This is a genomic window from Pseudomonas neustonica (assembly GCF_003797945.1).
Taxonomy (GTDB): Bacteria; Pseudomonadota; Gammaproteobacteria; order Pseudomonadales; family Pseudomonadaceae; genus Halopseudomonas; species Halopseudomonas neustonica.
This window is the reverse complement of record NZ_RKKU01000021.1, coordinates 1-56,668: the sequence shown is the minus strand read 5'-3', so window position 1 is coordinate 56,668 and position 56,668 is coordinate 1. Positions and strand designations below refer to the sequence as shown.

Here is a 56,668-nt window from a genome sequence, read left to right as displayed (position 1 = left end):
AAAGAGGATAAAAATAATGGACGCATCCTTCTGGGACGATAAACGGCCTAACGGTGTCCCAACCACGATTGATACCGCCCAGTACTCATCAATCATTGATGTCTTCCAGCAAGCCTGTGCCAAGCACGGTGACCGCCCGGCGTTCAGCAATATGGGCGTCACGCTCAGTTATGCTGACCTCGACCGCTATTCCGCTGCGTTTGCCGCCTATCTGCAGCAACATACCAACCTGCAGCCTGGCGACCGTATCGCAGTCCAGATGCCTAATGTGCTGCAGTTTCCTATCGCCGTTTATGGTGCGATGCGCGCGGGGTTGGTCGTGGTTAACACTAACCCTCTATACACAGCCCGCGAAATGCGCCACCAGTTCAAGGATTCGGGCGCGCGCGCGTTGATCTTCATGAATGTGTTTGGACACCTGGTGCAGGAAGTACTGCCCGACACCGAGATCGAATTTCTTTTTGAAGCACGTATTGGTGACATGCTGCCTGGTCTCAAGGGCATCATCACTAATGCGGCAGTTAAATACGTCAAAAAGATGGTGCCTGACTATCAACTACCCCAGGCAGTGTCCTTCAAGAAAGCGTTGAAACAGTGCCAGGGCCAGAGCCCCTCTGCAGTGACCAAAACGCTCGATGACGTTGCCGTGCTGCAATATACCGGCGGTACTACGGGTGTGGCCAAGGGCGCCATGCTGACGCACGGTAATCTGGTCGCGAATATGCAGCAGGTGTATGCCAACATGCAGCAAATTGGCAGCGACGGCAAAAAGATCAGCAACGACGCAGGTGAAGTTGTTATTGCTCCGTTGCCGCTTTACCACATCTTTGCCTTTACCGTTAATTGCATGTGCATGATGATCGCCGGGCACCACAACGTATTGATTACCAATCCGCGGGACATTCCCGGCTTTGTTGCTGAACTGAAAAAGTGGCCGTTCTCCTCAGTTGTTGGCTTGAATACGCTCTTTGTTGCCTTGATGGATCATCCGGAATTTGACCAGATCGACTTCTCGCACCTTAAAACCACAGGCTCCGGTGGCACGGCGCTGGTGAAGGCGACAGCGGAGCGCTGGGAGAAGAAAACCGGCTGCAAGATTGGTGAGGGTTATGGCTTGACCGAGTGTTCGCCCGTGGTGACCTCAAGCCCGGGTGATGGCCTGGCACGTATTGGCAGTGTAGGTCTTGCCGCCGTAGGTACAGCGCTCAAGGTAGTAGATGAGGAAGGTCGTGAGCTGGACATCGGCGAACGTGGTGAGCTTTGCGTGAAGGGGCCGCAGGTGATGAAAGGCTACTGGAACCGTCCTGAGGCAACCGAGGAAGTGCTGGATGCCGACGGCTGGTTCCATACGGGCGACGTGGCAATCATTGATGCTGACGGCTTTGTATCCATTGTTGACCGCATCAAGGATTTGATCATTGTATCGGGGTTCAACGTTTATCCGAATGAAATTGAAGACGTCGTAGCCGCCCATCCCAAAGTAGCCAATGCTGCAGCTGTGGGTGTGCCGGATGAAAAATCCGGTGAAGCCGTTAAGCTGTTTGTTGTCGCAAACTCAAAAGACCTGACCGTTGACGAGTTGAAGGACTACTGTCGGGCTAACTTTACAGGCTACAAGGTACCCAAGTACTTCGAGATCAGAGAGTCTCTGCCTATGTCCGCAGTGGGCAAAATTTTGCGCCGGGAGCTGCGCGACGAGAAGTAGAATTTCCCAGGCGTGTGACTGCTCAGTCAATCACACGAATCGCGCAACAGCGCGTAGTCCGCGTGTTAGAGCCGTTTTCGGGGGTGCTGGTCTGCCCCCGGAAAAGCTGATAGTCTTCGGAACGCCTCGATTGCAGATATAAGGATATTTTATAAATCTGCAGCGAAATGTGCTTATAAGCACCTTAAAACCATAAGACATCAGCGGCAAATTCATGCCGATTGCGTTCAGGAGCGGGCTTTTATGCTTGAGAATTTCTGGAAAGATAAATATCCAGCGGGCGTTTCCTCAGAAATCAATCCCGATCAGTACCCTAATATTCTGGCTGTTCTCAAAGAGTCCTGCGAACGCTTCGCCAATAAGCCTGCTTTTACCAATCTTGGCAAAACGCTCACCTACGGTGAGATTTACACCCTTTCTGGTCATTTCGCAGCCTATCTGCAGAAGCACAGCGGCCTGCAGCCTGGTGATCGTATTGCGGTACAGATGCCAAACGTACTGCAATATCCTGTCGTAGTCTTTGGTGCTATGCGCGCTGGCTATGTCGTGGTGAACACTAACCCGCTTTACACACCGCGGGAAATGGAGCATCAGTTTAACGACTCGGGTGCCAAAGCCTTGGTTTGCCTGGCCAATATGGCTCATTTGGCGGAAGAGGTAGTGCCTAAAACGGGCGTAAAGAAGGTCATCGTTACCGAAGTGGGCGATATGCTGCCGCCTTTGAAACGGTTCCTGGTAAACACCGTCGTCAAGCACGTCAAGAAGATGGTGCCTGCATACTCAATTCCCGGCATGGTCAAATTCAACGATGCCATGGCGAAAGGCCGCAGCCTCACGTTCACTGAGGCTACGCCTGCCGCCGAGGATCTGGCGGTGCTGCAATACACTGGCGGCACAACCGGCGTTGCCAAGGGTGCCATGCTGACCCACCGCAATCTGGTTGCCAACATGTTGCAGGCCAAGGCGCTGATGGGCGCCAACATGATTGATGGCGAAGAGGTGATTATTTGCCCCTTGCCGCTATATCACATCTACGCCTTTACCTTTCACTGCATGGCGATGATGCTCAGCGGTAACCACAATATTCTGATTACCAATCCCCGCGATATGGATGCCTTCGTCAAAGAGCTGGCGCAGCATCGCTTTACTGGTTTTGTGGGTCTCAATACCTTGTTTGCTGGCCTGTGTAATAACGCAGCGTTTCGGGCGCTGGATTTTACCGGCTTCAAAATCACACTTTCTGGCGGCATGGCGCTGCAGTTGGCTACCGCTGAGCGCTGGAAGGAAGTGACTGGCAGCCCGGTGTGCGAAGGTTTTGGCATGACGGAAACCAGCCCGGTTGCGACGGTCAATCCCATCAGCGACATCCGTTTGGGCACTATTGGTATCCCGGTCCCGTCTACGCTGTGCAAAGTGATTGATGATGACAACAACGAGCTGCCGCTTGGTGAGCGCGGTGAGTTGTGCGTGAAGGGGCCGCAGGTGATGAAGGGCTACTGGCAGCGTAAGGAAGCGACCGAAGAAATCCTCGATGCGGACGGCTGGCTCAAGACGGGCGATATTGCGATCATTCAGGAAGATGGTTACCTGCGCATTGTTGACCGCAAGAAAGACATGATTCTGGTCTCGGGTTTCAATGTGTATCCGAATGAGCTGGAAGACGTTATGGCAGCCATTCCAGGTGTTGCTCAGTGTGCCGCTATTGGCGTGCCGGATGAGAAGTCTGGCGAGGCCATCAAGGTGTTCCTGGTCAAGAGTGCGGGCACCAACCTGAGCGAAGCAGAGGTCAAGGAGCACATGCGCAGTAACCTGACCGCCTACAAAGTACCCAAGTTTGTCGAGTTTCGCGACAGCTTGCCGACCACCAACGTCGGCAAGATTCTACGCCGCGAACTACGCGACGAAGAGTTGAAGAAACTGGCAGGCTAAACGCCTGCAATAGTGGTCGTATTTTTGCGACAATGAAGCCCCGCCTGGCTAAGCCAAGCGGGGCTTTTTCATGCTACAGGATGCTCCATGCCAGCCTTAGATACTCGTACTCCCGACTTTTCCCGTGTTATGGTGGCTGACCGCAACCGCTTGCAGCAGCAGTATCGCAAGCTGGGTGAGGGCGCGGACGCCAAAGCCAGCAGCGACTGGGTCAAACGGTTTGAGGCCTCCGCTGCCAAGGTGGAGGCGCGTCAGGCGAGTATCCCGAACATTCGCTTTGTCGATAGTTTGCCGATCGCCGAGAAGCGTGAGCAGATCAAAGCGGCCATTGCTGCGCACCAGGTGGTCGTCATCGCGGGTGAAACCGGTTCGGGTAAAACTACTCAGTTACCCAAGATCTGTCTGGAGCTGGGCCGTGGCACGCGCGGGCTGATTGGTCACACACAACCGCGTCGTCTGGCGGCACGGAGTGTGGCTAGCCGAATTGCTGATGAGCTGGCGACGCCACTGGGTGAACTGGTGGGCTTTCAGGTGCGCTTTACCGATCAAAGCTCTGAAAAGTCGCTGATCAAACTGATGACCGACGGTATCCTGCTCGCCGAGACCCAGAATGATCGATTTCTTAATCGTTACGACACCATCATCATCGATGAAGCCCATGAACGCAGCCTGAATATCGACTTTCTGCTCGGGTATCTGAAAACTATTCTGTCCAAGCGGCCTGATCTAAAAGTGATCATTACGTCCGCAACCATTGACCTTGAACGCTTCTCTCAGCATTTTGATAACGCGCCAGTGATTGAAGTTTCGGGTCGAACCTTTCCAGTGGACGTCTGGTATCGGCCGCTAAGTGCGGAACAGGACGAAGAAGGTAATGTTGTAGAAGAAGACCTGAGTATTGATCAGGGCATCGTCTCCGCGCTACGCGAAATTGATGAGCATGAACGTACGCAGCGGCAGCCGCCCGGCGATGTACTGATCTTCCTGCCGGGCGAACGCGAAATTCGCGATACGGCTGACTATCTGCGCAAGGCAAACCTCAAACACACGGAAATTTTGCCACTCTACGCGCGGTTGTCAGCAGCCGAGCAACAGAAGATCTTTGCCTCCCACGCTGGCCGCCGTGTCGTGCTGGCCACCAACGTCGCAGAAACCTCCCTGACGGTGCCGGGCATCGTCTACGTGATAGATCCGGGTGAGGCGCGTATCAGCCGTTATAGCCCGCGCTCGAAAGTACAGCGGTTGCCGATTGAAGCGGTGTCGCAAGCCAGCGCTAATCAGCGCAAGGGCCGCTGCGGCCGGGTTGCTCCGGGGATTTGTGTGCGCTTGTATGCCGAGGATGACTTTAACGGCCGTCCAGCCTTCACCGATCCGGAGATTCGTCGTACCAATTTGGCGTCGGTGATACTGCAGATGCTGCATCTGCGCCTAGGCCGTATCGAAGATTTCCCCTTTATTGAACCGCCGGATAGCCGCGCCATCAGCGATGGTTTTACCTTGCTGCAGGAGTTGGGCGCGGTTGATCGCGCTGGTGCGATGAGTCATCTGGGTCGGCAATTGGCCCGACTGCCGGTGGACCCGCGAATCGGGCGCATGTTGCTCGAAGGCGCACAGCAGGACTGTCTGCATGAAGTTGCCGTTATTGCCAGTGCATTGTCGGTTCAGGATCCGCGTGAAAGGCCTATGGAGAAGCAGCAGGCCGCAGACCAGGCGCATACGCAGTGGGCCGATGAGGTGTCGGACTTTGCCGCTTTTCTTAACTTGTGGGCAGGGCACGAACAGCAACGTCAGGCGCTGACACAGGGGCAATTGCGTAGTTGGTGTCGGCGCAACTTTCTGAACTTTTTGCGGCTGCGCGAGTGGCGCGAAACCCATCGGCAGATCCGTCTGACGTGCCGTGACCTGGGGCTCAAGGAGAACACCCAGGCCGCAGGCCATGAGTCGATTCACAAGGCCCTGTTGTCCGGCCTGCTTAGTCATCTCGGTAACAAGACCGAAGAAGGGGACTACCTCGGGGCACGGCAACGGCGGTTTCTGCTGCATCCGTCATCTGCGCTGGCAAAGAAGAAACCGGCGTGGGTCATGGTGGCGGAATTGACCGAGACACGACGGTTGTACGGTCGCCTGGCAGCCAAGGTTGATCCGGCCTGGATTGAGCCATTGGCAGCCCACCTGACGAAAACCAGCTACAGCGAACCACACTGGGAGAAAAAACGCGGTCAGGTAGTCGCCTTTGAGCAAGTGACGCTTTATGGGCTAATTATTGTCCCGCGGCGCAAAGTTCACTACGGCCCGATCGATCCCGTGGTGTCGCGCGAGCTCTTTATTCGCCATGCGCTGGTGGGTGGTGAATGGCATGGTCGGGCGGCATTCAACAAGGCCAATCAGCAGCTCATCAGTGAGCTGGATGCGCTTGAGGCCAAGTCGCGTAAACGCGACATCGTAGTGGATGACGAGACGCTGTACCGCTTTTTTGATCAGCATATACCAGCCGATACCGTCCAACTGGCGAGCTTCGAGCGTTGGCTGAAACGCAATGCAGAACAGCAGCCCACGTTATTGCACATGACCCGTGAGGACCTGCTACAACGGGAGGCCGATGAGGTCAGTGCCGATCTCTATCCCGATGTGTTGCGTTGGGAATCGGTTGCGCTACCACTTAGTTATCACTTTGAGCCAGGCCATCGCGAAGACGGTGTCACGGTCAAAATACCGGCTTCGTTGTTACGCCGTATTCCGCAGAGCCGGCTGGAGTGGCTGGTGCCCGGCTTGATCTTTGATAAGTGCGTGGCGCTGGTGCGCGGCTTGCCCAAGGCATTGCGCAAAAACTTTGTGCCGGTGCCCGATTTTGTGCGCGCAGCGCTTGAGCGCATGCCGTTTGCTGAAGGCAGTCTGACCCAGGCACTGGGCCGCGAGCTGACCCGCATGACCGGGGTTCGATTGGATGAGCAGAGCTGGGATAACATTGAGCTGGAAGACCACCTCAACATGCGTATTGAGGTGGTCGACGCCAGCGGTAGCGTGATCTGCAGCGGCCGAGATTACAGTGCGCTTTGCGGTGAGCTGGAAGGGCGACCGATGGAGCCCGAGTCCAGCAGCGATCAAGACGCCTCGCCGCGCGACGAAAATACTCAGCCGCCCGGTTCCTACGCTTTACCCGGTAGTTTGATCCGTAAGCAGGCAGGTATCGCAGTCAATGTTTATCCGGCCTGGGTAGAGCAGGGCGACGAGGTGATTGAAAAGCTATTCGATGTGCCTCAGATAGCCGCTCAGCAGCATCGCCTGGGTATACAGCGCCTGTTATTGCAGGCACTACCGGAACAGGCCCGGCTGCTAAGGCAGAAGACCCAGGCGCTCAAGGATGCGGCTATCTACTATCGCGAGTTGGGCACCCAGAAACAGCTCACCGATGACGTGTTGCTCGGCGCGATTGACCGGGTCTTCCTCGCGGACGCTGAAGAGCTGCCTCGTGACCCCGCGGGGCTCAAGGAACTGCTTGAGCAAAAACGGGCAGATTGGGTCCCCAGTGCTGAACAACTGGCGCAGCAAGTGTTGGGGATACTCAAGCAGTGGCACGGCCTGCGTAAGCGCTTCAAGGGCAAGGTGGAACTGGCTCATGCGCTGGCGATGAATGATGTGCGTGATCAGCTGGCGAACCTGGTCTACCCCGGTTTTGCCCGTACCGTACCCACCGAGTGGCTAGGGCAGTACCCACGCTATTTGAGTGCTATCGAGCAGCGCCTCGACAAGCTGCCAGGCCAGGTGCCGCGTGATCGCGCCTGGACCGACGAACTGCAGGGGTTTTGGCAACAGTATCAGGCGCTAGCCGAGAAAATGCGCCGCGAAGGCCGCTGGGATGCGCGATTGGATGAGTGGCGCTGGATGCTCGAAGAATACCGGGTGTCGCTGTTTGCCCAGCAGCTAGGTACGCGCATGCCGGTTTCGGCAAAGCGCCTGGCGAAACTTTGGCGCGAAATCACAGCCTGAGAAGCAGGCGGCCGTTACACTGGCCGGCAACAACAAAACGCTACAAGGATTTCAGGTGGAGCAGAGTGTGATTGAGACGCACGCGTTAACGGTCAACTCCGTAGAGCTACAACTGCGTTGCTTTGGCAGCGACAACACCGGCGCTGTGCTGTTACTGGTGCACGGTGCCCTGGAAGACGGTCGTGTTTTTCATCCGCGCACTGATCAAGGGCTGGCGGGTACCTTGGTCGCGGCTGGTCACACTGTCTATGTGGTTGATCTGCGCGGCCATGGGGCCAGTCAGCCAGCGCTGGCCGATGCTACCGAAGGGATGACGCAGTCAGCGCTAATCAGCCAGGATCTGCCCGCTGTGCTGGCGTTTATCAGAGCACGCCATGCCGAGCGTCCGCTGTTTTGCGTCGGTCATGGTTGGGGCGGAGTGTGGATGGTGAGTGCCTTGATACGCCATCCTGAGCTCCTTCCCGCTATCAGCGGCTTATTACACTTTGGCGTAAGACGCAGGCAGCAGCATGGCTCCGGACTGACCCGATTAGCGAGCCGATGGGTTTGGCAGCGTCTGTTGCCATTGCTAGGTAAAATCAACGGGGTCATACCGGGTCGCGCCTTGGCGATTGGCACGGCCGATGAATCAACCGCGATCTACGCCGCCAATCTGGCCTGGATGCGCGGCGAATGGCGTGATCTTGAGGATGGTTTCGACTATGCTAGCGCCATAGATAAGCTGGATTGGCCGCCTGCATTGTATCTCGCAGGCGAGTCGGATCGTCAGCAGGGACATATTGGTGATGTGCGTGATTTTGCCCGAGAGATGGGGCCACATGACGCGCAGATCGTGTTGCTGGAGAAAGGGCAGGGCTGTTCCAGGCGTTACAGCCATAACGACCTGCTGACTCACCCGCAGGCGGAAGTCGATCATTTTCCGTTGGTACTCGGCTGGCTTGAACAGCACTTGCCCCGGTAGGTCTGCTGCCTGCAAAAGGTAAATCTACGGCAACAGCTGTCGAATCATATGATTTTACTGTTTGTGAAATAGCATTTCAGGTTGAATTTACGCAGCATTGGTAAACCATGCAGCGTTGTGAAGGCCTGTTGGAAATAGAGAGTGGTTTACCGATCTTGGCGCACTGGCGCTGGGTAAACCGCGTTCATAACACGAAAAGAGGGCCGACCGTGCACAAAGTAGTGATCAGCGGAACAGGTTTGTACACCCCTACAGAAAGCATCAGCAACGAAGAGCTGGTGGAAAGTTTTAATGCGTATGTCGAGCAGTTTAATGCAGACAACGCCGCAGCCATTGAGGCCGGTACGGTAGAAGCGCTGGCCTGTTCCAGCACCGAGTTTATCGAAAAGGCCTCTGGCATCAAGAGCCGCTATGTGATGAACAAAAGCGGTATTCTGGACATCAATCGCATGGTGCCGGATATCCCTGAGCGCGCTAACGAAGAGCAGTCACTGCTTTGCGAGATGGCCGTCAAGGCTGCACACCAGGCGCTTGAGGCCGCAGGTCGCACACCTGCTGATATCGATGCGGTTATTGTGGCTTGCTCCAATTTGCCGCGAGGCTATCCGGCACTGGCGGTAGAGGTGCAGGAAGCACTGGGTATCGATGGTTTTGGTTTTGATATGAACGTTGCCTGTTCTTCTGCCACCTTTGGTATTCAGAATGCAGCCAGTGCCGTGCAATTGGGTCAGGCGCGTGCGGTACTGATGGTGAACCCTGAAGTCTGTACCGGTCATATGAGCTTCCGTGATCGTGACAGCCACTTTATCTTTGGCGACGCCTGTACTGCAGTTGTCATCGAGCGTGCCGATCAGGCCGTGTGCGAGCATCCCTATGAGATCCTGGGTACCAAGCTGCTAACCAAGTTCTCTAATAACATCCGCAACAACTTTGGTTTTCTTAACCGCGCTGACGAGTCGGGTATCGGCAAGGCCGACAAGTTGTTCGTACAGAATGGTCGCAAGGTGTTCCGCGATGTCTGCCCTATGGTGGCCGAACTGATTGGCAACCACCTGCAGGAAGTGGGGCTATCAGTCGAAGATATCAAGCGTTTCTGGCTACACCAGGCCAACCTGAACATGAACATGCTGATTGCGCGCAAGCTGCTGGGTCGTGACCCAAGTGCAGAAGAAGCACCTGTCGTGCTTGATAAGTATGCCAACACCAGTTCAGCTGGTTCTATTATTGCCTTCCACCAGAATCAACAGGATCTGCCCGTTGGTAGCCACGGAGTTATTTGCTCCTTCGGCGCGGGTTACTCGATCGGCAGTGTGGTGGTGCGCAAGCATTAATAGCCGGTCGCACCGGAGGGATCGCCAGTGACAGATGAAGATCTGTTGCTGGCGCGCCTGCGAAGCGGCGAGCAGGCGGCTTATAAAGTCTTGGTTGAGCGTTACCAGGGTGCGATGCGCGCCATAGCCATCGCCATCGTCGGCATGAGCAGTGCCGACGAGGTAGTGCAGGACAGCTGGCTATCGGTCGTGCGTAATATTGATGGCTTCGCCGGCCGAGCGAGCCTGAAGACCTGGCTGCTGACCATTACCGCCAACGCCGCTAAAACTCGTCTGAAAAAGCAACGACGAGAAGTTTTTATCGACGATATTGCCGGTCCGCATGGCACCATAGGCGCTGACCGTTTCAAAGCTGATGGGCACTGGCAACAGTCGCCGCTTGGCTGGCATACCGACTCCCCTGAAGCCCTGCTCGATGAGCAGGAGCTACGCGAGTGCCTGGACCATACCCTGACCAGTCTATCCGAGCTGCAATGCAGCGTGCTGCTGTTGCGCGATCGACAGTGTCTGGAGCTGGAAGAGATCTGTAACCTGCTCGAAATTTCGCACTCTAATGTTCGAGTACTGTTGCATCGTGCGCGCTTGAGCGTCTTTGCAACACTGGAACATTTTGAGGACACGGGCGAATGTTGACGTGCAAGGGACTGGTGGCTCAATCCAGTGATCTTCTGGATGGCAGCTTGAGTTTTAGACAGCGATTAGCCGCGCGGACGCATTTGGCTATCTGTTTTCACTGTCGACGGTTTATCCGACAAATGCGGATCAGCCAACGCGTAATACGTACTCTGCCCGAAGCGCCACTTCCCGATCTTGAGCACTTGCTGAGAGCTATCAGCGAGCAGCGCGCGGCTCAATCAGACGACCATAACGAGCGTTGATTCATATCAGGTTTCAAAAAAGAGCCTGCTTTTGTAACCGCGACAGGTCAGCCTGGTCTAGTTTAGTAGGGAGGCACTCAATGCCTTCATTCAAAAAGACGGAGATTGGCCATGAATAAATTCAATACTGCGATGCTGACGTTGGGTGTCACCTTGGTAAGCGCTGGTGTCAGCGTCAATGCTGCCGAAAACCCTTTTGCTGTGCAGGAGCTGCAGAGCGGCTATAACGTTGCTGACAACCACGGTGAAGGTGACATGGAAGGCAAGTGCGGCGAAGGCAGTTGTGGTGAGGAGAAGGAAGAAAGCAAAAGCGAAGCCGAAGGCAAGTGCGGTGAAGGCACCTGCGGTAACTGAGGAATGACTGTAATTCAGCATTCCGGCCTTAGTGGCGCAGGCCTCGGTCTGCGTCGCAGCCTGCTTGGTGAGATCGCCGATAGTTCGCACGCCGGTGCCGACTTTCTTGAGGTGGCGCCGGAAAACTGGATCAATATCGGTGGCCGCTTTGGTCGCCAATTCCGTGCGCTGACTGAACGCTATACCTTTGCCTGCCACGGGTTGTCATTGAATTTGGGCGGCTTGGCCCCCCTGGATCAGCGGCTACTTCGCGATATCAAGTGCTTCCTCGATGAGCATCAGATCAGTGTCTATAGCGAGCATCTTTCGGCTTGCGCCGACGATGGTCAGCTTTATGACCTCATGCCGGTTCCCTTCAGCGAATTCAACGTTCTGCGTATCGCTGAGCGTATCAATCAGGTGGAAGACGCGTTGCAGCGGCCACTGATCATCGAGAACGTCTCGGCTTATGCCTGCCTGCCAGGTGATATGGATGAGACAGCATTCGTTAACGCAGTATTGCAGGAGGCCGACTGTCAGCTATTGCTGGACGTTAACAATGTATTGGTAAACAGCATTAATTTTGGCACTGATGCCGAGCAGTTTATCCGGGCAATGCCGAGTGCACGCATTGCCTATATGCACATAGCCGGTCATCACGATGCGCAGCCAGGGTTGAAAATTGATAGCCATGGTGCACCGGTGATAGATCCGGTATGGCAGCTTTTGCAACTCGCTTATGCTGAGCATGGCGTGCGCCCAACGTTGCTGGAGCGCGACTTCAATTTTCCGCCGATAGCCGAGTTATATGCTGAGTTGGGGCAGATCCGTGAGATGCAGACGGCAGTGGCTGCGCCCCGGATTTTGCGCGCATGAGCCGCGCTAGTCGCAGTGAACAGCACCAGCGCGACTTTGCGGCACGTATACGTAACCCATCGGCTGCGCCGATTCCCGACGCAATACCGGCTGATCGTGTCGCCGTCTATGAACGATTGTTTTACAACAGTATCGAGAGCTTTGTTCGCGGTACCTTTCCGGTTTTACATAGCCTGCTATCGGCGGAGCGCTGGGCTCAACTGGTCAGCGGCTTTATCGCACAGCACCAGTGCCGCTCACCGTACTTTCTGGAAATTGGTCAGGAGTTTATTGCCTGGCTACAGCAAAGTTATATCAGGGACCTCGATGATCCGCCCTACATGCTGGAGCTGGCGCATTATGAGTGGGTCGAGCTGGCGTTGGATACCGCAACCGCTGAGTTGCCGGTAAAGGCGCCAGAGGGCGGCGTGCTCGACCTGTATAGTAGTACCCTGAGTGCCTCGCCGTTGGCCTGGCCGCTCGCTTATCAATGGCCGGTCCATCGCATAGGCCCAGATTATCAGCCGACTGAAGCACCCGCGCAGCCTACCTGCCTGCTGGTCTGGCGTGATCGCAACGATAAAGTGCGCTTTATGCAACTGACCAGCTTTACCTTCCAGCTGCTGACCCGGTTACAAGAGCGGGCGGGGACGCCAGCAGCCTTGCTTGGCTACGTGGCCGACCAGAACGGGTTAGTCTGCGATGAGGGTTTTCTGGCTAATGGTTTGGCCTTGCTCAACGATTGGGTCGCGCAGGATATTGTGTTGCCTGCTTGAGTCGAGCCCTTGTTACCAGTTAAAGCCTGGTCTCCATTTCTTTTCTATCCTACTGATTTTCCTCGTGACACCTCGATCGCCGTTTGAGCGAACGTCCTCAGGTCTGTGTTCCCGCCAAAAAGTTCCGTTGTCACTGAATGTTCATCTTTGCGCAACTGATTTGAAATATGGCGCTGCCAAGATTCGTTCCAACACCGGGCATCAAGCCGCAAGGCAGCCCAAATGTGTTGTTTAACTGTCAACGCAAAAACACTAATGAGGAAAGACTCAATGACACTGCGTAAGCATTTTGCCGGATTCGCCGTTACCGCCCTGGCAGCTGCCATTCCTGCTGTTGCCATGGCTGACGTAAGCATCTATGGCCGTGCACATGTATCCGTGGACTATCTGGACGACGGTGCGGATTACTCCGAGACCAACCTGTCCAGCAACGCTTCACGTCTGGGTTTCAAAGGTGATCATGAGATTAACTCAAACTTGACTGCTTTCTTTCAGATTGAGCAGGAAATTAATTTCGGCACTGATAGCGATAACACGCTCAATACCCGCGATACGTTCGTCGGTCTGAAGGGTGGTTTCGGTAGCGCTCGTATGGGGCGTTTTGACAGCCCATTCAAAGGCGCTCGCGGTCCCGCTAACCTGTTCGGCGATCAGGTCGGTGATATGCGTAACTTGACCCGTGTGGGTAATGCCCGTTTCGACGAGCGTTATGACAACACGCTTGAATACACCACTCCCGACATGAGCGGCTTCTTTGCCAAGCTGGGTTACTCTGTTCAAGAAGGCGAGGAAGCTGATTCCGACGCAGATGAAAGCGTAATGAGTGGTTCATTGAACTACGCGGGTTCTGCCTTGGAAGCGGCTTTGGCTTATGAGTCTGCGGAAGAAGACACCGGTCGTGGCGAACGTGACGGTATCCGCGTTGCAGCAGCTTACAAGATTACTGATGGCTTCAAAGCGGTTGGTTTCTATCAGACTGTTGACTACACCAGCGACGCAGTAACGGACGCTGTACAAGATCAACTGTCTTCCGATACTTACGGTCTGGGTGCCGAATTTAAGGTCGCTGAAAACACGGCTTTGAAAGGTATGTGGATGACGCGTGATTCAGATGCTGACAACTTTGACAGCGATATGTGGGTTGTTGGTGTTGAGCACAAACTCGACAAGGCTGTCCGCGTCTACGCTAACTACGCTCTGGTTTCAAACGATGAGAACGTCAACTTGACTCCTTGGGCACAAAGTCGTTCCGCTGCACCAGGTGGCACTGTCAATGAAGACGCCTCTGGCTTGTCTGTAGGCCTGCGTTACGACTTCTAATCTGGTTATTAGTTAACGGATTGAAGTACTCCCCAAAGCCGGGCTGTTTGTAAAAGCAGCCCGGCTTTGTCATTAAAGTGAAACGATACGGTCTTAATCTTGTCGCCCAGTGGTCACCTAATCATGGCCATGGCTTGATCAAACGCTATCTTCACTCGTGCTAGGAGTTTTAACCCATGCGTCATCTGCTTTGTATCGCCGCCGCTGCGCTGCTATCAGCCTGTGCTCAACAGGCTCCTGTTAAACTTTATTCCGGTGCCGAGCAGCCGGTGTCACAGGTGGTCGTGGTAGAAATGCCCAATACGCTGGAAGTGCTGGATATAAATGGCCAGCCAGCTCCGGCAGCGAACGCGATGGTAGGTAATAAGACACGCCAGCTGCTGCTTCAGCCTGGTGAGTATCGTATTAACGCTTACTTTGAAAATGGCTACGACATCGGTGGTGGTCTGAGTCACGAAGTGGTGCGTACTCGCAGTGCTACCTTCAAAATTGACGGCAACGCCGGCGAAGTATGGCGCTTGGAATTTACTGAGCCGAATAACCTGAAGGAAGCCCAGGACATGGAGAATAGTTTCTCTGGTGCCGCCGTTAACACTCGGACAGGAGAGCGCGTCGCGACAGAGAAGGGCCCTGCTTACGTATCTCTGTTGGGACAGATGCTGGGCTCCGGTGGCGTGGCTGTGCCAGACGCGGGCACTGCTATCGCTCCGCTTGGCAGCCAGCAGCAGGCTGCTCATAGCGTCGCTGCAGTACCTGCACCCTCTCAGGCCGCTACTCCCGTTCAGACCCTGCCAGCGGACGCCGCAACGCTATCGACGCTCAAACAGATTTGGCTGATGCTTTCCCCGCAGAGCCGCGAGGCTTTTATTGACTGGACTGCCCAGTAAGTTTTTTGGTTTTTGTGTTGCTCCTTATTCCCCCGCTTGCGGGGGATTTTTTTGTCTTTTAATAATCGACCGCTTTTTCGCTTGCCGCCATTGCCCATAGATGCGCCCCGACCAGCGCGCGGTAAGGGCTGAATGCTGCCAGCCAGGCGGCGGTTTGGCGCTGATCCGGGGTTTCCGCTTGTGCCAGCAGCCTTTGCAGTCGCTTGCGAATGACCACGTCACCGTGCAACGAGCCGTCAAGCAAACCAAAACCACGCAGCATTAGATAGCTCACTGTCCAGGGTCCGATGCCACGCAGCGCCAGTAGTTTGGCTGCCAGCGCCTTGGGGTCCAGATCCTCGGCGCAACGCCAATGCCGAAGCGGTAGGTTGTCATTGATGGTTTCCTGCGCAAGCGATAACAGGCTTTTGGCCTTGCTTTGCGATAAGCCACAGGCGGTCAGTTGCTCAATGCACAGACCCGCGAGGATATCTGCATCCGGATGGCAAGTAAGCCCGCCACTGTGTGGCACGCCATGCTGTTGGATCAACCTGCGGCGTATCGATATCGCTGCTGCAACGCTGATCATCTGGCCAATAATCGCCCAGCAGCCAGCCTCGAAAGGGGTTATTGCTTGCGGTATACGCAATCCGGGTGTGGCAGCAATAAGAGGGCCGATCTGCGGGTGTTGGCCATAACGTTGTGCGAATACATCCACTGGCTGTGACAGGCCTAGAATGTGCTCACCCCATGCCACCAGATCATTGCGGCTTAGGGGAGTGGGTCTGTCGCTCTTCCAGCTAATGCTGGCGACGCCGCCATGGCTGAAGTTGATTGTCATGGCAGCCGGTATGCCCTGATACAAGGTGGCTTTGCTAACTGTCGTTTGTTGCACGACTTCAGCCAGTTGCTGATTATCACGTTGATAAAAACGCAAAACGTCATACACCCGAAAATCCCGGGGTAGGCTGAGCGTGACGCTCAGTTGGCTGCCTTGGGCCATATCAGATGTCCTCTCGTCGGGTTGCAATACTTGGCTTTGGCGCGTTAGCAGTAACCAGCAGGCGTGATCGCGCATTTAGTAGTGAATTTCGTTCGGTATGGACGCCGTGTTGTGGCACTCTTTGCGCTATGAACTTACGCCAGCTTACGCATATCGATCAGGTCAACGCCAGCCAATGGGATGCGCTATTGCCCAGTGGCTATCCCTTTTTGCGCCACGGTTTTCTTGCCGCATTGGAGCGTAGCGGGTCGGTTGGTATTGATGCCGGTTGGGTACCTGCGCATTTGGTCGTAGAGAACGCCGATGGTAGCTTGCAGGCACTGTTGCCGCTTTATCAAAAAATGCATTCCTACGGTGAGTATGTCTTCGATTGGCAATGGGCGGAGGCCTGGGAGCGGGCAGGGCAGTCGTATTATCCCAAGCTGCTCGCCGCTGTGCCTTTTTCACCGGTACAAGGGCCGCGCCTATTGGGCCGTTGTGAGGCCAGCCAACAGCTCATTCTGCAAGCGCTGGATGAGACCCTGCAACGCGGTTTGGTCTCGGGGGTAAACCTGCTGTTCAATCAAGACAGTGATAATTCTCTGTTGGAGCGTGCCGGCTGGGTACAGCGGTTGGGCTGCCAGTTCCATTGGTTTAACCGTGGGTACAGCAGTTTTGATGATTTTCTCGCTGCTTGTAGCTCGCGCAAGCGCAAGAATTTTCGCAAGGAGCGGCAGTCCGTAGCGGCGCAAGGCATCCATTTTGAATGGCATCAAGGGGCGGAGATTACTGAAACGCATTGGCAACGGTTTTTCCCCTTTTATGCGGCGACCTATCTCAAGCGTGGTCAGCAGCCCTATCTCATGCGTGCTTTTTTCAGTGAGCTATCTGCCGAGCTACCTGAGGCAGTGCGCCTGGTCTTTGCCCGTCAGGACGACCGAGACGTCGCCGGTGCGCTCTTCCTCGTTGGTGACGACACCTTGTATGGCCGCTATTGGGGATGTCTGGAAGAATATGATCGGCTGCATTTCGAAACCTGTTTCTATCAGGGCATGGATAGATGCATAGCCGAAGGGCTTAGCCGCTTTGATGCCGGCGCGCAGGGCGAACATAAACTGGTGCGTGGCTTTGAGCCGGTACTAACCCAGTCCTGGCACAAGTTGCAGCCAAGCTTGCATGAAGCGGTAGCGGACTTTCTTGAGCGCGAGCGCGCCGGGGTGAGGTCTTATCAGGCGGAGTCTGCAGGTTTCCTGCCATTCAAACAGGAAACCTGACGATAACTACTCTGCTTACTCGGCGTCCAGAACCTTGGCGCTGAGGATGGTGACGGGGTTGCGTGGTACATCTGAGTGTCCCGCTTTACTGGTAGTGGCCACCTTGCCGATGGTCTCTACCACGCCTTCACCGCTGACGACTTTACCGAATACCGCATAGCCAAAGTCACGGCTGCCGTTGTTCAGAAAGTCGTTGTTACCCAGGTTAATGAAGAATTGGCTGGTTGCACTGTCAACTACACCGGTACGCGCCATCGCCAGGGTGTAGCGGTTATTCATCAGGCCATTGTCTGCTTCATTCTTGATCGGATTGCCCACTTCCCGCTGGCGCATGTTTGCGTCAAAACCACCGGTTTGGATCATGAAGCCAGGGATGACACGATGGAAAATAACCCCGTCGTAATGCCCGGATTCAACATAGCGCAAGAAGTTGGCTACGCTGATGGGTGCAGCCTCTTGGTTCAACTCAACCACAATGTCACCCAGCGAGGTGGATAGCTGGACGCGCGGATCATCGGCCAGCGCAGTGCAGCTCAGCAGCATTAGGGTGGCAGCACCCAATAGGTGTTTCAGCATCTTTTACTCCGTCATTATGTGGTCCTGCTTAGGCAGGATCTATTTCGTGGGTAAGGGTCCGGGTGGCGTCCACCTGTTGCAGAAAATCGAGCAGAAGGCTATTGAACGCCTCGGGTTGATCAACGGGTGTAGCGTGCCGTGAATCGGCGATGACTTCCAGTCTGGCATCACCCAATCGACTCACATAGTTGCGTTTTTGTTCCACCGGCGTGTAGTCCTGGTCCGCACTGACGACCAGCACCGGGCAAACAATGCGGTCCAGCTGAGCGCTCACACCCCAGCCGACGATAGCGCGAAGCGAGGCCAGGTAACTGCGGCGGTCGTTTTCGCACCAGCGGGCCTGAAAGGTATCGCGATGATGTTGCTGATCCGGCTTGGGGAATAACATTTTGCCCAGGCCACTGGCGATAGCGCGCATGGGTAGGATATGGGCGAAAAACAGGCGTTTACCCGCCATCCAGTATTCTGCAGGGCGTCTTGGGATAACCTCAGGCGCACTGTTGACGATGGTCAGGCTGGCAGGCGTTTCTGGTGAATTGGTCGCTAGCTGAAAGGCAATCATGCCGCCCATCGACAGCCCCACAATATGCGGTTTTTCCAGCTCCATGGCCTGGATGAAAGCCAAGCAGTCTGCGGCAAAGAGGGGGATAGAGTAGCCGTTACCCCCTTTTTCGGTTTGGCCATGACCGCGACTGTCGAGACAGAGCACGCGGTAATGTTCGGTCAGTGCCGGAACCTGGTATTCCCAGTCGCGTTCACTTGAGCCAAGTCCGTGCAGCAGCAGCAGGGGTGGGCCACTCCCCTGATCGGTATAGTGAAACAGGCAGTCATTCAGTCTGATCTGCGGCATGCGATGCGTCCCTGATGGCCAAAGTCCCATTCTAGACACGGACTTGCTGCAATGAGAAGCCTGCAATCAGGCTGTCATCGAATGTTCAATCAGCAGATCTGCGAGAATGCGCGTAGCAGGGCCCATGGGGCGCTCACGGTTGGCATACAGAAACAGGTAATGTGAGCGGCGCGCACCCTGCTGTAGCGGCAGTATCTTTAGCTTGCCAGCGGCGACCTGCTCACTGATCTCATGCTCTGGCAGCCAGGCGAATCCTAGACCACGGGCTACCAGTTTGGCGGCGGTAGACAGGCTGGCTACCGTCCAGCGCTGCTCTGCACCCAGCCAGCCTGAGTCGCGGGGTTGGCGCTTGCCTGAATCACGAATAACGACCTGCAGATGGCCTTGTAAATCATCGTGGTTCAGCGTGCGTTGCAATTGGTGTAATGCATGCTCTGGGTGAGCAACCGCGATGAAATCAACGGCGTTAAGTTGCTGCGGCAGAAACCCGGCAATACTGATGCCTGAGATGGCCAGGTCCGCGCTGCCGTTGACCAGGCACTCTTCAACGCCGGAAAGTACCTCCTCACGGAGCTGAACGCGGCAGCCATGGCTGGCGGGCATGAAGGCCTGCAGCGCGGTCGCCAGTCGCTCGGCGGGGTAGGCCGCATCTACTACCAGATTCACTTCGGCCTCCCAACCCAACTCCAGCTGGTGGGCGAGCACTTCCAACTGACTGGCTTGCTCTACCACTTGCCGTGAACGCCTCAAGAGTGTTGTTCCTGCCTCAGTCAATACCGCTTTACGACCTTCTATTTCCAGTAGCGGCACCCCGAGCTGTTCCTGCATGCGCGCTATGGTGTAGCTTACCGAGGATTGTGAGCGGTGCAGGGCCTCTGCTGCCTGGGCATAGCCGCCATAATCAACGACGGCTTGCAGCGTACGCCACTGCTCAAGGGTTACCCGGGGTGCTTTCATCTCAACTACCTCTTATGGCGCTTGCGAGCCAGTGCGCTTAGCGCCAAGCTGCTAGAGTTACTGATTGCGGCCGTGCGATAACGGCTAATAACAAGGAGCTTCACCATGTCTCGTCTCAACTCGATCTTGCTGGTCGGTTGCCTGCTGCCGGCCGTCGCCATGGCCTCTTTTCCTATCGACGTTGAAATGAACGCCAACGGGGTCAGTGTGTCGGCTACGTCGGCTGACGTTAGCAACGTTGCTACAGTGACGTTAACAAATAACGGCAGCAATACTGCGCAATGCGAAGCCACTTTTATCAGCGGGCCAGAGCGCCCTTTTCCGCGACGTACCCAACTGGATGCGGGTGAGAGCACAGTGCTTACTCAGCACTTTGAACGAGAGATAACGCGCGTTCGCGTTAGCGTGAACTGTAAAGCTAAGTAAACATATCAGTTTTGTCGATTGTTATAAGCGTATTTTTGCGCTTTTATATCTTTTTATTGGGTCTAATATACCTCCATCACAACACATTTGATGGAGGCTTTTTATGCAACAGATCCTGGTAGTTCAAAGCAGCGCGCGTCAGAACGGTTCTCTGTCACGTGAATACACCGCTAACCTGGTAGCCAAGCTGCAGGCGCAGCATCCTGAGGCTAAGGTAGTGACGCGCGATATTGGCGCGAACCCGGTACCGCACCTTGACGAGACCCTGCTTAACGGCTGGATGAAGCCCGCAGACCAGCAGACTGATGCAGACCGCGCCGCTGACGCCCGCTCCAATGAGCTGGTAGATGAGCTGCTGGCCAGTGACATCGTGGTCATCGGCTCGCCGATGTATAACTTCGGTATTACCTCGACGCTAAAAGCCTGGTTTGACCACGTGCTGCGTGCCGGCCGTACGTTCAAGTACACCGAAACCGGCCCTGTTGGTCTGACGCCTGATCGCAAGGTTTACATTGTGGCCTCGCGCGGTGGTCGTCACCAGGGTTCACCGCTGGATCATCAGCAGCCTTACATCACCACGGCTTTTGGTTTTATTGGTATTCAGGATCTGACTTTCATACATGTGGAAGGTCAGGCAATGGGTGAAGAAGAGGCCGGTAAGGGTCGTGCTGAGGCTGATAAGGCGCTGAGTGAGTTGGCTGCCTGATCAACTGGGCAAAGCTCTGTCTTAGCGACAAAAAAGCCGGGGCGCTTCAGCACCCCGGCTTTTTTATGCTGCCGTTACTCGGTCATTACGCCTGCGGTATAGCGTTGCAGTAGGCGCGGTTGAAGTAGATCAAGCCGTCGCCGCTATCCTGCTGCCGGAGACCAACAATCTCACAGATGAGTATGTCGTGGCTGCCAGCGGCGACTCGATTGATAATGCGGCAATCAAAGTTGATCAGCGCGTCATCGAGCATGGGAGACCCTGTGCACTCGGTGTGCCAGTCAGCGGTCGCAAAACGCTCTTCCATCGACGACTTGCCACCAAACAAGTTTGATAGGGCCTGGTGTTTGGAGGTCAGGGTATTGACGCACAGGTGTCCGTTAGCGCTGAAAATATCGTATACCGATGCACTTCGGTTGAGACACACCAGCAAACTGGGTGGCTCATCAGAAACGCTGCAGACTGCGGTTGCAGTGAAGCCGGCGCGACCGGCGGGCCCATCGGTAGTGACCACGTTGACGGCGGCGGCAAGTACCGACATGGCGTTACGAAATGCGTCGCGGCTAACTTGCATAGGCGCTGTCTCTTGAGTTTGGACTGCCAACATGGCGAACTCCTTCAGGTAAGTATGCAGGTTTTTGAATAGGACAGGCGAGGGAGGCGATCAAATACCTTGCTGCTGTCACCGTAACCCAGATTGATCAACAGGTTCGATTTCCAATGGCTGTCACTGAAAAAGGCCTGGTCCAGCGCATTGGCGTCGAAACCGGACATGGGCCCGGTGTCCAACCCCAGGCTGCGGGCGGCCATGATGAGATAGGCCGCTTGCATGGAGCTGTTGCGGAACGCGGTCTCGTGGATGAGTTCTGGGCTACCGGTAAACCAGCTACGGGCATCGGCATGCGGGAAAAGCTCAGGCAGTGCGTCATAAAAGCGGCTGTCGTAGGCGACGATAACCGTCACAGGCGCGCTCATGGTTTTCTCAAGGTTACCGGATGACAGGCACGGCTTGAGCATCTCCTTGCCCTGACGGGTGCGCACGAAAACGAAGCGCGCAGGACTGCAGTTGGCCGAGGTCGGTCCCATTTTTACCAGGTCGTAAAGTTGTTCAAGCAGGCTGTCGGCTACCGGCAGATCTTGCCAGCCATTGTGGCTGCGGGCTTCGGTGAAAAGTTGCGCGAGCGTATTTTGATCCAGTGATTGCTGCATAGTGCCCTCGTTCAGGCGAATGTCTTGGTGGTATGCGTAACGCTGGCTATGAAATCGCGTAGCGTTGCATTGATGGTGTCTGCGCAGGTGACGCTGGAGGCGTGGCCGCCGTACTCAAACAGCTTCAGCTGCGAATGGGGCAGTGTGTTCTGCAGCTCCTGCGAGCAGGTCCAGGGCACGAGCATGTCGTCACGATTGGCGATCAGTAAGGTCGGCTGCGCAATGCTCATGAGTGCTTCGCCTGGGCCAAACTTCAGTAGCGCGTTGATACGGCGTAACAGATTGGCTTCTGGCGGAAACCCTGCGAGCTGTCGCCTTTCTTCTACTAATAGCTGCTCGATGTGTTCGGCTATCCAGGTGGGCGGGTAAAGAAATAGTGCTTGGGCTTCGACGTAGGCGGCAGGACCCGCGCCAGCGAGTAGCTGTTTACGCACCGAAAAGCAACGAGCGGTATGCGGACTGGCACTGGCCCAGGCATTCATCAGCGTCAGGCTGGCAAGCCCTGGCGCCTTTTGTAGCGCAAGCTCCAGTCCGACCAGGCCGCCCAGCGCATGGCCAATCAGATGGTACTCGCCAATATCATGAGCGCTCAGCAAGCTGACCAGTTCATTAGCCATGCTGCCAATGCTGTAGCCCTCTGGCAAGGTCGCGGGACTTTGTCCGGTGCCCAACTGATCGTAGAGAACCAGACGGAAGTCCTTGCCCAGCTCGTTGAGCTGGGGCGTCCAGAAATGGGCGGCACCGCCGAGCCCCGAGCTGAATACCAGCGTTGGGGCATCGGCTTCCTGGCGGCCATGGAACTCGATATGCATACCAGCGCTCATGCCTTTAGCCGACATGCGCGATGCTGGCGATTTCGATCAGTGCGTCGGGTTTTACCAGACCGCACTGGATGCAGTAGCGCGCTGGTTTTTCGCCCGGAAAGTACTCGGCATACACTGTGTTGACGGCGGCGTAGTCGCTCCAGTCGCGCACCATAATCATATTGAAGGTGACGTCATCCATAGTGCCACCGGCTTCTTCGACGACGCCCTTGATGATTTCCAGCACGTGGCGCGTTTGCGCTGCCGCATCACCCACATGGACTACGTTGTTTTCCTTATCGAAGGGCAGGGTGCCGGACACGTAGAGAATGCCGTCTGCCATTGAGCCAGGAACGAAAGGGGCCAAAGGTTTGCCGGTGCCTGCTGGAAGTACAGTTTTCTTGCTCATGCGGTTGCTCCTTGGTTCTGGGTAGAGGTGGCGAGGGTGGTGCAAAAGTCATCGACAGTGCTAACCCAGCCAAAAAAGGTTTCGATGTTGTAGAGCGAGGCCTGCTGCACGTAATCAGGGCCTGCCTGATGGGTGGCATCGGCCAGCACTACGCCAAAGTATTCGAGGAAAAAGCCGTCACGCAGCGTGGATTCCACGCAGACGTTGGTGGCAATACCGGTAAACACCAGGTTGCGGATGCCGCGGCTACGCAGCAGGCTATCGAAGGCAGTGTTGAAGAAGCCGCTATAGCGTGGTTTGGGTACGACCAGATCGCCAGGCTGTGGTTTCAGCTCATCGACCAGGTCATAGTCCCAGGTGCCCTTGGCCAGTAGCGTACCCATCAGTTCCGGGTTCTTGCGCATGGTCTTCATGGCGTTGGACTTGTGCCAGTTAGGCGAGCCGGGGCCACCTGCTTCGGCGTACTCCGGGTCCCAGCCGTTCTGGAAAAAAATCACCTGTACTCCAGCGGCGCGTGCCGCTTTTATCGCCTTGGCGATGGATTCGATCACCGGGCCAGTGCTGGAAATATCAAATCCAGCCAGATCCAGATAGCCGCCCTTGGTGGAATAGGCGTTCTGCATGTCGACCACGATCAAGGCGCTGTCGTTGGCGTTGATGGCCAGCGATTCCGGACGTGCCGGTAAAATCATGCTGTTGTCGTGGCTATGATTGGGCGCGTAGCCAACTACCGGGCTGCTTGAACTGTTCATCAAGCGCTCTCCAACATGTCGACTACGTGCTTGCGACTCTTCATCAGCGGCTGGATCTTTTGACCGAAGTTTTCGATGCCTTCAACAAAATCATCAAAGGTGAGCATCACGCCGCTGGTGGCCGGTACTTCTGCGATTTCGTCGAGCATTTTGGCGACATTCTCGAAAGAGCCGACCAGGGTGCCCATGTTGATATTGACGGCTGAAGTGGGGTCAGCCATCTGACGAATATTGGTATCGCCCTTGGACTTGGTGTCGGCGGCGCCTTGCTGTCCCAGCCAGGCGACCGCTTCTTCATCAACGCCTTCTTTATAAGAGTCCCAACGGGCACGGGCGGCTTCGTCGGTCTCGTCGGCAATCACCATAAAGAGCGCTACCGAGGAAACGTCGCGGCCGCTCTCGGCGATGGCGTGCTCCAGTCGCTCTGCGGTGGGGGCGAAGGCCTTGGGCGTATTCACACCCTTGCCGAAGCAGAAGTTGTAATCGGCATACTTGGCGGTAAAGGCCATACCAGCTTCACTCTGACCGGCGCAGATAATCTTCATGTCGGCCTGCGGTTTTGGGCTTACTCGGCAATCTTCCATCTGGAAGTGCTCGCCCTTGAAGTCGCTGGTACCGGTGTTCCACAAGTCACGCAGCACGGTGGCATATTCGCTCAGGTATTCGTACCGGTTGGCAAAGAACTCATCGCCGGGCCACAACCCCATTTGTGAGTACTCGGGTTTCTGCCAGCCAGTGACCAGGTTGACCCCAAAACGGCCATGGGAGATGGAGTCGATGGTTGACGCCATGCGCGCAACGATCGCGGGTGGGATAGTCAGAGTAGCGGCGGTGGCGAACAGCTGGATGCGTTCTGTTACTGCAGCCAAGCCAGCCATTAGCGTGAAGGATTCCAGGTTGTGCTCCCAGAATTCAGTCTCGCCGCCAAAGCCGCGCAGTTTGATCATCGAGAGCGCAAACTCGAAGCCATAATGTTCGGCACGCTGGACTATGGTCTTGTTCAAATCGAAGGTCGGCATGTATTGCGGTGCGTTTTTTGAGATCAGCCAGCCGTTATTGCCAATGGGGATGAAGATGCCTACGTTCATTGCTCTGCCCTCAGGGTCTGGTAATAGAGTTGCCTCAGTGCAGGCAGGGTTGCACTGCACTTTGGCTGTACGAAGGCAAAAGCATCAAGCGTGCCATATTCAGGTTTTCTTTATTTATCAATGGCCTGATTGTTTTTATCTAACTATCACGGACCAGTTAGTCCGAATTAGAGCACTTGGTTTGTGCGCCTCGGTCCGAATTGGGGCGTTGAGCAAGGCTTGAGCTATAGGCAGTACAAGAGGGTAGAATGCGGTCAACCAAGGGATGAGGCTGGAACCAGAGTGAGCAAACAGATACCACGGCCAGGTGTGCCTGCGAAGAAGCCAACGGCAAGAAGCCGGGTGCCAAGCGAGGCAACATTAAACAGACGCAAGCGCCTGATGGAGACCAAGCGCAGCGCAATTATGGAAGCCGCGCTGGATATCTTCTCGCGCTATGGGCTGCACGGCACCAGCCTCGACCAGGTAGCCAGCCAGGCCGATGTATCCAAAACCAATCTGCTGTACTACTTCGCATCCAAGGATGACTTGTACATCAATGTATTGCGTCAGTTGATGGAGGTATGGCTGCGTCCCTTGCAGGCTTTTACCGTTGAGCAGGATCCGGTGGAAGCGATTGGTGACTACTTAAAGGTCAAGCTCGAGCTGTCGCGTGATCATCCAGCCGAGTCACGCTTGTTCTGTCTTGAGGTGATTCAAGGGGCGCCATTGCTTCTGGAAGAACTGAGTACATCACTGCGCGATATTGTCGAGTCCAAGGTTGCGGTCATCAATGCCTGGATTGCCGCCGGCAAGCTCGCCCCGATTGAACCTCACCATCTTATCTTTTCGCTTTGGGCAACGACCCAGCACTATGCCGACTTTCGGGTGCAAGTAGAGGCGGTGTCCGGGCGCACGCTCGACGACCCTGCTTTCTTCGCTGAAACGCTGGCCAACCTCAAGCTGCTGGTCCTGCAGGGTATTTGTCCTCGGCCTTGATGCTGCCAGGCATTCCCCATGTTTGCAGTCTTTACCCTCCAGAAGGCGCTAGATAGTGCAAGGTGGTGCGGCCAATAACCTCTGTATACCTGGCATTGCCGCCCCGTTATTGGGCTGTCCGCACAAACCGGGTGCTCTGAATCAGACCAGTTGATCAAAGTTAAGCCTCGGCAAATCTTCAATACCTTGTTATTCAAAGAAAAAGCGTTATTGGCATAGTTGCTGCAATTGTTTTCCTCGTTCGGAAACGGCGGGCGATTTGATTCGTCTGCGGATTCTTCAGTTCGGGTAGCTGGTTGAGCTGGCGCCTGAGTTTTAGTCGGAGGATGCAATCGTATGACGCTTCACTATGTTCCCATCATCGATCTTGGCCCCTATTTCAGCGGAACCGCCGAGGGCAAGGCGGCTGTGGCCAAAGCAGTCAATCAAGCGTGTCGTGATATTGGTTTTCTGGTTATTACTCAGCATCAGATCCCCGCCGAGTTGATTGAGCGCGTCAGCAAATTAACCAGCCAATTCTTCGATTTGCCTATGGATGAAAAACGCAAGGCAAACAGGCCGCGCCCGGATATGGTGCGCGGTTACAGTGCAGTGGCCGAAGAGAGTCTCTCGTACTCCATGGAAGAAGCCGCGCCCGGTGACCTGAAAGAATCCTTTTCGATCGGACCATTGAATGTGCCAGATGAACCTTATTACTCAGAGGAACAGGCGGGTCCGCACTTTGCGCCTAATGTCTGGCCCACGGCGTTGCCCGGATTTGATGCAGCTTACGCGGAGTACTTTGAGGCGATGGGTGATCTGGCCCGAAGCCTGATGCGTATTTTTGCGCTGGCGCTGGCGCTGCCGGAAACCTTCTTCGACGACAAGATCGACAACCACATCAGCATGTTTCGCAGCCTGCGTTATCCGCATCTCAAAGAGGGTATCGAGGACGGCCAATTGCGTGCTGGTGCCCATACCGACTACGGCAGCCTGACCATCGTTAAACCCGACGGTGCCCTCGGCGGACTGCAGGTGTGCAACCGCGAAGGCGAGTGGGTCGATGTGCCCTACGTTGAAGACGGTTTCGTGGTCAATATTGGTGACCTGATGATGCAGTGGACCAACGACCAGTGGATCTCGACCCTGCACCGCGTGGTGAACCCGCCGGAAGACGTAGAAGGCGAGCAGCAGCGGCAGTCGCTGGTGTTCTTCCATCAACCCAACTACGACGTGATGGTTGAGTGTTTGCCGAGCTGTTTGCCAGAAGGCGAGACACCACGCTACGCACCGGTTAGCTCGGGTGATCATCTGCAATCCAAGTTTGTCCGTCAGACGACTTTTGGCGGGAGCAAGGTGGCCTGATATGAGCAAACTTTCTTATGTAAACGTCTTTGCTCGCGATATCGACGCGTTGAGCGGTTTCTATCAGCGCGTGTTCGGCTTCCCGGAAGTCGAGGCTATTCGCTCACCGATTTTTCGCGGTCTTGACGCTGGTACCTGCTGCATCGGTTTTAATGCGCCCGACGCTTATGACCTGCTGCACCTTACCGAGTATGCAGAAACCAGCGGCTGCAAGTTCCTGTTGAATATCGATGTCGACAGCCCCGATGACGTGGACCGAATGGTACCGATCGCCTGCGAGCACGGCGCTACTCTGATCAAGTCGCCCTATACCACTTATTACAACTGGTATCAGGCCGTTCTGATCGACCCGGAAGGTAATGTTTTCCGGATCAACCACATGCTTTAACCCCTGTTTATTCAGATTACCCACCGCAAGAAGGATTTTGGCAATGAAAAAACTGCTCACGGGCACCTTGTGTGCTCTGGCCGCGTGCGGCCTGATGAACTCTGCTTCGGCGGAAGAAGACGGCTTTACCCTCAAGGGGCCGGCGAAAATCGCCATGCTTTATATCAGCCCACGCAATGACGGTGGCTGGACCCAGGCCTTTGATGAAGCGCGCCAACGCCTGGAAACCGATATTGATCAGAAGATTCAGTACGTGGAGAGCGTGCCGGAAACAGCATCAGCCATCAAACCAACAGTTGAACGTCTTATTCAGCGTGGCTCCAACATCATCATCGGCACTGCCTTTGGTTACTCCGATACCTTCAAGGAGTTGGCGGACAAGTATCCCGATGTGGCGTTCCTGAACGGCTCAGGCACAACCAACTCCGACAATCTGGAATCTTTCTACGGTCGTACCTATGAAAGTCAGTACCTGTGCGGTATGGCGGCTGGTGCAGCATCGCCAACGGGCAAGCTGGGTTTTGTCGCGGCCAACCCCTTTGGCCAGGTTAACTGGACCGTGAACGCCTTCGCCATGGGCGCTCAGGAAATGAATCCCGACGCGACCGTTACGGTTATTTACACCGGCGCCTGGAATGATCCGGTCAAGGAACGCGCCGCAGCTACGGCTCTGATTGATCAGGGCGCAGATGTTATTGGCCAGCATGTTGATAGCCCAACGCCGCAAATCGTTGCGCAAGAGCGTGGTGTTTATGGCACCGGCCACCACCGCGATATGAGCGAGTTTGCCCCTGAAGCCACCGTGTGTTCTTCCGTCTGGGTGTGGGATCGCTTTCTGGCTCCCGAGCTGAAGAAAATCATGGCGGGGAACTGGCATCCTGCCGAGAACGGCGCGTTATTGTCGATGGAGCAGGGCGGTACTGACGTTTCCTGCTGTGGCAAGGCCGTTAGCGACGAAGACAAGGCCGAGATCATGGCGGCGCGCGACGAGCTGCTCAAGGGTGAGAAGCTGATTTACGCTGGCCCGATTTCCGACCGTGACGGCAACGTCAAAGCGGCAGAGGGAGAGAGCCTGGATGACGGCCAACTGTGGTCGATGGATTGGTTCGTCAAGGGAGTGGTTACCCAGCAATGAGTCATACGAACGCGATCCAACTCGATGCCGTCAGCAAATCCTTTGACGGCTTCAAGGCCCTTTCCGAGGCATCCTTTACTGCCTGCTGGGGCGAAGTCCATGCCCTGTTGGGTGAGAATGGCGCAGGCAAGTCGTCATTGATGAACATTGCCGCTGGGCTCTATGCACCGGAAACCGGATCGCTGTTCATTGACGACAACCTGGTGCGCCTCAAAGGGCCACTGGATGCAGCAAACCAGGGCATCGGGATGGTGCATCAGCACTTCAAGCTGGTCAAACCCTTCACCGTAGTGGAGAACATACTGCTGGGCTTGCGCACGGAGCAGGCCCTCGGTTACCGCAAACGCTTGCAGCAAACCGCCGAGGACATCAAGGCCATGGCGGCCAAGCTGGGATTCAGCATTGATCCCTTTGCGCGGGTTGATCAGTTATCGGTTGCCGAGCAGCAGCGCGTTGAGATTCTCAAGGTGCTGTTGGCCGGTGCTCGTATTCTGATTCTGGATGAACCTACTGCAGTACTCACCGATGCGGAAGCAGAGAACCTGCTGACCACGGTGACCAATTTTGCTCATCAGGAGGGCGCTGCCGTCATCCTGGTGACGCACAAAATGAATGACGTCATGCGCTACGCCGATCAAGTGACGGTGATGCGCAGCGGTCGCACGGTCGCCAGCCTCAAGCCGCAATCAGTGTCGGTTGGCGAGCTGGTCAAGCTCACCGTGGGCGATGCGCCAACGCCACCGCAGATCCCTGCCAGCCGCGCGGCCGGCGAGGTAAAGCTCGAGGTGAGCGATCTGCGCTCCAGTGATCCTGATTCTCCGGTATTGCGTGGCGTAAACCTGAGTCTGCGCGCCGGTGAGATCTATGGTATCGCCGGTGTCGGCGGTAACGGTCAGAGCGAGTTGGCCAACGCTCTCATGGGGTTACCGGAACCGGTCAGCGGCAGCATGGCGCTGGTTGGCGAGGGTGACCTGAGCGGGCTGAGCGCGGCCCGGCGGCGCGAACTCGGCATCGCCTGTATTCCCGCGGATCGCTACAGCGCGGCGCTGGCGGCGCCGTTATCGATCAGCGACAACTTCGCTATGGGCGAGATTCACAGTGGACGCTACGGCCCTTTCTGGTTCCTGCGTCGCGGCCGCATTGACGCCGATACCGCAGCCGCCGTCAGCGAATTTGATGTGCAGGGCGTACGCTCGCTGCAGCAGAAAGCCGCACTCTTGTCGGGCGGCAATGCGCAGAAGCTGGTGATCGCCCGCGAATTCAACCGGCAACCTCAATTGGTCATTGTGCATAGCCCCAGCCGTGGCCTGGATGTGCGCGCTACGTTGGCGGTGCATGAGCGGCTACGCAGTGCGCGTGATGCAGGTGCTGGGGTGTTGCTGATCAGCGAAGACCTGGATGAAGTAATGGCGCTGGCAGATCGCATTGGTGTGATGTCGGCGGGACGTATTATTGGCGAGTTTGCCCAACCGGCAGACCGCCAGGCGATAGGGCAGGCCATGGTGAACCATGTTTGATGCAACGAACTTTCAACCCTTGCTGGCACGGCGTTATACGCTGGAAGTCCGTCAGCAAATGGCCTGGTACTGGCAGGCTGTGGTCATCGCGCTGGCATTGGTAGTTGGTCTGCTGATATCGGCAGGGATTCTGGTAGCTGCCGGGGTTCCAGCTGGCGAGCTGCTCAACGAGTTTGTGATTCTTACCCTGTTTGATAGCCAGAGCCTGCGGGCGGTGCTGTTTCAGGCGGCGCCGCTGATCATGGTTGGGCTGGCAGGCTGCCTGGCGTTCCGCGCCCGGTTCTGGAACCTGGGGCTTGAAGGGCAGATGATCTGGGGCGCAATTGGCGCCACGGCCATCTCTTTATTCGAGATCGGACCGCCGTCGCTGCGCTTGCCGCTGATGATGGCGTCGGCACTGATTTGCGGCCTGTTGTGGGCGCTCGCGCCAGTGCTGTTGAAGCTGCACCTCAAGGTCAACGAAATTATCTCGACCCTGATGCTCAATTACATCGCCCTGAACTTCCTGCTGCACCTGGTCTACGGCAGCTGGAAAGACCCGCGTGACAACTTCCCCTATTCACCACAGTACCGCGCTTTTGAACGCTTGCCAGAGCTGTTCGACGGGCTGAGCCTGGCCGTGGTTCTGGCCTTGCTGGTGGCCCTCTTTGTACTCTGGTTTACCGGCGTATCGCGGGCAGGTTTGTATCTGCGCTTTGTCGATAACAGCCCCGGTGTGGCGCGCGCCGTGGGTGTGCCGGTCAGCCGAGTGATTCTGGGCACGGTATTGCTGTCAGGCGCCCTGGCTGGGCTTGCCGGATTCATGGTGACGGCGGGGCAAGAGGGCCGCTTAACTCATTCGTTCTACGCAGGTTATGGCTTCTCGGGCATCCTGATCGCCTTTCTGGCGCGCAACCAACCGATTGCGGCTACCGTTGTCGCGTTGCTGGTCGCCACCCTGTTTGTGGCCGGGCGTAGCTTGCAGGTGTTCTATCAGATTCCCTTCTCTATGGTGCAGTTGATACAGGCCATTCTGGTGATCTGTGTCGCGTCATCCGAGTTTTTCATTCGTCACCGTATTCGCCGTATACAGGGAGGGCAGGGCTGATGAATATGATTGCAAGCTGGATTGGCAATATCCCCGACTTCGCCGTGCCCTTCGCGCTGGCGGCATTGGGCTTGATCATTATCGAGCGCACAGGCGTCTTGGCGCTGGGCGCAGAGGGCTTGATGCTGGTGGGCGCCTTGTCAGGTATCGGTGCGTCGCTGATGACCAGTGGCTCTACCTTCTGGGCCTTGATCATCGCCATGATAGCGGCTGCGGTGGTCTCGCAGTTGTTCGCGCTCATGGTACTGGTCATGCGTATCAACCAGGTGATTGCCGGGCTGGCGCTGGTGTTTTTCTGTCAGGGGCTGACCGGGTTGCTGGGTACGCTGATGAACTGGACCAACAAACCGGTACCGGGCCTGCACGCACAGCCATTGTGGCCGCTGTCGGAGTTGCCGGTGGTAGGCAAGCTGTTTATCCAGAATCCGGTGGTCTATTTAACCCCCATCATCTTTCTGTTGGTCGTGCTGGTGCTGAATCGCACGGTGCTGGGTCTGCGCATGCGGGCGGTGGGTGAGAACCCGCAAGCAGCGGATGCCGCCGGTATTCCGGTGTTGGCTTACCGCTGCGCCGCGATTGCCGCTGGCTCGGCGCTGATCGGCCTGGCGGGTGCCTACATCTCGGTGTTAAGCACCAAAATGTGGATCGCCGATATGGTCGGTGGTCGCGGTTGGATCGCCGTGGCGCTGATTATCTTTGCGCGCTGGTCACCCTGGAAGGCATTAGCCGGTGCGGTGCTCTTTGGTTGTATTGAAGCCTTGATTCCTCAGATGGCGGCCTCGGGCATTCGTCTGCCGCAGTATTTCGTCTTTATGACCCCGTATGCGGTCACCCTTGGGGTGATGATCTGGGTGGCTATTGTCAGTCGTGATAACAGCAGCCAGCCGGGCGCCTTGGGCGAGCCCTTTATTCGCGAGGAGCGCCGCTGAGGCGGCATCCGCTACTTACTGAAAACAGGATATTTGCATGCAAGGTGTAGCTTTGATTACGGGCGCAACCTCCGGTTTCGGCGCTGCCAGTGCACGACAGTTGGCGTCGCAGGGCTGGCCACTGATTATTTGCGGCCGCCGTCAGGAACGGTTGGACAAGCTGGCCGCCGAGTTATCGCCCAGCACGCCGGTTCTGGCGTTACAAATGGACGTGCGAGACGCACTGGCGGTATCACGAGCCATCGACGAATTGCCGGCCGCTTTCGCGGATATTCAGCTGCTGGTCAACAATGCCGGTTTGGCGCTAGCGCCGGGCCCGGCTCAGCAGGCGGACTTGAGTGACTGGCATACCATGATCGATACCAATATTACTGGCTTGGTCAATGTTACTCACGCGGTGCTGCCGCGATTGATTGCCTGGGGGGCGGGGGCCAGTGTGATCAATATTGGTTCAACGGCATCCGGCAACCCTTATCCGGGCAGCCATGTTTACGGTGCCAGTAAAGCCTTCGTTCAGCAGTTTTCCTTTAACCTGCGCTGCGACCTGCAAGGTACCGGCGTGCGAGTGACAGACCTGTCGCCGGGCATTGCCGAAACCGAGTTCAGTCTGGTGCGCAACGCGGGTAACGAGAGCGCAGCCGATGCGGTCTACCGCGATACCGTGCCACTGTCAGCGGATGATGTAGCAGAGCAGGTGGCTTATATCGCCGCCTTACCAGCCCACATGAACATCAACCGTCTGGAAATCGTGCCGGTGCGACAAGCCTGGGGGCCTTACGCTATTCACCGCGACGCGGTTGAGCAAGAACAGACCGCATAAGGCATAAATAGCAGACATTAAAAAACCCGGATTAACCGGGTTTTTTCAATTTGGCTCCGCGACCAGGACTCGAACCTGGGACCCAATGATTAACAGTCATTTGCTCTACCAACTGAGCTATCGCGGATCGGACGCTGCGCACTTTATCAAAATAGTGATTAAAGTCAACGTCTTGAAGCCTTATTGTGATGCACTTTAGCGTTGTGATCAGCCCTTGAGCACGGCGGCCATGGCATTGGCTACCGCATCAATGTTGCTGGTATTCAACGCGGCGACGCAGATGCGCCCACTGCCCACGGCGTAGATGCCAAACTCATCAGCCAGGCGAGCAACCTGTTCTTTAGTCAGGCCCGAGTAGGAAAACATGCCGCGCTGATGTTGGATGAAGCTGACATCGGTCTGTACGCCAGCGGCTTGTAGCTTGGCGACCAAGGCGCTGCGCATGTCGCGAATGCGGTCGCGCATCTCTGCCAGCTCTTCTTCCCATAGCTGATATAGCTCAGGTGAATTAAGAACAGCTGCAACGACCTTGGCGCCATGGGTCGGCGGGTTGGAGTAGTTGGTGCGGATCACGCGCTTGAGTTGCGAAAGTACCGGTGCGGTCTCTGTCTGATCGGCGGTCACCAGTGTGAGTGCGCCCACGCGTTCGCCGTAGAGCGAGAACGACTTGGAGAAGGAGCTGGCAACCAGGAACGCCAGACCCGATTCAGCAAACAGGCGTACCGCAAACGCATCATCTTCCAGGTTTTCGCCAAAACCCTGATAGGCGATATCCAGGAACGGCACGTGCTTACGGCGAGAGACTACATCGATCACCTTGGCCCAGTCGGCCAGTCCCAGGTCTACCCCGGTAGGGTTGTGGCAGCAGGCATGCAGTACAACGACGGTACCTTCCGGTAGGGCTTCCAGGCCAGCCAGCATGCCGTCGAGGTCCAGGCCGTGGGTGGCTGGATCGTAGTAGGGGTAGTCGACTACCTCGTAGCCCGCTGCCTCAAACAGTGAGCGGTGGTTTTCCCAGCTTGGGTTGCTGATGGCAACCATGCGCTTGTTGGTCTGACGGTAGAGAAAATCGGCACCCAGCTTCAGCGCGCCAGTGCCGCCGAGGGATTGGGCGGTGATCAGGCGGCCGGACTCCAGTAGCGCAGCGTCACTACCAAACAGCAGCTTCTGCACAGCCAGATCGTAGGAAGCAAGGCCATCGATGGGCAGATAGGCTCGGGCAGCATGTTCGGCAACACGCGCTTCTTCGGCTTGCTGCACGGCGCGCAGTAGCGGCACCTTGCCATTCTCATTGCAGTAAACCCCGACCCCAAGATTGACCTTGTCAGCACGGGTATCAGCGCCAAAGGCTTCATTCAAACCAAGGATGGGATCACGCGGGGCCAGTTCAACCGGGGAAAACACACTCATGATATGGGCTAACTCGATACAGGTGAATGGAAGGTGTCGGGCTATGCCTTGCGCAGACTAGTGAAACGTGGCTGCGTTGCCAAGGCGGCGTTAAAAGTCGCCAAACAATGCGTATTTACACTACGTAAACTTTGCTTGTTCGGCAATTTTTGCCTGGTCTTGGCTGTCTCGCCAGTGCTTTTCAGCAGCAAGCGAGCGGCCGTTCATTATAGAGAAGTGATTGCAGAACTCCAATCGGGTTTCCAAGCGAGGTTGCGAGTTAATCGGCCTGTTAACGTTGCTGCAGGCGGACAGGGCGTCTTGTGCGTTATGATGGGGGTTTGTCGCAGAACCACGGAGTACGTCCGTCGATGACTGAATTCAATCTGCAAACCCGGTTCGAGCCAGCCGGTGATCAACCTACCGCTATCAAGCAGTTGGTGGAGGGGCTCGAGGCAGGGCTTTCACATCAAACGCTACTGGGGGTAACCGGTTCCGGCAAGACCTTCACCATTGCCAATGTTATCCAGCAGATGCAGCGCCCTACAATTATCATGGCGCCTAACAAGACCCTGGCAGCGCAGCTTTATGGTGAATTTCGCGAGTTCTTCCCGCACAACGCGGTTGAGTACTTCGTTTCCTACTACGACTACTACCAGCCTGAAGCCTATGTGCCTTCCTCAGATACCTTTATTGAGAAAGACGCCTCGGTTAATGATCATATCGAGCAGATGCGCTTGTCGGCCACCAAGGCTTTGTTGGAGCGTCCCGACGCCATCATAGTCGCGACCGTCTCGGCGATTTACGGTCTGGGCGATCCCAAATCCTACTTGCGCATGGTGTTGCATGTGGACCGTGGCGATCACCTGGATCAGCGTACCTTGCTGCGTCGGTTGGCCGAGTTGCAGTACACCCGTAACGACATGGAGTTGGCGCGCGCCAACTATCGGGTGCGGGGCGATGTGATTGATGTGTTTCCCGCTGAGTCGGATTTGGAGGCCATCCGCATTGAGCTGTTTGACGATATCGTGGAAACCATCAGTTTCTTTGATCCGTTGACAGGTGAGGTTTTACGTAAGGTTCCGCGCGTAACTGTCTATCCTAAAAGCCATTATGTGACGCCACGTGAGACATTGCTTGAAGCCGTAGAGAAGATCAAGGTCGAGCTGGCTGAGCGCCTTGAGGTGCTCAAGGCGGAGAATAAGCTGGTGGAAATGCAGCGCCTTGAGCAGCGCACGCGCTTTGATCTCGAGATGATCATGGAGCTTGGCTACTGCAACGGCATTGAAAACTACTCGCGCTATTTGTCGGGTAGAGAGCAGGGCGGCGCGCCGCCGACGCTGTTTGACTACTTGCCCGAGAACGCCTTGTTGATCATCGATGAGTCGCACGTGTCGGTGCCGCAGGTCGGCGCTATGTACAAAGGCGATCGCTCGCGCAAGGAAACCCTGGTCAATTATGGTTTTCGCCTGCCGTCGGCACTGGATAACCGTCCTATGCGTTTTGACGAGTGGGAGGCGATATCGCCGCAGGCCATCTTCGTGTCTGCTACGCCTGGGCCCTACGAGGCAGATCATGCGGGTCGCGTGGTCGAGCAGGTGGTGCGCCCCACGGGCCTGGTTGATCCAGTGATTGAGGTTCGGCCGGCAACCACTCAGGTCGACGACCTGCTGTCTGAGATCAGTCTGCGGGTAGAGCAGGGTGACCGGGTATTGGTTACGGTGCTGACCAAGCGCATGGCCGAGGATCTGACCGATTACATGGCTGATCACGGCGTCCGAGTACGTTACCTGCATTCCGATATCGATACGGTGGAGCGGGTAGAGATCATTCGCGACCTCAGGATTGGTACTTTTGATGTGTTGGTTGGCATTAACTTGTTGCGTGAAGGTCTTGATATGCCTGAGGTTTCTCTCGTGGCAATTCTGGATGCTGATAAAGAGGGCTTTTTGCGTTCTGAGCGCTCATTGATTCAGACCATCGGTCGCGCTGCGCGTAACCTGAACGGCAAGGCCATCCTTTATGCTGATCGCATGACGGGCTCAATGGAGCGAGCTATTGGCGAAACCGATCGCCGCCGCGAAAAGCAGATCGCCTTTAATAAGGAACATGGCATCACGCCCAGGGGTGTAACCAAGAGTGTTGCGGATATCCTTGAAGGTGCTGTGGTGCCCGGTAGTCGATCGAATCGTCGCAAAAAGCTGAAAGCGGCTGAAGACGCTGCCGACTACAAAGCCAGTGAGTTGCGCACGCCGGCGGAGATTGGCAAGCGGATCAAGCACCTGGAAGAGAAGATGTATCAATATGCCCGCGATCTAGAATTCGAGTCTGCAGGCCAATTGCGGGATGAGATTCAGCAGCTACGTGATCAGCTGGTCCGGTTGGGTTGAGCCAAACGGTTAGAAAGAGAAGTAGGCGGCTGAAGGGTTAAGTGCGGTAACTTGATTGTTTATTGTACAAAGTCGGGTTTAATCGTATTTTTCAGTCACTTATGCTTGACAGGGTTCCGGTTGCTGCGTAAAGTTCGCGGCCATTGCAGGCACGTAGCTCAGTTGGTTAGAGCACCACCTTGACATGGTGGGGGTCGTTGGTTCGAATCCAATCGTGCCTACCAAATTTAAACCCGGTCCTTGTGACCGGGTTTTTTGTTTTTACGCCGTTTGGAGCGCTTCTGCAGTAGCCTGATGAGGGCTGCCGACGATCGTGAGTCGGTACGAACTGTAGCGAGCAGTCCGAATGGATTTTTCATCATGTGGCCTTGCGTAGGGGTCACCACTGAGCAGGAGCGACACATGCCCATTATTACCCTCCCTGACGGCAGTCAGCGTCCCTTTGATCACTCTGTTTCCGTTGCTGATGTAGCCCAATCTATTGGTGCTGGTCTGGCCAAAGCCACCATTGCCGGCAAAGTTGACGGCAGACTGGTTGATGCTTGTGATCTGATCGAGCAAGACGCAACGTTGCAGATCATTACCGCAAAGGATGAAGAGGGGTTGGAAATAATCCGCCACTCCTGCGCGCACCTGATCGGTCATGCCGTCAAGCAGCTGTACCCGACCGCCAAGATGGTGATTGGTCCGGTAATCGATGAAGGCTTCTATTACGACATTGCCTACGAGCGTCCCTTTACGCCCGAAGACATGGCGGCCATTGAAGCGCGCATGCGCGAACTGATCGCGACTGATTACGACGTAATCAAGAAAGTGACTCCACGTGACGATGTGATCAAGGTGTTCGCAGAGCGTGGCGAAGAGTACAAGCTGCGGCTGGTCGAAGACATGCCCGATGAAAAAGCCATGGGCCTGTACTACCACGAAGAATATGTCGACATGTGCCGTGGTCCGCACGTGCCGAACACTCGTTTCCTGAAGGCGTTCAAGCTGACGCGTATTTCCGGCGCCTACTGGCGCGGCGATGCCAAGAACGAGCAGTTGCAGCGCATCTATGGCACTGCCTGGGCAGATAAGAAACAACTGGCTGCTTATATTCAGCGCATGGAAGAGGCCGAGAAGCGTGACCATCGCAAGATCGGTAAGCGTCTTGATCTGTTTCACATGCAGGAAGAAGCGCCGGGCATGGTGTTCTGGCACCCACACGGCTGGTCTGTCTATCAGGTGCTTGAGCAATACATGCGCCAGGTTCAGCGCGATGGCGGCTATAAAGAGATCAAGACACCACAGGTAGTCGACCGCGTGTTGTGGGAGCGCTCAGGTCACTGGGAGCACTATTCCGAAGCGATGTTTACCACGCATTCGGAAAGCCGCGACTACGCCATCAAGCCAATGAACTGCCCCTGTCATATTCAGGTGTTCAACCAGGGCTTGAAGAGCTACCGCGAATTGCCGCTGCGCCTTGCGGAATTTGGCTCTTGTCACCGTAATGAGCCTTCCGGTTCGCTTCACGGTTTGATGCGTGTACGTGGGTTTACCCAGGATGACGCGCACATCTTCTGTACCGATGAGCAGGTCAAGAAGGAAGCGGCTGAGTTTATTGCGCTTACTTTGCAGGTTTATAAGGACTTCGGCTTCGATGATGTCGAGCTGAAGCTGTCCACTCGTCCGGAAAGTCGCGTTGGCGACGACGCACTCTGGGATCAGGCCGAGCAGGGGCTCGAAGCCGCTCTTAATGAGGCTGGCCTGGATTGGGAGCTGCAGCCGGGCGAGGGCGCCTTTTATGGACCGAAGATCGAATTCTCCCTGCGCGACTGCATTGGCCGGGTATGGCAATGTGGCACTCTGCAGTTGGACTTTATGCTGCCGGGCCGCCTTGGCGCGCAGTACGTAGCAGAAGACGGCGCACGCAAAACGCCGGTCATGCTGCACCGCGCAATTTTAGGATCATTTGAACGATTCATCGGAATTCTGATCGAACATTACGCCGGCGACTTCCCGGCTTGGTTGGCGCCTACCCAGGCGGCAGTCCTCAATATCACCGATAATCAGGCGGAATATTGTGCAAAAGTAGAGAAAACCCTAAATGAAATGGGTTATCGCGCTGTTGCGGACTTGAGAAACGAGAAGATCGGCTTTAAAATCCGTGAGCATACTTTGCAAAAGACCCCCTATCTCCTGGTAATTGGTGATAGAGAAGTTGAATCGCACACAGTGGCCGTGCGTACGCGGGAGGGTAAAGATCTGGGTTCAATGACTGTAACCGAGTTTTCTGAATTCCTGTCCCGCTCAGTATCATTAAGAGGCCGCCCGAATTCGGAGTTATAACGATTAAACGCGAGATGAGACAAGACAAAAGAGCCGCACAACGCCCGCCGATCAATGAAAATATCACGGCGCGCGAAGTGCGCCTGATTGGCGCCGATGGTGAACAAATCGGTATCGTGTCCATTCAGGAAGCATTGGCTAACGCTGAGGAGGCCAAGCTAGACCTGGTTGAAATCTCCCCTGATGCAGAGCCGCCGGTATGTCGCGTTATGGACTACGGCAAGAGTATCTTCGAAAAGAAGAAACAGCAGGCTGCTGCTCGGAAGAATCAAAAACAGATTCAAGTTAAAGAAATCAAGTTTCGTCCAGGGACGGAAGATGGAGACTATAAGGTCAAGCTTCGCAACCTTATTCGTTTCTTGTCTGACGGGGACAAGGCCAAGGTATCCTTGCGATTCCGTGGCCGCGAGATGGCACATCAGGAGCTGGGGATGGAGTTGTTGAAACGGGTCGAAGCTGACCTGCTTGAATACGGCACTGTCGAACAGCACCCGAAAATGGAAGGTCGTCAGCTGATGATGGTCCTCGCCCCCAAAAAGAAAAAGTAATCTCCAGGGCAACGCCAGGCCTTGCGATTATCTGATGCACTTCACTGTGGAGTAACTGAACATGGCAAAGATGAAAACCAAAAGCGCAGCAGCCAAGCGCTTCAAGAAAACCGGGAACGGCATTAAGCACAAGCATGCTTTCAAGAGCCACATCCTGACCAAGATGAGCACTAAGCGTAAGCGTCAACTGCGTGGCACTCAGCAGCTTAATGCTGCCGATGTCCAGAAAGTCGAACGCATGTTGCGTCTCCGTTAAGTCTAAGGTCGAGGATATAAAGAATGGCTCGTGTTAAGCGTGGTGTAATGGCGCGTAAGCGTCACAAGAAAGTTCTCAAACTGGCTAAAGGCTACTACGGTGCGCGTTCACGCGTATTCCGCGTTGCCAAACAGGCCGTTATCAAAGCTGGTCAGTATGCGTATCGTGACCGCAAGCAGCGTAAGCGTCAGTTCCGCGCGCTGTGGATTGCTCGTATCAACGCTGGCGCTCGTCAGAACGGCATGTCTTACAGCCGTCTGATTGCTGGCTTGAAAAAGTCGTCCATCGAGATCGATCGCAAGGTTCTGGCTGATCTGGCTGTGAACGAAAAAGCGGCGTTTACCGCGATTGTCGAAAAAGCAAAGGCTAGCCTGGCTTAAGCCCTCGTTACGACAATCACCGCGCTGCAAGGCGTGGTTGGCAACGTCAATGATAGGGGAAGAGCCTCAACGCTCTTTCCCTATTTTTGTTTCTGGAGTTTGTAAATGGAAAACCTTGACGCCCTGGTCTCCCAAGCCCTTGACGCTATCGAGCAGGCAGCTGATGTCAATGCGCTGGAGCAGATCCGCGTGCAGTACCTAGGCAAGAAGGGCGAGCTGACTCAGGTGATGAAAACCCTGGGCAATATCCCGGCCGAAGATCGACCCAAAGTAGGCGCCATGGTCAATGAAGCCAAAGAGCGCGTATCCAGTGTGCTTAATGCACGCAAGAACGAGATGGAAGCGTCAGCGCTGAACGCCAAGTTGGCTGCTGAGCGTGTTGATGTGACGCTGCCTGGTCGCGGCCAGCTAAGCGGTGGCCTGCATCCGGTCACGCGCACCATGGAGCGCATAGAACAGATTTTTGCCCACGTCGGTTATACCGTCGAGGAAGGTCCTGAAGTAGAGGACGACTACCATAACTTTGAAGCGCTCAACATTCCCGGCCACCACCCGGCGCGGGCAATGCATGACACCTTCTATTTTAATGCCAATACCCTGTTGCGGACTCATACTTCACCGGTTCAGGTGCGCACCATGGAGGCCACGCAGCCGCCGATTCGGATCATTTGTCCGGGTCGTGTCTACCGCTGTGATTCTGATCAGACTCACTCCCCAATGTTTCATCAGGTTGAAGGCTTGCTGATTGACGAGGGTGTGAGCTTTGCCGATCTGAAGGGGACCATCGAGCAGTTCCTGCGCGAATTCTTCGAGGCAGATCTGGAAGTGCGTTTCCGTCCTTCGTTCTTTCCCTTCACCGAGCCTTCTGCCGAAGTGGATATCCGCCGCACCGTAGTCAAGAACGGTGAAGAGAAGGCCGATTGGCTTGAAGTACTGGGTTGCGGCATGGTGCATCCCGATGTGTTGCGTATGTCGGGCATCGACCCGGAAAAATACCAGGGGTTTGCTTTTGGTATGGGCGTAGAGCGCCTGACCATGCTGCGTTACGGCGTGGGCGATTTGCGCATTTTCTTCGATAACGATCTGCGTTTTCTTGAGCAGTTTCGCTGAGCGCCGCACCCGCAACCCTTTTGAAAGCAGGAATCAATAATGAAATTCAGTGAACAGTGGCTGCGCACCTGGGTTAACCCCGCCGTCTCCCGTGACGAGCTGGTAGCGCGCCTGTCCATGACCGGACTCGAAGTAGACAGCGTCACCCCAGCCGCTGGCGCGTTCAGCGGCGTGGTAGTTGGTGAGATTGTCAGTGCCGAGCAACACCCGGATGCCGACAAATTGCGTGTTTGCCAAGTTAGTAACGGCAGCGAGCAGTTCCAGGTAGTCTGTGGTGCCCCGAACGCGCGCGTGGGTATCAAAATACCCTTCGCCATGGTCGGTGCCGTCCTGGGCGATGACTTCAAGATCAAGAAAGCCAAGCTGCGTGGCGTCGAATCCTTCGGCATGCTGTGTTCTGCTGCCGAACTGAAGCTGTCCGAAGATCACGACGGTCTGTACGAACTGCCGTCAGACGCGCCTGCTGGTCAGGATGTGCGTGAATACCTCGGGCTGGACGATGCGATCATTGAGGTCGATCTGACGCCAAACCGTGGTGACTGCCTGTCGATTGCCGGCCTGGCCCGGGAAGTGGGTGCTAACTATGGCGCTGCAGTGACACGCGTGCAGGTTGACGCTGTCGCCGCAACGCACGATGACGTGCGCCCGGTCGAGCTGTTGGCGCCGCAGGCCTGCCCACGCTACCTGGGTCGCGTGATCCGCAATGTCGACCTGTCCCGACCGACTCCGCTGTGGATGGTCGAGCGTCTGCGTCGCAGCGATATTCGCAGTATCGACGCCGTGGTGGATATCACCAACTATGTCATGCTTGAGCTGGGTCAGCCGCTGCATGCCTTCGATCTCGCCGAGATCAAGGGCGGCATTCGCGTGCGATTGGCCGAAGAGGGCGAGAAGCTGGTGCTGCTCGATGGCCAGGAAATCACCCTGCGCGCTGATACCCTGGTAATCGCTGACCACGAACGTCCTCTGGCTATGGCCGGTATCATGGGCGGCGAACACAGTGGCGTAAGCACAGGTACACAGGATCTGTTTCTGGAAAGTGCCTTCTTCGACACTATTGCCATTGCTGGTAAAGCGCGTGGCTACAGCCTGCATACCGACTCTTCGCACCGCTTCGAGCGCGGCGTGGATTGGCAGCTGCAGCGCGAGGCCATGGAGCGTGCTACTGCGCTTATTCTCCAGATCGTTGGCGGTGAGCCGGGCCAGGTGATTGAGGCGGTAGAGCAGGGCGAGCTGCCGACACTGAAGCAGATCATCCTGCGCGGCGAGCGCATCAATCAGATGCTCGGCATGCAAATGAGCCACACTGATGTAGTTGGCTATTTGACAGGCCTGGGCCTGACTGTTACCGCACAAGGTGAAGGTCAATGGCAGGTAGATGTGCCTAGTCACCGCTTTGATATCAGCATCGAAGTGGACCTGATCGAAGAGTTGGCGCGCTTGTATGGCTATAACCGCCTACCGGCAACTGCACCTACCGCAGCACTCAACCTGACGGCCAAGCCAGAAACCCTTGGCGAACTGCCAACGCTGCGCCGTCTGCTGGTTGCCCGTGGTTACCACGAAGCCATTACTTACAGCTTCATCGAGCCGGGCCTGAGCAAGCAGTTTGAGCCGGAAATCGAACCCTTGGCGCTGGCCAATCCGATCTCTACCGATATGGCGGTTATGCGTCCGTCGCTGTGGCCGGGCTTGAGCAAAGCGCTGCAATATAACCAGAACCGCCAGCAAGGTCGCGTTCGCTTGTTTGAAAGCGGTTTGCGCTTTGTGCCACAAGCCGATGGTGAGTTGCTGCAAGAGCGCATGCTATCTGGTATCGCCTGCGCCACACGCTTGCCGGAAGGCTGGGCCAATGGTGCTGATAAGCTCGACTTCTTTGATGTTAAAGCTGATGTTGAAGCAATCCTGGGCAATGGTGGGGCAGCAGACGCCTACACCTTTATTCCCGTCGAGCATCCGGCCTTGCATCCTGGCCAGAGCGCCAGTATCCAGCGCAATGGTGAACAAGTTGGCTTGTTGGGTGCGCTGCATCCCAAGCTGGCCGCTGATCTTGATCTGAATGGGCCGGTTTTTGTGTTCGAGTTGGCATTGGCAAAGATTTGCCAAGGCAAATTGCCGCGATTCAGCGAATTGTCGCGCTTCCCTGAGGTCAGAAGAGACATAGCGCTAGTAGTAGACCGCACTGTGCTGGCCGAAGATTTGTTGTCTTGTATTCGACGCGAAGCGGGCGAGCACTTGAAAAACCTCAGGTTGTTTGATGTTTATGAGGGCAAAGGTATTGATCCGCATAGAAAAAGCATGGCTATCGGCTTGACCTTGCAGAATTCCTCGCGCACTCTAACGGATGAAGAGGTGAATGCTGTCATGGACAGAGTGCTGCAGTCCTTGGAGCAAGGGTTCAATGCCACACTAAGGAAATAGCCTATGGGGGCTCTGACGAAAGCGGAAATGGCTGAGCGGCTCTATGAAGAGCTAGGGTTTAATAAGCGCGAAGCCAAAGAGCTGGTTGAATTGTTTTTCGAAGAAATTCGTAATGCATTGGAGACCAATGAGCAGGTCAAATTGTCCGGATTTGGCAATTTTGATCTGCGTGACAAACGTCAGCGTCCCGGACGCAATCCCAAGACGGGTGAAGAGATCCCTATTACCGCCAGGCGGGTAGTGACTTTTCGCCCGGGACAAAAACTCAAGGCAAGAGTAGAAGCCTATGCTGGAACCCAGCCATAACGACGAACTGCCGGCGATTCCCGGCAAACGCTATTTCACCATTGGTGAAGTCAGCGAGCTTTGTGCAGTAAAACCTCATGTTCTGCGTTATTGGGAGCAGGAATTTCCGCAACTTTCACCGGTGAAGCGTCGTGGGAATCGTCGTTATTATCAGCGTCAGGATGTGCTGATGATTCGTCAGATCCGCGGGTTGCTTTACGATCAAGGCTTTACCATCGGCGGTGCGCGTCAGCGTTTATCCGGTGATGAAGCGAAGGACGATGTAACTCAGTACAAGCAGCTGATCCGTCAGACTATTGCCGAGTTGGAAGAAGTTCTGAGTGTGTTGCGCGTGCGCTGATATCGAAAAAAAACTTTCGCATTTCAGATAGTTAATGTATCATGCGACCCGCTTCGACAGACAAATCGAAGCATCGTCGGGGCGTAGCGCAGCCTGGTAGCGCACTTGCATGGGGTGCAAGGGGTCGAGTGTTCGAATCACTCCGTCCCGACCAAATTCAATAGAAGGATCAAGCACTTAGCGGCCTGATCCTTTTTTTGTGTCTGGAGTACGCAAAATGCGCGTAAATCTAACGGGTTTTGTCGGCGAAAGGCATATCGGAGGCCGAACCAGCCCGCAAAAAAATGCTTCGTTGGCGGTGTTCTCCGTGACGACTGCGGCTCATGTCTGAGAGCTAAAGAAATTTTGCGTGTGTGGATGGAGGTGAAGCCGATTGCTTTCCTCTAAGTATTCAAGCGTACCTCCTCGTTACTCGCTTGGGGCTTTAAATTCCGATAAGTGCCAGTTGGTTCATTCCCGTCTTTAGCTATTTATTTTATCGTCCATGTTTGAGTACTGAAATAATAGACGCCTAAATTCGGGTGTGCAGTGCTGGTTCCACGGTTGGATAACGTCTCCGGTCTTCATTAGGTTGGCTTTGGTGCGTTAGCCTGCTAGAGGGTGACGTCTGCTAAACGCGCCGAAAGTTGTGATGACAGCATTGGCGCCATTGATGGGCGTCTCACACTTAGCTTGAGATCTTGATTGATTACAGTCTGCTTCCGATGGGGGTAAAGATTGTTGAAAAAAATCAATATAAATCGACTTGGTTCACCGTAGTTGGCGATGAAAAGGAGTAATCTCGCACCAGTATTTTACGCAAGTAATCAAGGCGCATTATGCTCAATTAGGCGGTTCCGGTCGGCATCGTGCGAGGCTTCTATTGAGCCACTAATATCTCGTCTGCGACGTGCGTTAGCGTTAACAATTTGTCAGGAAGGTAGGCATGCTTTTAGTCCTTGAGGGACATTCTAGCCAGCGTGACGTGATCGCTGGCGCGCGAGATGCGCTACCGCCGTCAGTTCAGATTTTCGCCTCTCACCGTGAGCAACGCCCAGAGATTACAGGGCTTGCTGATGTTGCTTGGACTGAGCCAAGTGACAATACGGTGAGAGTAGATTGGGTGATCGACAAGGCCCTAAGTAACAGCATTGAAGTAGTATTAGCGGGTAAATTTGGACAACTTTATGAAGCCCATCGTGGGCGATTTGAAGCGAATGGCATCAGGCTGGTGACTGGCTGCATTTCCTTGGAAGGGCTTCAGATTGTCGAAGACAAAGGACGGTTTACTGCCGCCGCGCTGGCTGGTGGCTTGAATTGTATTCCCGGCGTCCCTGTCACGAGCTCCGAGCAGTTGGTGGCTGTCTACCATGATCTGGTGTTGCAGGGGCCGGTTTGCGTCAAGCCAGTGGCAGGGGTTTATGGGCAGGGTTTTTGGAGGCTCAGTGAAAACACTGATCCGTTTCGTTGTTTTGCGAATGCCAGCGCATGTGAAGCAAACTTGCGAGTATTCGCGGATACCTATGCGCAGGCAAAAACCCCAACGCCTCTTTTGCTAATGCCGTACCTGTCTGGCAGCGAGTGTTCGATTGATATGGTATGCGAAGCGGGTGATGTCATCGCCTATGTTGGTCGGCGTAAGCAAGGCTATTACCAAACTTTCGAGCGTGAAGGGCGCGCTGTAGATCTTGCGATTCGGGCGGCCACGCATTTCAAGTGCGATGGTTTGGTGAACGTTCAAACTCGCGATGACGGCGAAGGCATTCCGCACCTGCTTGAAATCAATCCGCGTTATTCCGGTGGTATCGGTTACACCAGAGAAGTGGGGGTGAATTTGCCTGGCATCTTTGCCAGCCGCAGGCTGAGTCTCCCAGAACCTATTTCGCAATGGAAAATGGGCGTTCGTGTTAAACCTATTAATGTGGCGATTTCTCTCGACGGTAGGTGTTAGCCGTGTTACCCATGGAGCTATTGTCGTTGATTTTAATGTGGAGATTACAAGGATGATTTTTCTCTCACCTGGTGCAAACGCCAGTATCGGTGATGATGACTTCAGTTGGAGTATGGAGACTGACCGCGGAGCGCTTTTAGGTGATTACGCGGGCCTTGCGCTTTTGCCTGTTGATGGCAAGCGCATCCCCTGCGGCAGTCCCGTAATGTTTCAGTCACCACAGCCGTGGATGGAGTGGAGCGGCGGCCCTGAAAAGGCTTGCTGTAAAGTAACTTTTGGCAGTCTCCCTCAAGGCTGTGAGAAGGTGCTGATCGTAGCGTACGTATATGCGGCGGCAGGGCCGATTAGCGAACTCGGTTCTGTGCGTTTGATCGTGAACGATCATATTGAGCACAAACATAGTCTGGCTGGCTTTGGTGAGGCAGCAGTGGTCTTGGGTGAGTTCTACATCCGAAACTCAGAATGGAAGTTTAGGGCGCTAGCTGAAGGCTCAGCGTATGGACTTTCTGCCCTTGGTCGGCGCTTGGGCCGTGATATTGATGATAGCCATCCTAATCGTGGCACGTCGCGGACGGAGAGCTCAAGATCAGAGACAGCTACCGGGACTGGCTTCGCCGTCAGCCCGACGCACATAATGACATGCGCCCACGTCATCGAGGGCATGAGCTGCGTATCGATCGCGTCTTTCGAGGGAAGATACCGCGCGGAACCGGTGGTTGTAGACGAACGAAACGACATTGCGCTGTTGCGGATTGATGGCGCCAAGCCACTCGTTCCTGTTACGTTTCGTGAAGGAAGAGGGTGCGAGCTGGGAGAGACAGTAGTCGCTCTCGGTTACCCGTTGTCTGGTTTGGCTGGGCGCGGGCTGCATGTTACTCAAGGCGGGATTTCCGCGCTCTTTGGCATTCGTGACGACGCCAGTCTGCTTCAGTTCACGGCAGCGATCCAACCTGGCTCCAGTGGCAGCCCCTTGTTTGATGGCTCGGGATTGGTTGTGGGGCTTGTCAAATCTTCCATGGCAGATGCGCAGAGTATGAACTTCGCCGTAAAGTCCCCGCTGATACTGGCGTTTTTGGACGCATCGAGCATCAACGCGCAGCGGGGGGGTAGCAGTCAGCAACGAACCACTACTGAAATAGCCAAGGATGCACAAGCGTCTCTGTGGCGTATTGAGGCGAGTGCTGTTTAACACACCTCGCTGACGTAAAAGCTATATAGGCTACTTAGGCCTCCCGCTTCAGAAAATAGGCATACAGGTACATGTTCAACAATACCGCTTCAGATGTTCAGCGACTGCAAGCAGATCTTATGCGTGGCCGGCTTGAGGTCAACATTGATAAAGCAAGCGTCGAGCCCGAGGCCCTATTCGGCTTTGCTGAGCGTCGTAATCCAAAGCGTGCTTTTCTCTTTGTTTCAAAGGTGCTTGGCCGTCACATTCCGGCACGACCCTCGGCTATGTCAGGCAGCTTTGAAAAACTTGCCTCACTTATCCCTGAGGATTTGCCGGGCCCCATTCTTGTCATGGGTATGGCTGAGACGGCGGTTGGTCTAGGCGCTGGTGTGCACCGGGCATTGAGTAGCCGCCGGCCAGACTCTGTTTATATTGTTAGTACCCGTCATCCTCTTGGCACAGAAATTTTCGCTCGGTTTGAGGAAGAACACAGTCACGCCAGCGCGCACCTGATCCATCTCCCGGTAGATGCAGATACACGCGAAATGATGCTCAATGCCCGTTCGTTAGTGTTGGTGGATGACGAAGCGTCTACCGGAAAAACGTTTATCAACTTATATGACTCATTGGTTAATGCGGGACTGAAATCCATTGAGCGTGTCGTTACTGCAACACTAACCGATTGGTCCGCGGGTGCGGTCACCAGAAGTGTGGGCTCTACTGCAGCACAAGTTTCGCTACTCAGTGGCTCATACGAGTTTCATGATAAACAGGACGCTCCGCTACCAGAGATGCCAAAAGTGGGCGCTGTTGCGGCCGGCGATTGGCCAATCAACGCTGACCTCGATTGGGGGCGGCTTGGTACCCGAGGAGTAGAAGATACCTTGGGTCTGGACGTGCTAGTTCATCCCGGTGAGCGTGTGCTAGTCGTGGGCAACGGCGAGTTTGTCTGGCGGCCATTTCTGTTGGCTGAGCGTTTAGAACGTCTCGGTGCGGACGTCCATTTTAGCTCCACTACTCGCTCACCTATCGCTTTGGGACATGCTGTAAAGCATGCTATTTCTTTCTCAGATAGTTATGGCTTGGGTATGCCCAACTTTCTTTATAACGTCGCCCCAGGCCAGTTTGATCGTGTTCTAATCTGCAGCGAGACGCCTATCATGGCAGTGGATAAGACGCTCATTCAAACGCTCAGTGCAGAGGTGATCGTTGATGCTTTCTAAGCGTCCTTTGGCTTTCGTTGATCTCGACGATACGCTTTTTCAAACAGCCCGCAAAATGCCTGATGGAACGCCGCGTTTCCCTGCCACTTTAGATCAGGAGGGGCGACCCAACGGCTATATGTCGCCCATTCAAAAAGCGCTTGTCGAATGGCTTTTTGCAACCGCGGATGTGGTACCCGTTACGGCACGTAGCGTTGAGGCCTATAAACGCGTTCAGTTGCCATTTGCGCTAGGAGCAGTCTGCTCCCATGGTGGTGTCATTCTCGAGCCGGATGGGAGTTCGGACGCCGCTTGGCACTCTTTGATGGCCAGCGCTTTAGCCCGTTATCAGACCCGCCTAGCGGACCTCAGTGAAACGACACTTACGGTGGGTTCCGATCTCGGGTTCTCGCTGCGCGGCTGGGTTGTTGAAGAGGCCGGACTGCAGAATTATGTAGTGACTAAACACAATGGCAACGACGACAGCGTGCTTGTTAAAGTACTGGACGTTATTCAGGCGCGGGGTCTGCTCGACGGTATGTATGTTCACCGGAACGGTAATAATCTTGCCTTCATCCCTGTGGGGCTGGAGAAGCGAATTGCTGTGCAGGAATGGGTGCGCCGCGACCGCGCAATGAATGGCGAGCGCCTCGTCCTCGGTTTCGGAGACAGTATTTCAGACTTGGGATTCATGACTGACTGTGATTTCTGGGCCACGCCCGGCAAAAGCCAGCTAGCAAGGGCCGCGAGGAGTGTTATTGGTGGGTAGTGCTATTAGCGTGATGAAGACCGTAGGGAGTGGAAGTTACGATAAGCAGGATGTTCACTTTTTGCTGCGCAAAGTCGATATTGAGCCGACTGAGGTACTTGAAAAAGAGCGCTTGATTCAGAGTAAGCAGCGTCATTATTCAGAGATGATCAGTCAAGAGAACGCTCCCAGTCGTGTGCACAAGGAGCTATACGAGCGAGCGATGCTACAGAACGGCGAGCGTATGGCCCAGGACGTACAGGCCTTGGCGCTCGCGTTGGCCACTGAATTTACGGGAAGGTCGGTAGTGCTTGTCTCGTTTGTCCGAGCCGGATTGCCGCTTGGCGTTTTACTGCGTAGAGCGCTTGTAGGCTTTGGCTGCGAGGCCTACCACTACGGTATTAGCATCATTCGTGACCGCGGAATCGACAGCGATGCCTTGGAGGCGGTGATTCAGGACCATGGTGCAGAAAGCATTGTTTTCGTCGATGGCTGGACTGGCAAAGGCGCGATCTCAGCGGAGATCAAACGGAGTCTTCAGGGCGACTCACGGTTTCCTGCGGACCCGCGTCTTGTCGTACTTGCTGATCCTTGTGGGAGAGCGTGGCTCTCAGCGTCTGCAGACGACTGGGTTATTCCATCAGGTATTCTCGGGGCGACGGTGTCGGGTCTGGTCTCTCGCTCTATCTGGCCTTCCAGCGGAGGACTACACGGCTGTATCGTCTATGATCACTTGCAAGCGCATGACGTCACTCGGGCGTTTGTTGACAAAATTGATTGCTTGCGTCTGACAGTTCGCGGGATCGAACCGGCAACACCCTGGTCAAACACGCAGCGTGAGATGCTACAAGAGGCCTCTCGTCAGGTTATTCACCACATTGCCGAGCGATTTAGTATATCTAATCTTAACCGATTGAAACCAGGTATTGCCGAAGCTACCCGTGCAGTATTGAGACGCGTTCCTGATCATGTTTTAGTAGGCGACAAGAGCGATGCCGACGTGCAGCTACTGATACATCTGGCGGAGAAAGCAGGCGTGCAGGTGGAGGAGTGGGGCGGCTCCTTAGGGCCTTACCGGGCCATGACCGTAATTAGGAGTGTCAGCTAGATGAGTTTGTGCTCGCCATACGCACTTGGCGCCACCCTATATATGCCTGCAACCCGGCCTGATATCTTGGATGTTGTATCGGGCGATAGGCTGCCGGAGTTGCGTTCGCTTGTTGTTTGTTTGGAGGACGCCGTCTCGCCAAATGACGTTCAGTTCGCCTTGTCCAACCTGGAGCGGCTGCTCAAAAATATGCATGCACAAGGCGGTCGGTCTGTGCAGAGGCCGATGCTATTTGTCAGGCCCAGAGATTCAAAAATGGCGGCTATTTTGAACGACTGGCCACTGATTGGCTTGGTGGATGGATTTGTGGTCCCCAAACTGACTTTGCGCAACCTCTCAGCCTGGGAGTCTGCGGTGACTAACCCCAGCATCGTTTTAATGCCTACATTGGAAACCCACGACGTGTTCCAACCAGCGGCCATGGCAGAGCTTGCCCAAGCACTCAGGGGTGAGTTTGATCAGCGTATTATTGCGCTGCGCATAGGCGGCAACGACCTTATGGGCTGCCTCGGTTTACGTCGCAGTCGGACAAAGACGCTTTACAGCGGCCCTATGAGCTATGTTATTTCGATGCTCGCCGGTGTTATGGGTGCGGCAGGGTTCTCTCTTACCGCGCCTGTTTTCGAGCAACTTTCAAGTCCCGCCCTATTAGACGAGGAGCTCGAGCTTGATATTGCCCACGGGCTAGTTGGTAAAACGGCTATACACCCTTCACAGATCGCGGCAATTCATAGTGCACTAGCAGTGCGCATAGATGACCTCAACAGTGCCAGGTGCATAGTTGAAGAGTCTGCGCCAGCTGTTTTCAAGTTTAACGACGCCATGTGCGAACCTGCTACTCATTACAAATGGGCTCAAAACATACTGGAACGGGCTAAGTGGTATGGCGTTCGCCAGGAGGCGACCGAGACTGGTCTGGGCTTGGCTGAACTAATGCACTAACTAGCTCGTCCTAGTTTTTGCAATGAGCTTTATTCGTTGCTAACTGTATGGTGGCGCGGGAAGTGGGCGATAAGATCAGGTTCGACTGCACCTATGTTAGGTGAAGTCGATATTAGGTACCGAGGCGAGCGCCAGAAGGCGACCCTCGTGCAGTGAACGAAGTTAATTTAATTGACAAGGAGTGTAAAAATGGCGCTTTCACTAGCTAAAAACCAAACTATTTCACTTGAGAAGACCACCGGGAACGGGCTGACCAAGATTCGCATGGGGCTAGGTTGGGATCCCGCCCAGAAGCCGAAACCCTCGGGCGGCTTTTTCAGCCGGCTACTCGGCGGCGGGGCAGACAGCGATGATATCGACCTGGACGCATCATGCATCATGATGGATGGCAACAAGTCAGCAATCGACGTTGTTATGTTCTCACAGCTTAAATCGAAAGACGGGTCAATCACACACTCTGGTGACAACCTGACCGGCGAGGGAGACGGTGATGACGAAACTATTTTTGTCGATCTTTTGAAACTGCCGTCAGCAGTAAAGTACCTCGTCTTTACGGTCAATTCGTTCCGCGGTCAAACGTTTAATGAAGTGGAAAATGCGTACTGTCGCATTGTAGACGAGCAAGCAGGTTCAGAAATTGCTCGCCTCACGCTGTCTGAAAAAGGGAACCACACAGGCGTAATTATGGCCTACCTAACGCGCACAGCTGATGGCTGGGACATGACCGCAGTTGGCCGAGAAACCAATGGTCGCACTGCCCGTGACCTAGCTAGCGAGGCTGCAGGAGTATTAGGCTGATGACCACCTTAACTCCAGGGGCCAACGCCCCTGTCGACAATGCAACGGTCTCGGTAACCGTTACCTATACGCCAGACTCCGGTCAGGACATTGACCTCTCCGCCTTTCTGCTTGGTAGCTCTGGGAAAGTTCGCGGCGATGAAGATATGTGCTTCTATGGCCAAAAAACGATTGGCGACGGCATGGTGCAGATGACCGAGGTGAGTGCGGGTCGCGCGGTTTTCTCGTTGGACCTCGCTCGCCTTGATGCTGCGGTGGAAAAAGTCGCGCTAACCGCAACAATATATGAGAACAGGTCCACGTTCGCTTCTGTGTCACAGCTGTCAGTTAGCGTCACTGGTGGTATTGAAGCCGCGATTCCTACAGCAGGTATGCAGGAATCAGCGCTAATTCTTGGTGAGTTCTATCGTCGCCAAGGTACCTGGAAGTTTCGCTGCGTAGCTCAGGGGTTTGCGGGAGGGCTAGAACCGTTGGCCAAGCACTTCGGCGTGGAAGTTGCTTCTGCGCCGGCGTCTAGTCCAAAACCGCAGCCTGCCTCTGCCGGATCACCAGCTGCTGCGCCCGCTCCAGCGCCTGCCCCAACTCCGTCTAGTGTTAACTTGAGCAAGATTACACTAGATAAATCACGTTCAAGTATCAGTCTTGAGAAGAAGGCTGGGGGCCAGTACGGCAAGATTCGAATCAATCTGAACTGGAACCAGCAGCAGAAGTCCGGTGGGTTTCTGGGCTTTGGTAAGAAGTCGTCAGTGGACCTTGATTTGGGCTGTTTGTTTGAGATGCAGGATGGTCGTAAAGGCGTAGTTCAGGCGCTTGGCAGAGGCTTCGGCTCATACGATCAGTCACCTTTCATTCAGCTTATGGGCGATGACCGAACCGGCTCTGTTAGTGATGGTGAATGGCTCCACATCAATGGGGATCGCTGGAGCGAGATCAAGCGCATTGCAGTTTTTGCCTTTATCTACGACGGTGCCCCCAACTGGTCGGCAACAGACGGCGTTGTTACACTGTTTGCACCAAACCAAGCGCCAGTCGAAGTGCGTGTTAGCGAGGAGGGCGGCCAGCTCGGATGTTGCTGTATAGCGCTACTTGAAAACATCAGTGGTGAGGTTAATGTAACGCGCAGAGTCGATTTCCACCGAGATCAGGAAAAGCTTGATCAAGCCTACCACTGGGGAATGTCCTGGCGCGCAGGTTCGAAATAAACAACTTAGCGGCGCCGTAGGATGCCGCAAACACAAGGTGAACCCGAATGCTCGATTGGCTAAAGAAGAATGCGAATGAGGCGCGTGATCGCCTTGCAAATGAAGTGACTAAATTCAAGAACCGGGAGTTCATGGAAGCCGTGGTTGCTGGTTGCGCTCTAGTAGCGGCGGCAGACGGCAATATCAGCTCCGATGAAAAACAAAAGATGATTGGTTACATCCAAAATTCGAAAGAACTGAAGGTGTTCAACACAAAGGATGTAATCCAGTCATTCAATGATGTGTGCAGCAATTTTGACTTTGACCCGGCTATTGGTCAGGCAGAAGCCCTTAGGACCGTTGGCAAGCTCCGCAATAAGCAAGACGCGGCGCGTCTTCTGGTGCGCGTTTGTTGCGCCATAGGCGCTGCAGATGGCGACTTTGATCAAAGTGAACAAGCCATGTGCCGTACAATTTGTAACGAGCTTGCCTTAAACCCAAGCGAATTTGACCTGTGAGGGTATGACCTTGGAAAACACGGCAATCGGCTTTCCGCCGCTGACTATGGCGATTTTCGCCGGTCTGGCGATATTCGCACTAGCACTTGACCTGTTTACGCACAAGAAAGATAAGCCGGTGACCTTGCTCAATGCGTCGCTCTGGTCGCTTTTCTGGGTTTTTGTATCATTGGCCTTCGCAGGCTTTCTGTACGTAAACCATGGTCCTGAGGTGGCTAGCCTTTTCGTTACCGGTTACGCACTTGAGAAAGTACTAAGCGTCGATAACCTGTTTGTATTCATGGCTATTTTTGCTTGGTTCAAGATACCTGACGCACTGCGGCACAGGGTTCTTTACTGGGGCATCATCGGTGCGATTGTTTTCCGTTTGATATTTGTAGCTATCGGTACCGGTCTACTGGCGTTCGGACCTTGGGTGGAAATAGTGTTTGCCGCTATCGTTGCTTGGACGGCGGTCATGATGCTCAAAGGTGGGGGTGATGATGACGAAGAGGAAGATTACTCCAAGCACATTGCTTATCGCCTAGGCAAGAAGCTGTTTCCAGTGTGGCCTAAGCTATATGGCCACGCATTTTTTGTTCGCCGTGAAACGCTGGAAGGCGAGCTGAGGAAGCCTGAGAACAAAGGGATGACGTTGGCTGAAAAGGGGACTTGGTTTGCAACGCCCCTCTTGCTTTGCGTATTCGTAGTCGAGATCTCAGACGTCTTGTTTGCCTTCGACTCGGTGCCTGCAGTTATCGCTGTTAGCCGGGAGCCACTAATAGTCTATTCGGCCATGATGTTCGCGATTCTTGGTCTGCGGACGATGTATTTCGTTCTTGAAGCGCTGAAACGCTATTTGGTGCACTTGGAAAAAGCGGTTGTGGCTTTATTGTTTTTCATCGCCGGTAAACTGGCGTTGAATGCAACCAACCACTTGTTTTATCACGGTTACGATATTGATCCGAACACCAGTCTCATTATTGTGATGGTTGTATTGGGCATCGGCATTGTAGCTAGTATCATCTTCCCAGAAAAAGAAGATGACGTGGATGTAGTAAAAACCAACCCCAACGAAAACGTTTAACCTAAAAAGGATTTGTGAAATGGCTCTTTCACTGCAAAAAGGCGGAAATCTGTCTCTTTCTAAAACAGACCCAGGTATGACGAAGGCCCTGATCGGTCTGGGCTGGGATCCTCGCGCAACTGATGGTGCAGAGTTCGATCTTGATGCCAGCGCATTCCTCATTGCCAGCAATGGCAAGGTCCGTAGCGAAGCCGACTTTATTTTTTATAATCAATTGAAGAGCCCGGATGGCTCCGTTGAGCATACCGGTGACAACCGCACGGGCGAAGGTGATGGCGACGATGAAATTCTTAAAGTTGACCTGTCTCGCGTGCCTGCTGATATCGACAAAATAGCTTTTTCCGTGACTATTCACGAAGGCCAGACCCGCAATCAGAACTTTGGCCAGGTTGCTAATGCTTATATTCGTATCGTGAACGAAGTCAGTGGATCTGAAGTCGTTCGCTATGACCTGGCAGAAGATGCCAGCGTTGAAACGGCGATGATTTTTGGCGAGCTTTACCGCAACAACGGCGAGTGGAAGTTCCGCGCGGTGGGCCAAGGTTACTCTGGCGGACTCAAGGCCATGGCTAACCAGTTCGGAATCTCTATCTAATTTACTAGTACGAGGAAATTTACAATGGCGGTAAGTCTAAGTAAGGGCGGCAACGTCTCTTTGACCAAAGAGGCTCCAGGCCTGTCAGAAGTGCTTGTTGGACTGGGCTGGGACCCACGTGTTACCGATGGCGCGGAGTTCGATCTCGACGCGTCCATTTTTGTCTGTGGCGAGAACGGCAAAGTTCTGGATGACTCTTCGTTCATTTTTTACAACAATAAAACGTCGAAAGACGGTACGATTCAGCATCTCGGTGATAACCGCTCTGGCGAGGGCGAGGGCGATGACGAGCAAGCTGAGGTTAAATTGAGTGGCCTGGCTGGCGATGTTAAAAAGCTTGTTTTCGCAGTGACAATCCATGAAGCGGAATCGCGTAAGCAGAACTTCGGTCAGGTTTCAAACGCGTTTATTCGCGTGGTTAACAAAGCTGACGGTAAAGAAATAGCTCGTTACGACCTGTCGGAAGACGCGAGCACCGAAACCGCTATGGTGTTCGGCGAGCTGTATCGTCATGGTGATGAGTTTAAGTTCAAGGCTATCGGTCAAGGCTTTGCTGGCGGCCTGAAGGCGTTAGCTGAAGCTCATGGCGTATCCATTGGCTGATCTGCAGCTGTAACAGAAGCCCCTGTCCTGTTGGCAGGGGTTTTTTATGGTGCGCCCGGCAGGGCGCACTCACTTGGAGGTGAAAGTCCTCTACACGCCCGGCAAGGGGAAGTGTTAGCCAGAGGCAAGGGTGTCGCGGGTGACTGCGAATCTGGAGGAAGCCCGAG

55 protein-coding genes and 3 tRNA genes are annotated in these 56,668 nt (G+C 55.0%); 46 read left to right on the top strand and 12 right to left on the bottom strand.

Going from position 1 to position 56,668, the window contains the following annotated elements:
- Positions 1-16 precede the first annotated feature (16 nt).
- The 12 genes from EF096_RS14865 (at position 17) to EF096_RS14810 (ending at position 14,962) form a co-directional block, all read left to right on the top strand.
- The gene (locus EF096_RS14865) at positions 17-1,705 is read left to right on the top strand and encodes a long-chain-fatty-acid--CoA ligase (protein ID WP_123890585.1); all 1,689 of its coding nucleotides are present in this window, start codon (positions 17-19) and stop codon (positions 1,703-1,705) included.
- A 243-nt stretch (positions 1,706-1,948) separates the two neighbouring features.
- Positions 1,949-3,634, top strand: a complete 1,686-nt coding sequence (fadD1, locus tag EF096_RS14860; RefSeq protein ID WP_123890584.1) for a long-chain-fatty-acid--CoA ligase FadD1 — start codon at positions 1,949-1,951, stop codon at positions 3,632-3,634.
- Positions 3,635-3,721: 87 nt separating this feature from the next.
- Positions 3,722-7,621 (top strand): ATP-dependent RNA helicase HrpA, encoded by a 3,900-nt coding sequence (gene hrpA / locus EF096_RS14855; protein ID WP_123890583.1) that lies wholly within the window; start codon positions 3,722-3,724, stop codon positions 7,619-7,621.
- 67 nt (positions 7,622-7,688) lie between these two features.
- The gene (locus EF096_RS14850) at positions 7,689-8,582 is read left to right on the top strand and encodes an alpha/beta fold hydrolase (protein WP_158611290.1); all 894 of its coding nucleotides are present in this window, start codon (positions 7,689-7,691) and stop codon (positions 8,580-8,582) included.
- Between the two features lie 209 nt (positions 8,583-8,791).
- Positions 8,792-9,913, top strand: coding sequence for a beta-ketoacyl-ACP synthase III (locus tag EF096_RS14845; RefSeq protein WP_123890581.1), 1,122 nt, complete (start codon positions 8,792-8,794; stop codon positions 9,911-9,913).
- Between the two features lie 27 nt (positions 9,914-9,940).
- Positions 9,941-10,546 carry an RNA polymerase sigma factor gene (locus EF096_RS14840; RefSeq protein WP_123890580.1) on the top strand — a complete coding sequence of 202 codons (606 nt, stop codon included), beginning with the start codon at positions 9,941-9,943 and terminating at the stop codon, positions 10,544-10,546.
- Positions 10,540-10,791 carry an anti-sigma factor family protein gene (locus EF096_RS14835; RefSeq protein ID WP_123890579.1) on the top strand — a complete coding sequence of 84 codons (252 nt, stop codon included), beginning with the start codon at positions 10,540-10,542 and terminating at the stop codon, positions 10,789-10,791. Before EF096_RS14840 ends, EF096_RS14835 begins: the two co-directional genes overlap by 7 nt.
- 111 nt (positions 10,792-10,902) lie before the next feature.
- Positions 10,903-11,145 (top strand): HvfA family oxazolone/thioamide-modified RiPP metallophore, encoded by a 243-nt coding sequence (locus EF096_RS14830; protein ID WP_123890578.1) that lies wholly within the window; start codon positions 10,903-10,905, stop codon positions 11,143-11,145.
- Between the two features lie 3 nt (positions 11,146-11,148).
- Positions 11,149-12,000 carry an HvfB family MNIO-type RiPP peptide maturase gene (locus tag EF096_RS14825; protein ID WP_220469292.1) on the top strand — a complete coding sequence of 284 codons (852 nt, stop codon included), beginning with the start codon at positions 11,149-11,151 and terminating at the stop codon, positions 11,998-12,000.
- Positions 11,997-12,755, top strand: coding sequence for an HvfC family RiPP maturation protein (locus EF096_RS14820; protein WP_123890577.1), 759 nt, complete (start codon positions 11,997-11,999; stop codon positions 12,753-12,755). Before EF096_RS14825 ends, EF096_RS14820 begins: the two co-directional genes overlap by 4 nt.
- A 270-nt stretch (positions 12,756-13,025) precedes the next feature.
- Positions 13,026-14,075, top strand: a complete 1,050-nt coding sequence (locus EF096_RS14815; protein ID WP_123890576.1) for a porin — start codon at positions 13,026-13,028, stop codon at positions 14,073-14,075.
- A 176-nt stretch (positions 14,076-14,251) separates the two neighbouring features.
- Positions 14,252-14,962 carry a DUF2057 family protein gene (locus EF096_RS14810; RefSeq protein ID WP_123890575.1) on the top strand — a complete coding sequence of 237 codons (711 nt, stop codon included), beginning with the start codon at positions 14,252-14,254 and terminating at the stop codon, positions 14,960-14,962.
- A 58-nt stretch (positions 14,963-15,020) separates the two neighbouring features.
- On the opposite strand, the gene EF096_RS14805 is transcribed toward EF096_RS14810, so the two are convergent.
- The gene (locus EF096_RS14805) at positions 15,021-15,944 is read right to left on the bottom strand and encodes a DNA-3-methyladenine glycosylase family protein (protein ID WP_123890574.1); all 924 of its coding nucleotides are present in this window, start codon (positions 15,942-15,944) and stop codon (positions 15,021-15,023) included.
- Between the two features lie 128 nt (positions 15,945-16,072).
- On the opposite strand from EF096_RS14805, the gene EF096_RS14800 reads away from it, so the two are divergent.
- Positions 16,073-17,197, top strand: coding sequence for a GNAT family N-acetyltransferase (locus tag EF096_RS14800; protein WP_123890573.1), 1,125 nt, complete (start codon positions 16,073-16,075; stop codon positions 17,195-17,197).
- Positions 17,198-17,212: 15 nt separating this feature from the next.
- Here EF096_RS14800 and EF096_RS14795 read toward each other — a convergent pair whose 3' ends face one another.
- The 3 genes from EF096_RS14795 to EF096_RS14785 all read right to left on the bottom strand — a co-directional run bounded on the left by EF096_RS14795 (position 17,213) and on the right by EF096_RS14785 (position 19,580).
- Positions 17,213-17,773: a peptidylprolyl isomerase gene (locus EF096_RS14795; protein WP_123890572.1), complete on the bottom strand. Its 561-nt coding sequence runs from the start codon at positions 17,771-17,773 to the stop codon at positions 17,213-17,215.
- Positions 17,774-17,801: 28 nt separating this feature from the next.
- Positions 17,802-18,623 (bottom strand): alpha/beta fold hydrolase, encoded by an 822-nt coding sequence (locus tag EF096_RS14790; protein ID WP_123890571.1) that lies wholly within the window; start codon positions 18,621-18,623, stop codon positions 17,802-17,804.
- A gap of 66 nt (positions 18,624-18,689) precedes the next feature.
- The gene (locus tag EF096_RS14785) at positions 18,690-19,580 is read right to left on the bottom strand and encodes a LysR family transcriptional regulator (protein ID WP_123890570.1); all 891 of its coding nucleotides are present in this window, start codon (positions 19,578-19,580) and stop codon (positions 18,690-18,692) included.
- Between the two features lie 105 nt (positions 19,581-19,685).
- Here EF096_RS14785 and EF096_RS14780 point away from each other — a divergent pair, with 105 nt between their 5' ends.
- Both EF096_RS14780 and EF096_RS14775 read left to right on the top strand, forming a co-directional pair.
- Positions 19,686-20,006, top strand: a complete 321-nt coding sequence (locus EF096_RS14780) for a 3-phosphoglycerate kinase (protein WP_123890569.1) — start codon at positions 19,686-19,688, stop codon at positions 20,004-20,006.
- A gap of 103 nt (positions 20,007-20,109) precedes the next feature.
- The gene (locus EF096_RS14775; protein WP_123890568.1) at positions 20,110-20,712 is read left to right on the top strand and encodes an FMN-dependent NADH-azoreductase; all 603 of its coding nucleotides are present in this window, start codon (positions 20,110-20,112) and stop codon (positions 20,710-20,712) included.
- 85 nt (positions 20,713-20,797) lie between these two features.
- Here EF096_RS14775 and rutF read toward each other — a convergent pair whose 3' ends face one another.
- Genes rutF through rutA form a run of 6 tightly spaced genes read right to left on the bottom strand, consistent with a single transcriptional unit; the run spans position 20,798 to position 24,973 of the window.
- Positions 20,798-21,319, bottom strand: a complete 522-nt coding sequence (gene rutF / locus EF096_RS14770) for an NADH-dependent FMN reductase RutF (protein WP_123890567.1) — start codon at positions 21,317-21,319, stop codon at positions 20,798-20,800.
- Positions 21,320-21,330: 11 nt separating this feature from the next.
- A complete protein-coding gene (locus EF096_RS14765) occupies positions 21,331-21,921 on the bottom strand; it encodes a malonic semialdehyde reductase (protein WP_123890566.1) in 591 nt (196 codons plus the stop codon).
- 11 nt (positions 21,922-21,932) lie between these two features.
- A complete protein-coding gene (rutD, locus tag EF096_RS14760) occupies positions 21,933-22,733 on the bottom strand; it encodes a pyrimidine utilization protein D (RefSeq protein WP_123890604.1) in 801 nt (266 codons plus the stop codon).
- 16 nt (positions 22,734-22,749) lie between these two features.
- Positions 22,750-23,133 (bottom strand): pyrimidine utilization protein C, encoded by a 384-nt coding sequence (gene rutC, locus EF096_RS14755; protein ID WP_123890565.1) that lies wholly within the window; start codon positions 23,131-23,133, stop codon positions 22,750-22,752.
- Complete coding sequence (gene rutB / locus EF096_RS14750) at positions 23,130-23,825, bottom strand: pyrimidine utilization protein B (RefSeq protein WP_235869754.1); 696 nt, start codon at positions 23,823-23,825, stop codon at positions 23,130-23,132. The genes rutC and rutB overlap by 4 nt, the downstream gene beginning before the upstream one ends.
- A 59-nt stretch (positions 23,826-23,884) precedes the next feature.
- On the bottom strand, positions 23,885-24,973 hold the full coding sequence (rutA, locus tag EF096_RS14745) for a pyrimidine utilization protein A (protein WP_123890563.1): 1,089 nt from the start codon (positions 24,971-24,973) through the stop codon (positions 23,885-23,887).
- Positions 24,974-25,255: 282 nt separating this feature from the next.
- On the opposite strand from rutA, the gene rutR reads away from it, so the two are divergent.
- From rutR to EF096_RS14705, 8 genes are all read left to right on the top strand, one after another.
- On the top strand, positions 25,256-25,951 hold the full coding sequence (gene rutR, locus EF096_RS14740) for an HTH-type transcriptional regulator RutR (RefSeq protein WP_372237890.1): 696 nt from the start codon (positions 25,256-25,258) through the stop codon (positions 25,949-25,951).
- Positions 25,952-26,287: 336 nt separating this feature from the next.
- Positions 26,288-27,295, top strand: a complete 1,008-nt coding sequence (locus EF096_RS14735) for an isopenicillin N synthase family dioxygenase (protein WP_123890562.1) — start codon at positions 26,288-26,290, stop codon at positions 27,293-27,295.
- 1 nt (position 27,296) lies between these two features.
- Positions 27,297-27,683, top strand: coding sequence for a VOC family protein (locus tag EF096_RS14730; RefSeq protein ID WP_123890561.1), 387 nt, complete (start codon positions 27,297-27,299; stop codon positions 27,681-27,683).
- Positions 27,684-27,726: 43 nt separating this feature from the next.
- Entirely contained in the window at positions 27,727-28,818 is a 1,092-nt protein-coding gene (locus EF096_RS14725; RefSeq protein ID WP_123890560.1) for a BMP family ABC transporter substrate-binding protein, read from the top strand.
- The gene (locus tag EF096_RS14720; RefSeq protein WP_123890559.1) at positions 28,815-30,335 is read left to right on the top strand and encodes an ABC transporter ATP-binding protein; all 1,521 of its coding nucleotides are present in this window, start codon (positions 28,815-28,817) and stop codon (positions 30,333-30,335) included. The genes EF096_RS14725 and EF096_RS14720 overlap by 4 nt, the downstream gene beginning before the upstream one ends.
- Positions 30,328-31,422: an ABC transporter permease gene (locus EF096_RS14715; protein WP_123890558.1), complete on the top strand. Its 1,095-nt coding sequence runs from the start codon at positions 30,328-30,330 to the stop codon at positions 31,420-31,422. Before EF096_RS14720 ends, EF096_RS14715 begins: the two co-directional genes overlap by 8 nt.
- A complete protein-coding gene (locus tag EF096_RS14710) occupies positions 31,422-32,351 on the top strand; it encodes an ABC transporter permease (RefSeq protein ID WP_123890557.1) in 930 nt (309 codons plus the stop codon). Before EF096_RS14715 ends, EF096_RS14710 begins: the two co-directional genes overlap by 1 nt.
- 37 nt (positions 32,352-32,388) lie before the next feature.
- Positions 32,389-33,171: an SDR family NAD(P)-dependent oxidoreductase gene (locus EF096_RS14705; RefSeq protein ID WP_123890556.1), complete on the top strand. Its 783-nt coding sequence runs from the start codon at positions 32,389-32,391 to the stop codon at positions 33,169-33,171.
- A 51-nt stretch (positions 33,172-33,222) separates the two neighbouring features.
- Here the strand turns inward: EF096_RS14705 and EF096_RS14700 are convergent.
- Positions 33,223-33,298: transfer RNA gene (locus EF096_RS14700), tRNA-Asn, on the bottom strand.
- An 80-nt stretch (positions 33,299-33,378) separates the two neighbouring features.
- Positions 33,379-34,581, bottom strand: a complete 1,203-nt coding sequence (locus EF096_RS14695; protein ID WP_123890555.1) for an amino acid aminotransferase — start codon at positions 34,579-34,581, stop codon at positions 33,379-33,381.
- A gap of 350 nt (positions 34,582-34,931) precedes the next feature.
- On the opposite strand from EF096_RS14695, the gene uvrB reads away from it, so the two are divergent.
- The 23 genes from uvrB to EF096_RS14580 all read left to right on the top strand — a co-directional run bounded on the left by uvrB (position 34,932) and on the right by EF096_RS14580 (position 56,501).
- Positions 34,932-36,950, top strand: coding sequence for an excinuclease ABC subunit UvrB (gene uvrB / locus EF096_RS14690; protein ID WP_123890554.1), 2,019 nt, complete (start codon positions 34,932-34,934; stop codon positions 36,948-36,950).
- 147 nt (positions 36,951-37,097) lie between these two features.
- A tRNA-Val gene (locus tag EF096_RS14685) sits at positions 37,098-37,174 on the top strand.
- A gap of 178 nt (positions 37,175-37,352) precedes the next feature.
- Positions 37,353-39,278, top strand: a complete 1,926-nt coding sequence (gene thrS, locus EF096_RS14680) for a threonine--tRNA ligase (protein WP_123890553.1) — start codon at positions 37,353-37,355, stop codon at positions 39,276-39,278.
- The gene (infC, locus tag EF096_RS14675) at positions 39,275-39,826 is read left to right on the top strand and encodes a translation initiation factor IF-3 (RefSeq protein WP_177412355.1); all 552 of its coding nucleotides are present in this window, start codon (positions 39,275-39,277) and stop codon (positions 39,824-39,826) included. The genes thrS and infC overlap by 4 nt, the downstream gene beginning before the upstream one ends.
- A 61-nt stretch (positions 39,827-39,887) precedes the next feature.
- Positions 39,888-40,082 carry a 50S ribosomal protein L35 gene (rpmI, locus tag EF096_RS14670; protein WP_092283775.1) on the top strand — a complete coding sequence of 65 codons (195 nt, stop codon included), beginning with the start codon at positions 39,888-39,890 and terminating at the stop codon, positions 40,080-40,082.
- 23 nt (positions 40,083-40,105) lie between these two features.
- Complete coding sequence (gene rplT, locus EF096_RS14665; protein ID WP_092283773.1) at positions 40,106-40,462, top strand: 50S ribosomal protein L20; 357 nt, start codon at positions 40,106-40,108, stop codon at positions 40,460-40,462.
- 105 nt (positions 40,463-40,567) lie between these two features.
- Positions 40,568-41,572, top strand: coding sequence for a phenylalanine--tRNA ligase subunit alpha (gene pheS, locus EF096_RS14660; protein ID WP_123890551.1), 1,005 nt, complete (start codon positions 40,568-40,570; stop codon positions 41,570-41,572).
- 39 nt (positions 41,573-41,611) lie between these two features.
- Positions 41,612-43,993, top strand: coding sequence for a phenylalanine--tRNA ligase subunit beta (gene pheT / locus EF096_RS14655; protein WP_123890550.1), 2,382 nt, complete (start codon positions 41,612-41,614; stop codon positions 43,991-43,993).
- Positions 43,994-43,996: 3 nt separating this feature from the next.
- Positions 43,997-44,299, top strand: coding sequence for an integration host factor subunit alpha (ihfA, locus tag EF096_RS14650; RefSeq protein ID WP_083727852.1), 303 nt, complete (start codon positions 43,997-43,999; stop codon positions 44,297-44,299).
- Complete coding sequence (locus tag EF096_RS14645; protein WP_123890549.1) at positions 44,280-44,639, top strand: MerR family transcriptional regulator; 360 nt, start codon at positions 44,280-44,282, stop codon at positions 44,637-44,639. Before ihfA ends, EF096_RS14645 begins: the two co-directional genes overlap by 20 nt.
- 77 nt (positions 44,640-44,716) lie before the next feature.
- Positions 44,717-44,793: transfer RNA gene (locus EF096_RS14640), tRNA-Pro, on the top strand.
- A 771-nt stretch (positions 44,794-45,564) separates the two neighbouring features.
- Positions 45,565-46,569, top strand: a complete 1,005-nt coding sequence (locus EF096_RS14635) for an ATP-grasp domain-containing protein (protein ID WP_123890548.1) — start codon at positions 45,565-45,567, stop codon at positions 46,567-46,569.
- A 52-nt stretch (positions 46,570-46,621) separates the two neighbouring features.
- Positions 46,622-47,758, top strand: coding sequence for a trypsin-like peptidase domain-containing protein (locus tag EF096_RS14630; RefSeq protein WP_123890547.1), 1,137 nt, complete (start codon positions 46,622-46,624; stop codon positions 47,756-47,758).
- Between the two features lie 71 nt (positions 47,759-47,829).
- On the top strand, positions 47,830-48,963 hold the full coding sequence (locus tag EF096_RS14625; protein ID WP_123890546.1) for a phosphoribosyltransferase domain-containing protein: 1,134 nt from the start codon (positions 47,830-47,832) through the stop codon (positions 48,961-48,963).
- Positions 48,953-49,711 carry an HAD family hydrolase gene (locus EF096_RS14620; protein ID WP_123890545.1) on the top strand — a complete coding sequence of 253 codons (759 nt, stop codon included), beginning with the start codon at positions 48,953-48,955 and terminating at the stop codon, positions 49,709-49,711. The genes EF096_RS14625 and EF096_RS14620 overlap by 11 nt, the downstream gene beginning before the upstream one ends.
- On the top strand, positions 49,704-50,798 hold the full coding sequence (locus EF096_RS14615) for a cysteine protease StiP domain-containing protein (protein WP_286972188.1): 1,095 nt from the start codon (positions 49,704-49,706) through the stop codon (positions 50,796-50,798). The genes EF096_RS14620 and EF096_RS14615 overlap by 8 nt, the downstream gene beginning before the upstream one ends.
- On the top strand, positions 50,799-51,740 hold the full coding sequence (locus EF096_RS14610; protein WP_123890544.1) for an HpcH/HpaI aldolase/citrate lyase family protein: 942 nt from the start codon (positions 50,799-50,801) through the stop codon (positions 51,738-51,740).
- Between the two features lie 189 nt (positions 51,741-51,929).
- Positions 51,930-52,538, top strand: coding sequence for a TerD family protein (locus tag EF096_RS14605; RefSeq protein WP_123890543.1), 609 nt, complete (start codon positions 51,930-51,932; stop codon positions 52,536-52,538).
- Positions 52,538-53,740 (top strand): TerD family protein, encoded by a 1,203-nt coding sequence (locus tag EF096_RS14600; protein WP_123890542.1) that lies wholly within the window; start codon positions 52,538-52,540, stop codon positions 53,738-53,740. The genes EF096_RS14605 and EF096_RS14600 overlap by 1 nt, the downstream gene beginning before the upstream one ends.
- Before the next feature lie 47 nt (positions 53,741-53,787).
- Positions 53,788-54,237 (top strand): tellurite resistance TerB family protein, encoded by a 450-nt coding sequence (locus tag EF096_RS14595; protein WP_123890541.1) that lies wholly within the window; start codon positions 53,788-53,790, stop codon positions 54,235-54,237.
- Between the two features lie 10 nt (positions 54,238-54,247).
- Positions 54,248-55,303 carry a TerC/Alx family metal homeostasis membrane protein gene (locus EF096_RS14590; protein WP_123890601.1) on the top strand — a complete coding sequence of 352 codons (1,056 nt, stop codon included), beginning with the start codon at positions 54,248-54,250 and terminating at the stop codon, positions 55,301-55,303.
- 19 nt (positions 55,304-55,322) lie between these two features.
- Positions 55,323-55,898: a TerD family protein gene (locus EF096_RS14585; protein ID WP_123890540.1), complete on the top strand. Its 576-nt coding sequence runs from the start codon at positions 55,323-55,325 to the stop codon at positions 55,896-55,898.
- 24 nt (positions 55,899-55,922) lie between these two features.
- The gene (locus EF096_RS14580) at positions 55,923-56,501 is read left to right on the top strand and encodes a TerD family protein (RefSeq protein ID WP_123890539.1); all 579 of its coding nucleotides are present in this window, start codon (positions 55,923-55,925) and stop codon (positions 56,499-56,501) included.
- Positions 56,502-56,668: the final 167 nt, after the last annotated feature.

Excerpts from the sequence above, each read along its gene's own strand:
- EF096_RS14865 (WP_123890585.1), top strand. The coding sequence starts at position 17 with ATGGACGCATCCTTCTGGGACGATAAACGGCCTAACGGTGTCCCAACC.
- fadD1 (WP_123890584.1), top strand. The coding sequence starts at position 1,949 with ATGCTTGAGAATTTCTGGAAAGATAAATATCCAGCGGGCGTTTCCTCA.
- hrpA (WP_123890583.1), top strand. The coding sequence starts at position 3,722 with ATGCCAGCCTTAGATACTCGTACTCCCGACTTTTCCCGTGTTATGGTG.
- EF096_RS14835 (WP_123890579.1), top strand. The coding sequence starts at position 10,540 with ATGTTGACGTGCAAGGGACTGGTGGCTCAATCCAGTGATCTTCTGGAT.
- EF096_RS14830 (WP_123890578.1), top strand. The coding sequence starts at position 10,903 with ATGAATAAATTCAATACTGCGATGCTGACGTTGGGTGTCACCTTGGTA.
- EF096_RS14825 (WP_220469292.1), top strand. The coding sequence starts at position 11,149 with ATGACTGTAATTCAGCATTCCGGCCTTAGTGGCGCAGGCCTCGGTCTG.
- EF096_RS14820 (WP_123890577.1), top strand. The coding sequence starts at position 11,997 with ATGAGCCGCGCTAGTCGCAGTGAACAGCACCAGCGCGACTTTGCGGCA.
- EF096_RS14815 (WP_123890576.1), top strand. The coding sequence starts at position 13,026 with ATGACACTGCGTAAGCATTTTGCCGGATTCGCCGTTACCGCCCTGGCA.
- EF096_RS14810 (WP_123890575.1), top strand. The coding sequence starts at position 14,252 with ATGCGTCATCTGCTTTGTATCGCCGCCGCTGCGCTGCTATCAGCCTGT.
- EF096_RS14805 (WP_123890574.1), bottom strand. The coding sequence starts at position 15,944 with ATGGCCCAAGGCAGCCAACTGAGCGTCACGCTCAGCCTACCCCGGGAT.
- EF096_RS14800 (WP_123890573.1), top strand. The coding sequence starts at position 16,073 with ATGAACTTACGCCAGCTTACGCATATCGATCAGGTCAACGCCAGCCAA.
- EF096_RS14795 (WP_123890572.1), bottom strand. The coding sequence starts at position 17,773 with ATGCTGAAACACCTATTGGGTGCTGCCACCCTAATGCTGCTGAGCTGC.
- EF096_RS14790 (WP_123890571.1), bottom strand. The coding sequence starts at position 18,623 with ATGCCGCAGATCAGACTGAATGACTGCCTGTTTCACTATACCGATCAG.
- EF096_RS14785 (WP_123890570.1), bottom strand. The coding sequence starts at position 19,580 with ATGAAAGCACCCCGGGTAACCCTTGAGCAGTGGCGTACGCTGCAAGCC.
- EF096_RS14780 (WP_123890569.1), top strand. The coding sequence starts at position 19,686 with ATGTCTCGTCTCAACTCGATCTTGCTGGTCGGTTGCCTGCTGCCGGCC.
- EF096_RS14775 (WP_123890568.1), top strand. The coding sequence starts at position 20,110 with ATGCAACAGATCCTGGTAGTTCAAAGCAGCGCGCGTCAGAACGGTTCT.
- rutF (WP_123890567.1), bottom strand. The coding sequence starts at position 21,319 with ATGTTGGCAGTCCAAACTCAAGAGACAGCGCCTATGCAAGTTAGCCGC.
- EF096_RS14765 (WP_123890566.1), bottom strand. The coding sequence starts at position 21,921 with ATGCAGCAATCACTGGATCAAAATACGCTCGCGCAACTTTTCACCGAA.
- rutD (WP_123890604.1), bottom strand. The coding sequence starts at position 22,733 with ATGCATATCGAGTTCCATGGCCGCCAGGAAGCCGATGCCCCAACGCTG.
- rutC (WP_123890565.1), bottom strand. The coding sequence starts at position 23,133 with ATGAGCAAGAAAACTGTACTTCCAGCAGGCACCGGCAAACCTTTGGCC.
- rutB (WP_235869754.1), bottom strand. The coding sequence starts at position 23,825 with ATGATTTTACCGGCACGTCCGGAATCGCTGGCCATCAACGCCAACGAC.
- rutA (WP_123890563.1), bottom strand. The coding sequence starts at position 24,973 with ATGAACGTAGGCATCTTCATCCCCATTGGCAATAACGGCTGGCTGATC.
- EF096_RS14735 (WP_123890562.1), top strand. The coding sequence starts at position 26,288 with ATGACGCTTCACTATGTTCCCATCATCGATCTTGGCCCCTATTTCAGC.
- EF096_RS14730 (WP_123890561.1), top strand. The coding sequence starts at position 27,297 with ATGAGCAAACTTTCTTATGTAAACGTCTTTGCTCGCGATATCGACGCG.
- EF096_RS14725 (WP_123890560.1), top strand. The coding sequence starts at position 27,727 with ATGAAAAAACTGCTCACGGGCACCTTGTGTGCTCTGGCCGCGTGCGGC.
- EF096_RS14720 (WP_123890559.1), top strand. The coding sequence starts at position 28,815 with ATGAGTCATACGAACGCGATCCAACTCGATGCCGTCAGCAAATCCTTT.
- EF096_RS14715 (WP_123890558.1), top strand. The coding sequence starts at position 30,328 with ATGTTTGATGCAACGAACTTTCAACCCTTGCTGGCACGGCGTTATACG.
- EF096_RS14710 (WP_123890557.1), top strand. The coding sequence starts at position 31,422 with ATGAATATGATTGCAAGCTGGATTGGCAATATCCCCGACTTCGCCGTG.
- EF096_RS14705 (WP_123890556.1), top strand. The coding sequence starts at position 32,389 with ATGCAAGGTGTAGCTTTGATTACGGGCGCAACCTCCGGTTTCGGCGCT.
- EF096_RS14695 (WP_123890555.1), bottom strand. The coding sequence starts at position 34,581 with ATGAGTGTGTTTTCCCCGGTTGAACTGGCCCCGCGTGATCCCATCCTT.
- uvrB (WP_123890554.1), top strand. The coding sequence starts at position 34,932 with ATGACTGAATTCAATCTGCAAACCCGGTTCGAGCCAGCCGGTGATCAA.
- thrS (WP_123890553.1), top strand. The coding sequence starts at position 37,353 with ATGCCCATTATTACCCTCCCTGACGGCAGTCAGCGTCCCTTTGATCAC.
- rpmI (WP_092283775.1), top strand. The coding sequence starts at position 39,888 with ATGGCAAAGATGAAAACCAAAAGCGCAGCAGCCAAGCGCTTCAAGAAA.
- rplT (WP_092283773.1), top strand. The coding sequence starts at position 40,106 with ATGGCTCGTGTTAAGCGTGGTGTAATGGCGCGTAAGCGTCACAAGAAA.
- pheS (WP_123890551.1), top strand. The coding sequence starts at position 40,568 with ATGGAAAACCTTGACGCCCTGGTCTCCCAAGCCCTTGACGCTATCGAG.
- pheT (WP_123890550.1), top strand. The coding sequence starts at position 41,612 with ATGAAATTCAGTGAACAGTGGCTGCGCACCTGGGTTAACCCCGCCGTC.
- ihfA (WP_083727852.1), top strand. The coding sequence starts at position 43,997 with ATGGGGGCTCTGACGAAAGCGGAAATGGCTGAGCGGCTCTATGAAGAG.
- EF096_RS14645 (WP_123890549.1), top strand. The coding sequence starts at position 44,280 with ATGCTGGAACCCAGCCATAACGACGAACTGCCGGCGATTCCCGGCAAA.
- EF096_RS14635 (WP_123890548.1), top strand. The coding sequence starts at position 45,565 with ATGCTTTTAGTCCTTGAGGGACATTCTAGCCAGCGTGACGTGATCGCT.
- EF096_RS14630 (WP_123890547.1), top strand. The coding sequence starts at position 46,622 with ATGATTTTTCTCTCACCTGGTGCAAACGCCAGTATCGGTGATGATGAC.
- EF096_RS14625 (WP_123890546.1), top strand. The coding sequence starts at position 47,830 with ATGTTCAACAATACCGCTTCAGATGTTCAGCGACTGCAAGCAGATCTT.
- EF096_RS14620 (WP_123890545.1), top strand. The coding sequence starts at position 48,953 with ATGCTTTCTAAGCGTCCTTTGGCTTTCGTTGATCTCGACGATACGCTT.
- EF096_RS14610 (WP_123890544.1), top strand. The coding sequence starts at position 50,799 with ATGAGTTTGTGCTCGCCATACGCACTTGGCGCCACCCTATATATGCCT.
- EF096_RS14605 (WP_123890543.1), top strand. The coding sequence starts at position 51,930 with ATGGCGCTTTCACTAGCTAAAAACCAAACTATTTCACTTGAGAAGACC.
- EF096_RS14600 (WP_123890542.1), top strand. The coding sequence starts at position 52,538 with ATGACCACCTTAACTCCAGGGGCCAACGCCCCTGTCGACAATGCAACG.
- EF096_RS14595 (WP_123890541.1), top strand. The coding sequence starts at position 53,788 with ATGCTCGATTGGCTAAAGAAGAATGCGAATGAGGCGCGTGATCGCCTT.
- EF096_RS14585 (WP_123890540.1), top strand. The coding sequence starts at position 55,323 with ATGGCTCTTTCACTGCAAAAAGGCGGAAATCTGTCTCTTTCTAAAACA.
- EF096_RS14580 (WP_123890539.1), top strand. The coding sequence starts at position 55,923 with ATGGCGGTAAGTCTAAGTAAGGGCGGCAACGTCTCTTTGACCAAAGAG.